This is a genomic window from Kocuria sp. CCUG 69068, assembly GCF_020833785.1.
In the GTDB taxonomy this organism is placed as follows: Bacteria; Actinomycetota; Actinomycetes; order Actinomycetales; family Micrococcaceae; genus Kocuria; species Kocuria rosea.
Window position 1 is genome coordinate 1 of the sequence record NZ_PDDL01000018.1, and the last position, 50,228, is coordinate 50,228.

Annotated in this window: 53 protein-coding genes and 2 pseudogenes; 31 read left to right on the forward strand and 24 right to left on the reverse strand. The window is 71.1% G+C overall.

Annotated elements, in window-relative coordinates:
* Positions 1-125 precede the first annotated feature (125 nt).
* The 5 genes and pseudogenes from CRM73_RS05520 to CRM73_RS05540 form a co-directional block, all read left to right on the forward strand.
* A pseudogene (locus CRM73_RS05520) lies at positions 126-344 on the forward strand (integrase core domain-containing protein); the annotation flags it as partial.
* A gap of 356 nt (positions 345-700) precedes the next feature.
* A pseudogene (locus CRM73_RS05525) lies at positions 701-922 on the forward strand (IS5/IS1182 family transposase); the annotation flags it as partial.
* Positions 923-1,067: 145 nt separating this feature from the next.
* Positions 1,068-1,400, forward strand: coding sequence for a hypothetical protein (locus CRM73_RS05530; RefSeq protein WP_229587081.1), 333 nt, complete (start codon positions 1,068-1,070; stop codon positions 1,398-1,400).
* Positions 1,401-1,419: 19 nt separating this feature from the next.
* Positions 1,420-2,166, forward strand: a complete 747-nt coding sequence (locus CRM73_RS05535; RefSeq protein WP_229587082.1) for a hypothetical protein — start codon at positions 1,420-1,422, stop codon at positions 2,164-2,166.
* A gap of 323 nt (positions 2,167-2,489) precedes the next feature.
* Positions 2,490-2,816 carry a hypothetical protein gene (locus CRM73_RS05540; RefSeq protein ID WP_229587083.1) on the forward strand — a complete coding sequence of 109 codons (327 nt, stop codon included), beginning with the start codon at positions 2,490-2,492 and terminating at the stop codon, positions 2,814-2,816.
* A gap of 149 nt (positions 2,817-2,965) precedes the next feature.
* On the opposite strand, the gene CRM73_RS05545 is transcribed toward CRM73_RS05540, so the two are convergent.
* Positions 2,966-3,856, reverse strand: a complete 891-nt coding sequence (locus CRM73_RS05545) for an ISL3 family transposase (protein ID WP_370658524.1) — start codon at positions 3,854-3,856, stop codon at positions 2,966-2,968.
* A 1-nt stretch (position 3,857) separates the two neighbouring features.
* Positions 3,858-4,241, reverse strand: a complete 384-nt coding sequence (locus tag CRM73_RS19915) for a transposase family protein (RefSeq protein WP_370658525.1) — start codon at positions 4,239-4,241, stop codon at positions 3,858-3,860.
* A gap of 178 nt (positions 4,242-4,419) precedes the next feature.
* Between CRM73_RS19915 and CRM73_RS05550 the strand changes: the two genes are divergently transcribed.
* The 3 genes from CRM73_RS05550 (at position 4,420) to CRM73_RS05560 (ending at position 6,690) form a co-directional block, all read left to right on the forward strand.
* Positions 4,420-5,031, forward strand: coding sequence for a sigma-70 family RNA polymerase sigma factor (locus CRM73_RS05550; protein WP_229587084.1), 612 nt, complete (start codon positions 4,420-4,422; stop codon positions 5,029-5,031).
* A 368-nt stretch (positions 5,032-5,399) separates the two neighbouring features.
* Positions 5,400-6,065, forward strand: a complete 666-nt coding sequence (locus CRM73_RS05555) for a hypothetical protein (protein WP_229587085.1) — start codon at positions 5,400-5,402, stop codon at positions 6,063-6,065.
* Positions 6,066-6,159: 94 nt separating this feature from the next.
* Complete coding sequence (locus CRM73_RS05560; protein ID WP_229587086.1) at positions 6,160-6,690, forward strand: hypothetical protein; 531 nt, start codon at positions 6,160-6,162, stop codon at positions 6,688-6,690.
* A gap of 41 nt (positions 6,691-6,731) precedes the next feature.
* Here CRM73_RS05560 and CRM73_RS05565 read toward each other — a convergent pair whose 3' ends face one another.
* Positions 6,732-7,073 (reverse strand): antibiotic biosynthesis monooxygenase, encoded by a 342-nt coding sequence (locus CRM73_RS05565; RefSeq protein WP_229587087.1) that lies wholly within the window; start codon positions 7,071-7,073, stop codon positions 6,732-6,734.
* 107 nt (positions 7,074-7,180) lie between these two features.
* Between CRM73_RS05565 and CRM73_RS05570 the strand changes: the two genes are divergently transcribed.
* The 3 genes from CRM73_RS05570 (at position 7,181) to CRM73_RS05580 (ending at position 9,319) form a co-directional block, all read left to right on the forward strand.
* Positions 7,181-7,822 (forward strand): GNAT family N-acetyltransferase, encoded by a 642-nt coding sequence (locus CRM73_RS05570; protein WP_229587088.1) that lies wholly within the window; start codon positions 7,181-7,183, stop codon positions 7,820-7,822.
* Between the two features lie 170 nt (positions 7,823-7,992).
* The gene (locus tag CRM73_RS05575) at positions 7,993-8,619 is read left to right on the forward strand and encodes a hypothetical protein (protein WP_229587089.1); all 627 of its coding nucleotides are present in this window, start codon (positions 7,993-7,995) and stop codon (positions 8,617-8,619) included.
* A gap of 289 nt (positions 8,620-8,908) precedes the next feature.
* Positions 8,909-9,319: a hypothetical protein gene (locus CRM73_RS05580; RefSeq protein ID WP_229587090.1), complete on the forward strand. Its 411-nt coding sequence runs from the start codon at positions 8,909-8,911 to the stop codon at positions 9,317-9,319.
* A 67-nt stretch (positions 9,320-9,386) separates the two neighbouring features.
* Here CRM73_RS05580 and CRM73_RS05585 read toward each other — a convergent pair whose 3' ends face one another.
* The 4 genes from CRM73_RS05585 to CRM73_RS05600 all read right to left on the reverse strand — a co-directional run bounded on the left by CRM73_RS05585 (position 9,387) and on the right by CRM73_RS05600 (position 11,533).
* On the reverse strand, positions 9,387-9,956 hold the full coding sequence (locus tag CRM73_RS05585; protein WP_229587091.1) for a hypothetical protein: 570 nt from the start codon (positions 9,954-9,956) through the stop codon (positions 9,387-9,389).
* Positions 9,957-9,966: 10 nt separating this feature from the next.
* A complete protein-coding gene (locus CRM73_RS05590) occupies positions 9,967-10,467 on the reverse strand; it encodes a hypothetical protein (protein WP_229587092.1) in 501 nt (166 codons plus the stop codon).
* A gap of 78 nt (positions 10,468-10,545) precedes the next feature.
* Positions 10,546-10,767, reverse strand: a complete 222-nt coding sequence (locus CRM73_RS05595) for a hypothetical protein (protein ID WP_229587093.1) — start codon at positions 10,765-10,767, stop codon at positions 10,546-10,548.
* A 286-nt stretch (positions 10,768-11,053) separates the two neighbouring features.
* Positions 11,054-11,533 (reverse strand): hypothetical protein, encoded by a 480-nt coding sequence (locus CRM73_RS05600; protein ID WP_229587095.1) that lies wholly within the window; start codon positions 11,531-11,533, stop codon positions 11,054-11,056.
* A 369-nt stretch (positions 11,534-11,902) separates the two neighbouring features.
* Here CRM73_RS05600 and CRM73_RS19725 point away from each other — a divergent pair, with 369 nt between their 5' ends.
* Positions 11,903-12,037 carry a hypothetical protein gene (locus CRM73_RS19725; RefSeq protein ID WP_255662490.1) on the forward strand — a complete coding sequence of 45 codons (135 nt, stop codon included), beginning with the start codon at positions 11,903-11,905 and terminating at the stop codon, positions 12,035-12,037.
* A gap of 220 nt (positions 12,038-12,257) precedes the next feature.
* On the opposite strand, the gene CRM73_RS05605 is transcribed toward CRM73_RS19725, so the two are convergent.
* Positions 12,258-12,509, reverse strand: a complete 252-nt coding sequence (locus CRM73_RS05605) for a helix-turn-helix transcriptional regulator (RefSeq protein ID WP_229587097.1) — start codon at positions 12,507-12,509, stop codon at positions 12,258-12,260.
* A complete protein-coding gene (locus CRM73_RS05610) occupies positions 12,506-13,144 on the reverse strand; it encodes a hypothetical protein (RefSeq protein ID WP_229587098.1) in 639 nt (212 codons plus the stop codon). Before CRM73_RS05610 ends, CRM73_RS05605 begins: the two co-directional genes overlap by 4 nt.
* Positions 13,145-13,628: 484 nt before the next feature.
* Here CRM73_RS05610 and CRM73_RS05615 point away from each other — a divergent pair, with 484 nt between their 5' ends.
* The 4 genes from CRM73_RS05615 to CRM73_RS05630 all read left to right on the forward strand — a co-directional run bounded on the left by CRM73_RS05615 (position 13,629) and on the right by CRM73_RS05630 (position 18,708).
* On the forward strand, positions 13,629-15,086 hold the full coding sequence (locus CRM73_RS05615; protein ID WP_229587116.1) for an L-lactate permease: 1,458 nt from the start codon (positions 13,629-13,631) through the stop codon (positions 15,084-15,086).
* 252 nt (positions 15,087-15,338) lie between these two features.
* Positions 15,339-16,490 carry an AI-2E family transporter gene (locus tag CRM73_RS05620; RefSeq protein WP_229587099.1) on the forward strand — a complete coding sequence of 384 codons (1,152 nt, stop codon included), beginning with the start codon at positions 15,339-15,341 and terminating at the stop codon, positions 16,488-16,490.
* A gap of 544 nt (positions 16,491-17,034) precedes the next feature.
* Positions 17,035-18,078 (forward strand): NAD(P)-dependent alcohol dehydrogenase, encoded by a 1,044-nt coding sequence (locus CRM73_RS05625; protein ID WP_229587100.1) that lies wholly within the window; start codon positions 17,035-17,037, stop codon positions 18,076-18,078.
* Positions 18,079-18,138: 60 nt separating this feature from the next.
* Complete coding sequence (locus tag CRM73_RS05630; RefSeq protein ID WP_115163155.1) at positions 18,139-18,708, forward strand: DapH/DapD/GlmU-related protein; 570 nt, start codon at positions 18,139-18,141, stop codon at positions 18,706-18,708.
* A 75-nt stretch (positions 18,709-18,783) separates the two neighbouring features.
* On the opposite strand, the gene CRM73_RS05635 is transcribed toward CRM73_RS05630, so the two are convergent.
* Positions 18,784-19,425, reverse strand: coding sequence for an isochorismatase family protein (locus CRM73_RS05635; RefSeq protein WP_115163154.1), 642 nt, complete (start codon positions 19,423-19,425; stop codon positions 18,784-18,786).
* A gap of 159 nt (positions 19,426-19,584) precedes the next feature.
* Between CRM73_RS05635 and CRM73_RS05640 the strand changes: the two genes are divergently transcribed.
* On the forward strand, positions 19,585-20,553 hold the full coding sequence (locus tag CRM73_RS05640) for a GlxA family transcriptional regulator (RefSeq protein ID WP_109221871.1): 969 nt from the start codon (positions 19,585-19,587) through the stop codon (positions 20,551-20,553).
* 97 nt (positions 20,554-20,650) lie between these two features.
* On the forward strand, positions 20,651-21,217 hold the full coding sequence (locus tag CRM73_RS19920) for an LssY C-terminal domain-containing protein (protein ID WP_354536295.1): 567 nt from the start codon (positions 20,651-20,653) through the stop codon (positions 21,215-21,217).
* Here the strand turns inward: CRM73_RS19920 and CRM73_RS05650 are convergent, their stop codons facing one another.
* From CRM73_RS05650 to CRM73_RS05675, 6 genes are all read right to left on the reverse strand, one after another.
* Positions 21,218-22,546: a serine hydrolase gene (locus CRM73_RS05650; RefSeq protein ID WP_229587101.1), complete on the reverse strand. Its 1,329-nt coding sequence runs from the start codon at positions 22,544-22,546 to the stop codon at positions 21,218-21,220. It abuts the gene before it with no gap.
* 300 nt (positions 22,547-22,846) lie between these two features.
* Positions 22,847-24,028 carry an SGNH/GDSL hydrolase family protein gene (locus CRM73_RS05655; RefSeq protein WP_144836376.1) on the reverse strand — a complete coding sequence of 394 codons (1,182 nt, stop codon included), beginning with the start codon at positions 24,026-24,028 and terminating at the stop codon, positions 22,847-22,849.
* Between the two features lie 37 nt (positions 24,029-24,065).
* Positions 24,066-25,187 carry an alcohol dehydrogenase family protein gene (locus CRM73_RS05660; protein WP_229587102.1) on the reverse strand — a complete coding sequence of 374 codons (1,122 nt, stop codon included), beginning with the start codon at positions 25,185-25,187 and terminating at the stop codon, positions 24,066-24,068.
* 79 nt (positions 25,188-25,266) lie between these two features.
* Positions 25,267-26,175: an SPFH domain-containing protein gene (locus tag CRM73_RS05665; RefSeq protein ID WP_017834049.1), complete on the reverse strand. Its 909-nt coding sequence runs from the start codon at positions 26,173-26,175 to the stop codon at positions 25,267-25,269.
* Between the two features lie 391 nt (positions 26,176-26,566).
* Positions 26,567-27,199, reverse strand: a complete 633-nt coding sequence (locus CRM73_RS05670) for a dihydrofolate reductase family protein (RefSeq protein WP_035925273.1) — start codon at positions 27,197-27,199, stop codon at positions 26,567-26,569.
* Positions 27,200-27,344: 145 nt separating this feature from the next.
* Entirely contained in the window at positions 27,345-28,604 is a 1,260-nt protein-coding gene (locus tag CRM73_RS05675) for an MFS transporter (RefSeq protein ID WP_229587103.1), read from the reverse strand.
* A gap of 164 nt (positions 28,605-28,768) precedes the next feature.
* On the opposite strand from CRM73_RS05675, the gene CRM73_RS05680 reads away from it, so the two are divergent.
* Both CRM73_RS05680 and CRM73_RS05685 read left to right on the forward strand, forming a co-directional pair.
* Positions 28,769-29,254 carry an Lrp/AsnC family transcriptional regulator gene (locus CRM73_RS05680; RefSeq protein ID WP_035925279.1) on the forward strand — a complete coding sequence of 162 codons (486 nt, stop codon included), beginning with the start codon at positions 28,769-28,771 and terminating at the stop codon, positions 29,252-29,254.
* Between the two features lie 339 nt (positions 29,255-29,593).
* Positions 29,594-29,896, forward strand: coding sequence for a hypothetical protein (locus CRM73_RS05685; protein ID WP_229587104.1), 303 nt, complete (start codon positions 29,594-29,596; stop codon positions 29,894-29,896).
* A gap of 33 nt (positions 29,897-29,929) precedes the next feature.
* Here the strand turns inward: CRM73_RS05685 and CRM73_RS05690 are convergent, their stop codons facing one another.
* Complete coding sequence (locus tag CRM73_RS05690) at positions 29,930-31,105, reverse strand: PP2C family protein-serine/threonine phosphatase (protein ID WP_229587105.1); 1,176 nt, start codon at positions 31,103-31,105, stop codon at positions 29,930-29,932.
* 75 nt (positions 31,106-31,180) lie between these two features.
* On the opposite strand from CRM73_RS05690, the gene CRM73_RS05695 reads away from it, so the two are divergent.
* The 4 genes from CRM73_RS05695 to CRM73_RS05710 all read left to right on the forward strand — a co-directional run bounded on the left by CRM73_RS05695 (position 31,181) and on the right by CRM73_RS05710 (position 33,700).
* Positions 31,181-32,200 (forward strand): bile acid:sodium symporter, encoded by a 1,020-nt coding sequence (locus CRM73_RS05695; protein ID WP_229587106.1) that lies wholly within the window; start codon positions 31,181-31,183, stop codon positions 32,198-32,200.
* Positions 32,197-32,787, forward strand: a complete 591-nt coding sequence (locus CRM73_RS05700) for a hypothetical protein (protein ID WP_229587107.1) — start codon at positions 32,197-32,199, stop codon at positions 32,785-32,787. The genes CRM73_RS05695 and CRM73_RS05700 overlap by 4 nt, the downstream gene beginning before the upstream one ends.
* A 161-nt stretch (positions 32,788-32,948) precedes the next feature.
* Positions 32,949-33,434: a pyridoxamine 5'-phosphate oxidase family protein gene (locus tag CRM73_RS05705; protein ID WP_017834031.1), complete on the forward strand. Its 486-nt coding sequence runs from the start codon at positions 32,949-32,951 to the stop codon at positions 33,432-33,434.
* Between the two features lie 83 nt (positions 33,435-33,517).
* Entirely contained in the window at positions 33,518-33,700 is a 183-nt protein-coding gene (locus CRM73_RS05710; RefSeq protein ID WP_017834030.1) for a PspC domain-containing protein, read from the forward strand.
* 3 nt (positions 33,701-33,703) lie between these two features.
* Here CRM73_RS05710 and CRM73_RS05715 read toward each other — a convergent pair whose 3' ends face one another.
* Positions 33,704-34,156, reverse strand: a complete 453-nt coding sequence (locus CRM73_RS05715) for a MarR family transcriptional regulator (protein ID WP_229587109.1) — start codon at positions 34,154-34,156, stop codon at positions 33,704-33,706.
* Positions 34,157-34,258: 102 nt separating this feature from the next.
* Here CRM73_RS05715 and CRM73_RS05720 point away from each other — a divergent pair, with 102 nt between their 5' ends.
* Positions 34,259-34,942 (forward strand): maleylpyruvate isomerase family mycothiol-dependent enzyme, encoded by a 684-nt coding sequence (locus tag CRM73_RS05720; protein WP_220183429.1) that lies wholly within the window; start codon positions 34,259-34,261, stop codon positions 34,940-34,942.
* Positions 34,943-34,960: 18 nt separating this feature from the next.
* Here the strand turns inward: CRM73_RS05720 and CRM73_RS05725 are convergent, their stop codons facing one another.
* The 3 genes from CRM73_RS05725 to CRM73_RS05735 all read right to left on the reverse strand — a co-directional run bounded on the left by CRM73_RS05725 (position 34,961) and on the right by CRM73_RS05735 (position 37,896).
* Positions 34,961-35,986: a LacI family DNA-binding transcriptional regulator gene (locus tag CRM73_RS05725; RefSeq protein ID WP_229587110.1), complete on the reverse strand. Its 1,026-nt coding sequence runs from the start codon at positions 35,984-35,986 to the stop codon at positions 34,961-34,963.
* Positions 35,987-36,163: 177 nt separating this feature from the next.
* A complete protein-coding gene (locus tag CRM73_RS05730) occupies positions 36,164-37,462 on the reverse strand; it encodes an MFS transporter (RefSeq protein ID WP_017834026.1) in 1,299 nt (432 codons plus the stop codon).
* Positions 37,463-37,527: 65 nt separating this feature from the next.
* Positions 37,528-37,896 carry an L-rhamnose mutarotase gene (locus CRM73_RS05735; RefSeq protein WP_229587112.1) on the reverse strand — a complete coding sequence of 123 codons (369 nt, stop codon included), beginning with the start codon at positions 37,894-37,896 and terminating at the stop codon, positions 37,528-37,530.
* Positions 37,897-38,228: 332 nt separating this feature from the next.
* On the opposite strand from CRM73_RS05735, the gene rhaI reads away from it, so the two are divergent.
* From rhaI to CRM73_RS05755, 4 genes are read left to right on the forward strand one after another with little or no spacing between them, the layout of a single operon-like run.
* On the forward strand, positions 38,229-39,395 hold the full coding sequence (gene rhaI / locus CRM73_RS05740; protein WP_109221857.1) for an L-rhamnose isomerase: 1,167 nt from the start codon (positions 38,229-38,231) through the stop codon (positions 39,393-39,395).
* Between the two features lie 41 nt (positions 39,396-39,436).
* Positions 39,437-41,482, forward strand: a complete 2,046-nt coding sequence (locus CRM73_RS05745; protein WP_229587114.1) for a bifunctional aldolase/short-chain dehydrogenase — start codon at positions 39,437-39,439, stop codon at positions 41,480-41,482.
* Between the two features lie 5 nt (positions 41,483-41,487).
* Entirely contained in the window at positions 41,488-42,960 is a 1,473-nt protein-coding gene (locus tag CRM73_RS05750) for a rhamnulokinase family protein (RefSeq protein WP_229587117.1), read from the forward strand.
* Between the two features lie 50 nt (positions 42,961-43,010).
* Positions 43,011-45,536, forward strand: a complete 2,526-nt coding sequence (locus CRM73_RS05755) for a glycoside hydrolase family 3 C-terminal domain-containing protein (protein WP_109244250.1) — start codon at positions 43,011-43,013, stop codon at positions 45,534-45,536.
* An 84-nt stretch (positions 45,537-45,620) separates the two neighbouring features.
* Here CRM73_RS05755 and CRM73_RS05760 read toward each other — a convergent pair whose 3' ends face one another.
* Both CRM73_RS05760 and CRM73_RS05765 read right to left on the reverse strand, forming a co-directional pair.
* Positions 45,621-46,418 (reverse strand): ABC transporter permease subunit, encoded by a 798-nt coding sequence (locus tag CRM73_RS05760; RefSeq protein ID WP_229587115.1) that lies wholly within the window; start codon positions 46,416-46,418, stop codon positions 45,621-45,623.
* Positions 46,415-47,377: an ABC transporter ATP-binding protein gene (locus tag CRM73_RS05765; protein ID WP_109244253.1), complete on the reverse strand. Its 963-nt coding sequence runs from the start codon at positions 47,375-47,377 to the stop codon at positions 46,415-46,417. Before CRM73_RS05765 ends, CRM73_RS05760 begins: the two co-directional genes overlap by 4 nt.
* 166 nt (positions 47,378-47,543) lie before the next feature.
* Here CRM73_RS05765 and CRM73_RS05770 point away from each other — a divergent pair, with 166 nt between their 5' ends.
* Together CRM73_RS05770 and CRM73_RS05775 are read left to right on the forward strand one after the other, a co-directional pair.
* A complete protein-coding gene (locus tag CRM73_RS05770) occupies positions 47,544-48,338 on the forward strand; it encodes a hypothetical protein (RefSeq protein WP_109244254.1) in 795 nt (264 codons plus the stop codon).
* Positions 48,335-49,168: a hypothetical protein gene (locus tag CRM73_RS05775; protein ID WP_109244255.1), complete on the forward strand. Its 834-nt coding sequence runs from the start codon at positions 48,335-48,337 to the stop codon at positions 49,166-49,168. Before CRM73_RS05770 ends, CRM73_RS05775 begins: the two co-directional genes overlap by 4 nt.
* An 18-nt stretch (positions 49,169-49,186) precedes the next feature.
* On the opposite strand, the gene CRM73_RS05780 is transcribed toward CRM73_RS05775, so the two are convergent.
* The gene (locus tag CRM73_RS05780) at positions 49,187-49,972 is read right to left on the reverse strand and encodes a VOC family protein (RefSeq protein ID WP_109244256.1); all 786 of its coding nucleotides are present in this window, start codon (positions 49,970-49,972) and stop codon (positions 49,187-49,189) included.
* Positions 49,973-50,228 lie beyond the last annotated feature (256 nt).

A 50,228-nucleotide genomic window follows, 5' to 3' on the forward strand; every position in this document is an offset into this window, starting at 1 on the left:
CAACGCTTCTACCCCCGAAATCGCCTTGCCAGACGATTCGAACGGTAGAGCTGGTGGGTCGAGGGTGGGGCCCAATCAGAGCATCAAAACCGCTCCAGGTGGGGCCACTTCAGGCTGGCACACTCACCCGCCCCTACCGGCCCCAGACCAACGGCAAGATCGAACGCTTCCACCGCACCCTGGCCGACGGCTGGGCCTACGCCCGGTTCTACCCCTCCACGGCAGAGCGCGACGATGCCCTACCGGGCTGGCTGCACTTCTACAATCATCATCGAGCCCACTCCGCACTTGGAGGCCAGCCACCGGTCACCCGCCTGACCAACCTCCCTGGACATCACAACTAGCCCAGGCTGGGGGCATAGAAAAAGCCGGGCGGCCGCCCGGCTTTTTCTTCTGGGAGGCGCGGCCTGGTCAACCAGGCCTCCCGGGAAACGGTGGGTGTGAGCACGCCAGTTCCCGCCTCCAGTATCCGCCACCCGCCAATCCGTTCGCAAAAGTGACGACGATCTGTGAACGAGAGCTCCCACAACACTGCGATCTGTCGGTTCACACCGGGGACGGTTCGGGGCGACAACTCGGGTCTTGTGCTCCTCGATGTTGCTGGTGCGTGGTCGACCGGGCTTCATGTTCGTTCCGCCTGACCCGATCGCAGGAGCGTGGCCCCGACACACCGGCCGGTGTCTGCTGCGCCCTGTGCAGGCTTCCGACCGACAAGGGCTACCAGGGCGCCGGGATCGGGGTGCACACCCCGATCAAGGGCTTCCACCTCGAAATCGACAGCCGGGCCTACAACGAGCTGGTCAGCGGCATGTGCGCCATCGGGGAACGCTCCAACGCGCTGCTGGGCCAACGCTGGGCCGCCCTGCGCCACGTCAGCCTCTCACCCTCACGCATCGGGGACATCGTCGCTGCCGCTCTCGTGCCAACGAGCCGTGAGCGTGGAACCCGGCAAGAAGACATCGTTGTGGATCTAGACGGAAGTCATGGATTTGACTTTGCGAACGCCTTAGGGTTGCGGCACGCTTCACCGGGTCGGCGGGGCGACCTCCCAGCTTGAGGAGCACGTCATGCGTCACAAGATCGTTCGAGGACTGGCTGCGGCTGGTTTCGCCGCCGTCATGAGTCTTACTTCCCTCGCGCCGGCCGCATCGGCTACCGTGCCCGCGGCCACCGTCGGGTCTGCCGCGCTCCAGGGCGGGGAGTACGCTCCCATGGACCACAACCTGATCTGGATCCCTTGGGACGACACCATCTACTCCAGCTACAGCGCCTGCATGCGGCGCGGGGCCTACCTGGCCGGGGTCTACACCGACATCGTGGACTACCAATGCCGCAACCGGTCCACGGTCAATGTCCGTCCGACACGATTTGGGATGATGCTGGAGGTCAAGCGCTCCTAGGAACGTGGAGGAACCAGCGGTGGACAGTCACTCGAAGGACACACGGTTCGATCACCTGGTCCTGGCCGACGGGCAGAAGGCGGTGGCTACCGGGCGTCTGGTGCGCGTGCAGCAGGAAGGCCTCGGGTTGGTGTGGTGGCACCAGGAGCCGTGGCCCGTCGATCTTCGTCTGCCCGCCTCTGCGCCCGTCGTCGTCTTGTTTCCCCGGGGGCCTGGTCGGGAGGAAGAGCTGATCGACCGAATCGGTCACCGGGTGCTGGCCACCGGGATGTGGTCCGACGGGAAGCTGCACGTGGACACCGTGACCGACATCACCCCGGCGGCGTCACCCCCGCGGTTGCCGGCGCAGTCACAGGATGCGCCGATGCACCCGGTGGACGAAGCCACCCGAACCGTCGAGAGCCCCCTGTTCGAGACCGGTGTCGTGCTGTGGCGATTCCGCCGGGTGGCCCCGGGTGGGGTGGAGGAGATCGTGGTTTCGGCCACCGATGTCGCAGCGGCCCGGCGAGCCCTTCTGCCCGTGTACGGTGGGCGCCTGCGGGTGTACCAGAGCCCGTGGACCGCAGACGACCTCGCACGCCTGGACGCCGTTATCGGTGCTGTCGAGCCCACACGGCGTCATGCCGGGGGGGGCGGGGTGAGCCCGGAAGGCATCGTCTACCGGCGCCTGCTGCTGACCTACCTCGACCAGCAACTGGCCACAACGCTGAGCGCGTTCCCGGAAGGCATGCTCAAGCTGGAGGTGCAGGCTCAACCACGCAGGTGAACTGCCAGTGACAAGGTCGTCGAGGGGCGACCGTGTGGCCCGCATCGCTGGGCTCATTTCATCGACTTCCCATTTCTGGGCCGCTGGCGCTCACCACCCTCAAGCGACCAACCCGGTGAGAAAATCTCACTGATCAGGATGTAAGCCGCAATTGCCCGTCGGAGGCACGTGCCTATCAGATTTACCCTGTTGTGGTTTGGGTTCTGTCTGCGCTGTGGACCGTTGGGCACCCCCAAGGTGGCGGAAATCTGATTGGCGGAGATCATAGGCTCAGTTCCAGACCAATTCCTCTCCACACCCAGACGCTTGAGAACGGATTACTCATGAAGACCACACGCTTCCTCGGACTGGCCCTCGGCGCTGTTTTGGCTCTGGCAACGCCGGTTGCTGCCTCGGCTACCCCCGTACCGGCCCCCATGAGCTCTGTCGGCACGTCCACTTCGGCGGAGTCAGCCGATCAGCAGGCCCGGGATAGGCTCAACGAGTTGGGCACCACCCAGACCCAGGCGCAGATCCGGGAGATCCTCAACTCGGACCAGCCGGCCGAGGTGCTCTACGACGTGGATACCGAGAAGTACCTGGCGGCCTACGCCACCGGCCCGGCCATACCGGAGTTTTCTCTGGATCCGTTTATTGCTCCTGCTGAGTGAAGCAGTAGGGGTGCCAAAGCGGTCGAGTACGCCGTAGGAGATTGCTGGAGGAGTAGGTAGGGCAGTCCTCTCTGCAAGCTTTTTGATGGGGCAGTGGCAAAAAGGGCATTCCCGGCCCTTCACAGATGAGCATGGGTAGGGGCCTTTCGTCAGGGCCGGTGGCCGCCGGCGGCGAGCAGGGCACGTAGCCGGTAGTTGTCGAAGTTCCGGAAGCCGCGGGCGACTCGGCGCATCGTCTCGATGACGCCGTTGATCGCCTCGGTGGGGCCGTTCGAGGCGCCGGCGGTGTCGAAGTAGGCCAGGATCGCGGCCCTCCAGCGGCGCAGGGTCCGCCCGAGCCGGGCGATCTCCGGGATCGGGCAGGTGGGGAACGCGGCGAGGATCTCGGCAACGAGCCGGCGCCCTTGCCCGGGGCGGGCGTGGTAGACGGCGCGCAGCTTCTGGTAGCAGTGCCAGGCCAAGGTGACCTCGTGGTGCGGGTCCCCGGCCGCCAGCTTCGCGTACAGGCGGGTGATCTGCTTGGCGGTGAGGTGTTCGGCGCCGATCTGCAGGGTCCGGCGGATCCCGTAGAGCGGGTCTCCGGCCCGGCCGCGGTGGCCCAGGGTGTCCTGCTGCACGCGGCGGCGCACCTCGTCGACGACCTGTCCACCGAGCTTGACCACGTGGAACGCATCGAGCACCGTGATGGCCTCCGGGAGCTCGTCGCGGATGGCGTTGGCGTAGCCGTGGAACGGGTCCAAGGTCGCGGTGCGGATCCCGCTCGTGAAGGTCGTCCCCTGCTCGGTGAGCCAGTCGCCGTAGGCCGCCCCCGTGCGGCCCTTGACCAAGTCCAGCAGCCTGGCTCGAGGTCGGCCGTCCTTACCGCGGGAGTGGTCCACGATCCCGGTGACCAGCCCGGTGCCGGGCGGGCCCACGTGGGACCAGACGTGCTCGTCGACCCCGAGAGCGTCCACCCCGGTCAGCCGGTCTTCAGCGGCCAGTTGGATTTCGATGACGGGGACGATGGCGTCCCAGACGGTGTTCCAGGCAACTCCGAGCATCTCAGCCAGGGCCGAGACACCGCGATGTCATGGGAGCGCAGCTGGGCCACGGCCCACGCGATCGCGCGGCTGGTGAGCTTGGCCCGAGGGCCGCCAGCGAATGGATCTCGCTGAAGGTCGAGATGTCGCAGGCGTCCTCGAGGCAGCGGTAGATCCGCTTGCGCCAGCGAACCCGCACCGGCGCCCCAGCACAGGGCAGGTCGTGGAGCAGGACCTGCCGCCGGCCGTGGCCGGTGGCGAGCACCGCGCAGGAGGGGCAGCCCACCAGCGTCGCCACGGTCTCCACCACCAGGGTGAACGAGTGTGGTCCGCGTTCCACGGCCAGGACGTGGACGTCGGGCAGGTCGAAGAGCGCGCACGCGGGCGCGCAGATAGCATGAGACACGTCGAGGCCTTCATGGATCAGGTTGCTTGGTCGCTACCCATCCTGGAGGCCTCGACCTCTACCCAGCCCTCACAACACACCCCTCGAGAAGCCCGCGCGCACCCCGCTACCCATGCTCATCTGTGAAGGGCCGCATTCCCATCCGGGAACCGATCCGGGTGACCGGACACTATGGGGTATGAACGGAGATCGGGACGCCTCCGATGAGGTGCTGTGGCGACGGGTCGTCAAGGGTAACGGGGATGCCTTTGGTGCCCTGTATGACCGTCACCGTGACCGGGTCCTGGGCCATGCCCTGAAGATCGTGCGCTCTGCTCACACCGCCGAGGACGTCACGGCCATCGTCTTCTACGAGGCTTGGCGCCGACGAGCCGACGTGCGGATCGTGAACGAGTCGATCCTGGCGTGGCTGCTGGTCACCGCTAACCACACGATCCGCAACCACACCCGCCAGCAGCGCCGGTACCAGCATTTCCTCAGTCAGCTGCCTCCACCGGCGAGCAGCACCGACATCGCCGAGGAGGTGGCAGAGGCCGACCAGCGGAGCAGTCAAGCGGCCGCGCTGCGTGCGGCGTTCACCCAGCTCAAGCCGCTGGACCGCGATGTCCTCACTCTGTGCGTGGTCGAAGAGTTCAGCGTCCGGGCAGCCGCCACCACCCTGGGGGTCGCTGAGGGCACCGTGAAGTCCCGACTGCACCGGGCCAAAGCCCGGTTGGGAAATCTGTACCTCGAGGTCGCCGGCGAGCACGCCATGGATGATCGACCCCTGTCCGGACGGAGGACACCATGAGGAGCCACCAGTTCCAACCGGATCGCAGCGAGGCACTACGACGCCAGCTCGTGGAAATGCCCGCACTCTCCGCCACCGGAGATCCCCTCCGGGACCTGGCACCGCCGCACACCCTGCAGGGCGAAGCGCCCCAGCCCACCCCACAGCATCCGGGCACATCTCGGGACTCGACGCAGAACCAGATAGGTCAGGTGACGCCGTTGGGGCGGCCACACCGGGGACGACGAGTGTTGCTCGTTACGGCGGCCGCCAGTGTGGGGATGGCCGTGGTGGGCCAGCTGAGCGTGACGGTGCAAAGCGCCCACGCGGCTGGTCTCCTGCGGTCAGCCGCGGCGCAGTCCACGGCTTTCGTGGACTTGGATCCGGGCGTGGGCCAGTATCTGCTCGTGCACAAGGAGGGAAGCTGGCTCGGGGCTCACGCCAACGCCACCGGCGGCACTGAGACGTTCACGACGGATCAGAGGATCGACGTCTACGTCCCTGATGAGCCCGAGGACGAGTGGGTGCTGGACCGCGAATGGGATGCGGCCCGTCCGATGCCGGCCCACGAGGAGACGATCCGCGCTAAGGGCGGTGAGTTCTATGACGGGATGCCGTGGACCGTGCCCTGGACGCCCTCGGAGCTGGAAGCGCTGCCCCGGGACGGGCAAGCCCTGCTCGACCACTTCGACGCCCAGTACCAAGGAGGCTCGGCCTCCCGTAATGAGGACAACTTCGTGCGCATCACCGACCTGCTCAAGACCGGGCTGGTCCCTGCCGATCTACGGGCAGGTCTCTATGAGGCTCTGGCGTTGATCCCCGGGGTGGACGCCACCGAACAGCAAGCCAATCTCGCGGGTGAGGTCGGCGTCGCCATCGGGCGCACCGAGCCGCTGCGCCTTGGGCAGAGGCAAGAGCTCATCATCGATCCGGACACCGGGCTGGTGATCGGCGAACGAACCGTGAAGACCTGGGCGGCCTTCGGGTTCGGCAGTAACGAGATCATCGGGCACACCGCCATCGACTACCAGATCGTTGACTCCGCCCCCGAGTAGGCCGGGTGACCAGTTCCCCAATGACGTCGCAATAGGGGTTCCTTAGACAATGGCAGGCAGTCCCTTCCTTGACCCCGGGTTCTACGGTGGAGCCATGGCATCTTTGCACCCGTTTAGAGGCGATGACTCGCGTACCTCCGGCGAGCAGGAGTTCCTCGAGGCTCTCGCCGCGTACATCGCCGAGTGGGCCGTCCCCGGGATGTCAGCGCAATCCTTCGAGGTGGTCGCTCGGATGCATCCGTTGGTGGTGATGACCCAGGTCTCGGGCGTGGACGTGCCGGCGGGGCGGTGCACCTTGCAGATCGGGTACTGGGACGACCATCGAGGATGCCGGGCCCTGGAAGGGGAGTGGGGGGATGAGTACCTGCTGGACAGCCACGTGTACAGCAGTGATGGGCTGACCGTCTTCGGTCTGCATGAGGAGCCGGGCACCTACGGGACCTTGGCCGGGAAGTGGTTGAAGCGCCAGCTGCAGCGGCGGGTGGATCGTCAGGACTGGATCCGCAAGGACAAGCTCGTTCGGTCCCGGTGGGTGCTGCCGGACACCGGGATGCGCGTGGCACAGACGATCGACACCAACTGGTTCATCCGCGGCGCCCCGGATCGAGTCACCCGCGTCCGCTGAGCTCCGGGTCGCCCCCACGCCCCAGTGCAGTAGGGGTTGGTTCAGTGGTGTTCTGCGCTACCGGCCCCGGTGCCGTATTGGCGTTCGACCGTGGCCACGCGCACGGTGTAGTCCGTATACCAGTCGCGGGCTCCGCGGTGCTGGACGCCCAGGTGCTCGGTGACCTGTTTCCACGCCCGGGCGTGCTGAGCGGTTTCCCAGTAGGACACCGTGATGCCGAAGCCATCGGCATTCCGGGCGCTCTCCACCGACAGGAACCCGGGTTGTTGCCGGGCCAGCTCGTCCATGTGCTGGGCGGCCTTGTCGTACCCGTCCCCGGGTGTGGACGCCGATCGCTGACTGGAGAAGATCACTGCGGTATAGGGCGGCCGTGCAGGAGTCATGCCTCCAGTATCAAGGGGGAATGCCCCCGGGTTTACCTGACTCCTTGACCTGCCGCGATGCACAAAAGGTTCCCAAAGGGGCCTTTCGCGATCAGTAATCTGGGGGCATGGACTTCCTGGTAACTCCCACGCTGACCGGCTCCCTGGCCACGCTGGAGCCGTTGGCGCTCGAGCACGCTCCGGAATTGGCAGAAGCTGTCCAGGATGGCCAGTTGCACCAGCTCTGGTACACCCGGGTGCCAGCACCGGAGCGGATGCGCGAGGACCTGAAGGCTCGGCTGGCCGCCCACGACGAGGGACGGGTGGTGCCGTGGGTGATCCGGCGCACCAGTGATGGAGCCGCCGTCGGAGTCACCACGTTCCTGAACATCCGGGCAGAGCACCGGCGGCTGGAGATTGGCTCCACCTGGATCGCCGCCTCGGCCCAGGGCACCGGGCTCAACACGCAGGTGAAGCTGCTGCAGCTCACCCACGCCTTCGAGACTCTGGGATGTATCGCGGTGGAGTTCCGCACGCACTGGCACAACCACCGCTCCCGGGCCGCCATCGCCGGCCTCGGCGCGAAGCAGGACGGGGTGCTGCGCAATCACGACCTATGGCGTGACGGGACGGTGCGCGACGTCGTCGTGTTCTCCGTGATCGACCGGGAATGGCCCACCGTCCGGCTCAGCATCACCGAGAAGCTCGCACGACGGAACTCATCTCCAGCCCCAGCCCAGAGCGGGACTTTCCGTAGGACAACGCCTTGAAGACAATGCGGCAAGGGTTCCCCTTCGATTCCCGGTAGCCGCGACGCACTCGAGCCTCGGCGAACGGTGGATCGAGCCCGTCCCCTTTGCTGATGCACACCTTCCCTTCTCGACGCCCATCAATGAGAGTGGGCGAGACAACCACAGTGACTGGTCGGGATGGTGCAGGCATGGCTGAGGGCGCGCAACGCCACGTTGGGCTGATCAAGACGCTGGGCGGAGCGCTGGTGATCGCCGCCGGGATCGTGCCGATTCTCGTGAACTATCCGTATTTGAGCAGCAGCGCGGGTGAGGACCGGACGATGGCATGGGTCGCGGCCGGATGTGGGGCAGCTGGCGTGCTGATGGGCCTATGGATCCTGCTGGCGCGCCGTGCGGCCGGCAAGCCACTGGTGGTGACCCAACGGAAGTGGCGTTATGGGGCTGCGCTCGTGATGACACTGCTGTGCACGGGCTTGCTCGTAGCAGCGCTCGACACACCGCAACACCAGGTCCTGACTGGTGTTCCCGCCTTGCTGATCGCCAGCGCTGTGCTGCAGCTTTTCGTGCCCCAAGGGTCGGAACAAGGCGACGTGATCGCGCTCAGTGACGCCCAACGTCGAACCTGGCGCAGGGCGATTGCCCGGATGGCAGGATTCGGTTTCCTGGCCCTCTGTGGAGCCGTCGCCCTGGCTCTGTCGGGCAACGTCTTCGGAGCCGGCTTTCTCCTGCCCTTCGCGATTTTGCTTCTTGTCTCCGCCGCCCTGATGAAACGAGAGTTCTCCCGTCGCCAGAACGAAGCGCCACAGCGAAGCTAGAGGCCATCCCAGGGAACTGCTGAAGCAGCGCCGATTCCCTGACCCGCCACGTCGCGGGGAGCACCGAGGAGTTCGTTGACGCCCTGCCGCCTCATTGCAGTACAGGTTCCAACGCGGGCGAGGACGCCTGGGGGGCTTGCTGGGGGTGTAGGTGGGGCAGGCGCATGATGCGGCGCTGGCGCGTTCGCCATCCTCGAGGTCGTGCGGCGTTCATGCTTCTCGGATGCATCCGGTTCTAGGGTGGGAGAACGGTTCTGGGCCGCCTGTGGACCCGAGGCGAGGACGACGCATGAACAGGTATGGCATCTTCGCCGCCCTGGCGGTCTGCGCAGCTCTAACCCTGTCCGGGTGCGCCGAATCCACCCGTGACCTCTACGAGGGCGAGCAGACGGAATCCGATGTCCTTCCACAAAACATCGCCGTCGATAGGGAGAACTGGGACACCAGTACGTCCCGGTTACTGGCCACACACAATGGACATGAGTTCTACGCCTTCGTTTCCACCACTGATGGTGATTGTTTGTTGACCTACGAGCCGCAGGCCCCAGAGAACTGGGTCGTGAGATGCGGCACTGCGGGGCCGCTGGGCACGATGGGGCCGACTGGGGTCAAGACGAAGTTCGACCCGGAGGGCCTGCCGGATGAAACATCGGCCGGCTGGACACGGCTCACACCGGAGCTGGAAGTCACCGGCACCTGAGCGACTGCATCTGGCGAATAGAACACCGACAGCGATCGCCCTCGCACCATGTTGCAGCAGGGATTCGTTAGTTGGCGTGGTCGTTGTGGTGCAACGCGCGCAGGTAGGCCCAGGGGTGCCGGGCGCGGAGAACGTGGATGACCGCCAGGATCCCGGCGAAGACGGCGAAGACGGCGAAGACGGTCCAGGCCGGCTGCGGCACGAGCAGCGAGGCGACCATCACCCCGGTCGTGGCGGCCACGGCGTAGGCGGCGGCCTCGACCCGTTGGCAGGCGGTGACACCGGCGGCGGCGCGGACTCGCGGCTCCGAGGGCACATCACCGGTCCGGGCGGCGGAAACCAGCGCGTTGCGCACCCGCTCCGCGGACACCGGCGGCAGGCCAGTGGGCCGCGGGGCGCGGGCGAGTCGAGCCAGGAGATGGAACAGGGCCAGGAGACCGAGCAGCAGCGCCGGCCACCACGGGGTGCGCAGTGCACCGGTGGAGGTGTCCAGCAGCCACCGCAGGGCCACCGGCATCGCGAGGACGAGGATCGCGGCGGCGGGCACGGTGCGGGCCAGGACCTGACCGACGGTGGGGGCCGGGGCGGTGTCGATCTGTGAGGACTCGTCGTGTGCGGGTCGGGGGCGGTCGTCCATGCTGTTCACGCTACCGGCCGCCCTCGGTGGTGGTCGTGGACCAGCGGGTGGCTCGCGTGCTCCGGAGGTGGTGCAGGCCTGCCCCCAGCAGCACGAGCATTCCGGCGGGCACGGCGTGCAGCACTGCGAGGTCCAGGGCTGCGGTGGCCCATCGGGCTGTTTCCCCCACGGTCAGGGTCATGCCCTGGGTGACACCGAGCACCGCGGTGTAAAGATGCGCGGCGAGCACCATCGCAGCACCGACGACGGCCCACAGTGCGACGGCCTGTCCGGTGGGCACCAGGCGGTATCCGTCGGCCACCGCCCAGAGCCCGGCCGGGAGGAAGGCGACCACGGCGGCGGCCTGTCCGGGGTCGAGGTGAGGGTTCCGGAGGAACCAGTCGGTGCGCAGCAGCACCTCGAAGCTCACCTGGAGGGCCACCATGATCGGCACCCAGCGCACCAGGAAATGCCAGATCCACCGGAGGGCACCGGCCCAGGGCCGGGTGGGCATCTGAGCTGGGGCATCCACGGGACGGGTTCCTTCCTGGACGGCGACGAGGTCCTCGCTCGATACGCGGACCTGGGGGGCAGGCGTCTTCTGGGGGGTCTACGGTCGCCGATTGCCGGGGTGGTCGCCGTGCTTGCGCACGTAGTCCCTGATGCCGGCTGTCACGCCTTTGCGCACCACCCAGTAGAAGATCAGCAACGAGAGCACGAACGTGACCAGTGGGAAGAGGAGAGCCAACAGGGGCAGGCTCCAGTCACCGGGAGTGGGATTGATCCCGGACGCGGCCAGGACGCCGGGCGGTGCGGCGAGATCTGTGAACATCGTGGTGAGCCTCCTCGGGTGGGGCTTCCCACGCTACTGAGACGCGATTGAACCTCCCGGACTGCGCCGACGCCCTGCGTGTCGTGCAGCCACCGTGGTACGACGACTGGAGTCCGCTGATCTCATCACTCCACAGTGCAGTAGGGGTTCCCCGGGTTCTTGCGGTGGACGGAAAGCGGGGGCTTGTACGGGTATGGGTGTGGATCAGCCCAGCACCTGCTCGACCGAATGCCTCAGCCGCGCGCCGGATGCGGTGATGGGCGCTGTCCCGGCGGATCGAGAAAAGTTACTCGGGGGCGGTCGTCGGTGAAGCGGACACACCCCAGTAGAGCTCCTGGCCGTCCGGGAGGACTTTCACGCTGAACGTTTCCGGCGTCGGCTCGTCGGGGATGCCGACGTAGGTGGTCGTGGTGATCGGAGGGCGTGGGCAATTACCTCCGCCGTAGTTGCCGCTCTCGCCGCTGAGCACGATATGTGCCGAGGGGTCTTCGACTGCAGTTGCAGACTCGGTCGGCTCGCAGGCCATCGTGATGGCGTACCACCCCGGCTCGACGTCGGGGGTCGAGTCGTTGGCATGGGCGCCGTCCGGGGTCGCGATGTTGGTCATGGAGAAGCCGCCTTCAGCTGGGACGGGCAGGGTGTCGGCGGTCCAGCTGGTGAGGTCGGGCTCCGGGGGTGATTCTGGTTCCGGTGACGATCCGCAGGCGGTGATGGCCAGTGCCATCGCGGTGGTGGCGGTTGCGACGGTGAACGTTCGGCTCGTCATGCCGGCCACCCTAGACGCTATGAGGCAAATCGTCGGTGATTTCTTCGAAGGAACCTCCTCGGGTTCACCTGACTTCTCGACCTACCTGGTTGCGGTGAGGGTTCCTGGGTGGTTCTGCTGGTGCCTGTAGCGTCTCGATCCGAGAGTTCGAAGCGGCGAGCTCTCGGTGCACGGAACGACTGGTGCACGCGAGAGAAAGGCGATGGCCAGGACTGCAAGGACCTGTGGTGGGCCCGGGCAAATCACTTGGTCCGCCAAGATTGACTATTAACGCGTGGGCAGTCCTGTTCTGATCCGGCGGATCCTTGGGGCAGGGTGGGGATAGGAGTTGCCGGTCGCGTCCGTCGTAGCGCAGGAGGGTTGCACCCCATGATCAAGACCAAACAGGAACCGCCGCAGGATCCAAGTTGGTGGTGGAGGATGGGGCATCTTCTGGATCGTGTGTTCGATGTGGTCAGCGTCGTTCCTCTGCTGGGTTGGCTGATCAGGATCATTGGTAGGTGAGGCCGCGATGATGAGATGGCCAAGAGGGCGGCGGGTGAGTTTGCCGGCGCGGTGGGGCTGTCATGGGCGGTCTCTTGGGCTCTAGGTTGGTGCCGGGGATCAGTCGGACCGACAACGAAAGCTGTGACGCAAGTTGATGGGTGGCGCGTTCGGCGTTCCGTTGAGTCTTCAGGTTCTTTGGACCGAGCGGGCCTGGGGTGTCGAGCCGCGCTGGTGTGTCTCATGTCTGGGTGTGCTGGGGAGAGATGGTGAGTAGGTCCCCGACCTCGCACTCGAGCGCTTGGCAGATCGCGTGCAGGGTGGAGAAGCGGATGGCTTTGGCGTGTCCGTTTTTCAGCAGGGACAGGTTCACGAGGCTGATGCCGACGCGTTTGCTGAGTTCGGTCAGGGTCATTTCCCGGGTAGCGAGCAGTGCGCTGAGGTGACAGGTGATCAGTTGTTGCTCGCGGTCCCTGGGTCGGTTCGTGCTCACACGAGGTCCTTGATGTCACGGTAGTAGTGGGTGCCGCGGGAGAGCACGGCGGTCAGCAGCAGCAGGATCAGACCGATGACGAACAGCACGGGGTTGAGGCTGTCGACGATGTAGACCCCGGGGGTGCCCACGCCGACGGCGTTGCCGCCGGCGAGCAACCCGGGCAGGGAGTGGACGGTCAGGTATTTGGCGTAGCCCTCCAGGATTGCCACGGTCATACCTGCGGTCAGGGCCAGGATCCCGGTGGCTGCCGTGGAGCGTTGCATGAACGCCCCGAAGGGCACCTGTCGGGCCAATCGGTAGCACAGCACCACGCAGGTTAGTGCGGCGATCAGGAAGCAGAAGGCACTGAGCAGGATCGAGCACCACATCAGAACTAGGGCCTGCTGGGGGGCCTCGGTGACCACTAGCCGCAGCCGCTCGGCGAACACGGTTACAGTCTGCGGGTCCAGGGAGCCGGGGGGAAGTTCGTGGGTGGTGGGGACGCTGATCTGGATATCACCTTGTGCGAGGGTGCGCAGGGGATACCCAGTGAGGAACAGGGCCAGTGCTGCGGCCAGCAGGACGGCGACGGCGCCGGACAGGGCGCCGGCCCATCGGAGGATGGACTGTGGTGTGCGTTGTTGAAGTTCCACCGGGGGACCCCTCACTTTTATGTTTATCGTTATTAACGAATATCATAATGGGGCGCATGAGGGCAGGACGGGAGGCGCCCATGCAGGGAGCCCGTCGATGCGGGCGAATGGGTGTCGGTCGCAGCCGCCCAATCTGGAGGGCAGGAGAAGCGGTTCGCGTGTCGGTCCGCTGTGGGCGTCCTGGCCTGATCGTCGTCGGCGCCTCAGTGGGACGGTGTGCGCCTGATGCCGTCACGCCAGGCGGGACATGGATCCCGCGCTCACATTTCTTAGAGCAACCGCACCTTGTGGGGCAGTGCTACTCAGCCAGCGCGACGTCCTCTTTATCGCTTTACATATGGCGGGCTACCGGCCGGGCTCAGGAGGCGGTGGCGCGGGAGGAGCTGTCCTCCGCATCAGTGCTCACCCGGACGCCGTCGGCGCGTAACATCGGCCGGTGACAGAGATCTGACAGGAGAAGTGTGGAGGTGGGCCGCCGTTGGACGTGCTCATGGCGGCCCTGCCCATGGTGCTGACCCTGGGTCTGCTGCTCGTGCCGGCGCCGCCGTGGGTGGCCCCCGCGGTCGGACTGGTCTCAGCCGTGGTGATCGGCCTGGCCTGGTTCGGCACCCCTGTGGCGGAGGTGTCCTCGGCCTTCGGCGAGGGCTTCTGGATCCTGGTCGAGGTGCTGGCGATCATTGCCGGCGGGATCCTGCTCTCCCGCGTCATGGACCGGACCGGCGCTCAGAAGAAGCTGGCCCGGTGGCTCTCGGACGGCGGCGGCCCCACGGTGCTCTCGGCGCTGCTCATGGTGCACGGGGTGGTGCCGTTCATGGAGACCGTCACCGGGTTCGGCGTCTCCGTGATCATCGGGCTGCCGCTGCTGCTGTCCCTGGGGTTCACGCCGTTGCGAGCGGCCTCGCTCTCGCTGGTGGCGCTCATGGTGGGCCCGTGGGGCTCCATGGGCCCCGGCACGCTCCTGGGCTCCCAGATCGCCGGCGTCACCCTGCAGGACCTCGGGGTGGCCTCCGGCGTCCTGAACGTCATCGCCTTCCTGGGATCCGGTGCCGTGGCCGCGGTCATCGCCGGCCGGGGACTGCCCACCTCCGACGGCCGGCCCCGACCCGCTGACTACGGCGCCTGGATCGGCATGGGACTGGTCTCGGGCGTGGTGCTGTCCGTCCTGGTCCTCGCCGCCAATCTGGCGTTCGGCACGGCCGTGGCCGGTGCGGTGGCCACCCTGGTGATGTCCGCCGGCTGGGCCGGCGTGATCAGCCGCGGGCGGATGGGGCCCGTCCCGGGCCGCGCTCTGGTGCCGTACCTGGTGCTGCTGGGGGGCACCATCATCGGGCAGCTCCTCGAAGGTCTGCTGCCGCCCGGTGGGTTCGGCGCGGTGCTGGGCTCGCCGGCCCTGTGGTCCATCACCGGCGCCCTGGTCGGCGTCGTCGTGCTCTCCTTGGACAGGGAACACCGGCGGCGACTGCCGCGGGAGATCCGCCGGATGTGGCTCCAGGTGGCGGCGCCGACCGGCCTGTACCTGGTGCTGGGCAGCGCGGTCTCCGGGGGCGGGCTGGCCGAGGCGCTGGCCACGGCGCTGACCGGGCTGGGGCAGGCCTACCTGTTCCTGGTCCCCGTGCTCGGTGGCCTGGGGGGATACATCACGGCCTCCGGCACGGGCGCCAATGCCATGTTCGGCGGCACCCAGGACGCAGCCGCGCGTGCCCTCGGCATGGACCCGCTGTGGATGATGGCCTCCCAGAACGTGGCGGCCGGGCTGGCCTGCCTGGCCAGCCCGGCGCGCATCGAGCTCGCCTACCGGATCGCCGGCCCACTTCAACGGGCGGACACCCCCGGGCCCGTCCTCACTCGCGGGGCCCTGGTGGCGAGGACCCTGCCCTTCGTGCTGGTGTGCTTGGTGCTGTGGGGCATCGGGAACCTGCTCTGGATGCCGGCGGCAGGCTGACTCCCGCTCCGAAGTCCACGCTGTCGACCGCGGGCCGGAGGGACGCCGCCCTGGACCAGCACGAGCAGCTCGTGCGCACCATCGGCCGCGAGCACACGGAGACCGCCCCTCGTGCCGCGGCGTCGAGCCGTCCGTCCTGCGGTCGGCATCGACCGGGCGCGTCGTCGGGTACCGTCCGGGGTCTTGGCATCGATGAGTCCGGGGCGCATCCTGAAACCAGGCCAGCGGCGGAGCGGGGGAGGGGCGATTCCGGTGACGCGTCCACGGCATCGCAGGATCTCGCATCCTCGTGACCTGTGGGCGGACCCGCTGGGGCGGGCGACCACCCGGGCCCTGCAGGGGCTGGTGCTGCTGAGCGCGACGGCGGTGGTGGTCTACGGGCTGATCCAGCTCAAGCTGCTGGTGATCCCGCTGCTGATCGCCCTGGTCCTGGCCGCTGCGCTGAACCCCCTGGTCGCCTCTCTGCGCCGGCACCGTGTGCCCGGGGCGCTGGCGACCTGGATCGTGTTCGTCGCCGCGATCGTGGTCCTGGGCGGGGTGGTCACCGGCATGGTCTTCGCGGTGCGCAGCGAGTGGGCGGAGCTGGTGGCCTCCGCGGTGGGCGGGCTGGACCGGTTGCGCCAGTTCGTGGTGGCGGGGCCGATCCCGGTCGGCCAGCAGGGCCTGGACGAGGCTCTGACCGCCGTCGTGGACTTCACGGCCAGCCCCAGCTTCGGTGCCGGGGCGCTGCTGGGGATCTCCGCGGCCACCCAGGTGGTCACCGGCGCGGTGCTGGTGGCCGTGATCCTCTACTTCTTCCTCCAGGACGGGGCCCGCATCTGGGCGTTCGTCCTGAGCCGTTTCCACGGTGAGACCCTGGAGAAGCTGCTGACCTCGGGCACCACGACCCTGCACGTGCTGGGCGGCTATGTGCGCGGCACCGCCGTGGTGGCGCTGCTGGAAGCGGTGGTCATCGGCGTCACCCTGCTGGTGCTGCGGGTGCCCCTGGCCCTGCCCCTGTCGGTGCTGATCTTCCTGGGCGGCTTCATCCCCATCGTGGGAGCCGCCCTGATCGGCGGCGTGGCAGTCCTGGTGGCCCTGGTGGCCAATGGCCCGGTCGTGGCGCTGGTGGTGGTGGCGGTGGTGGTGGCCATCAACCAGCTCGACGGGAGGGTGCTCCAGCCGATGGTGCTGGGCCGGGCCCTGAGCCTGCACCCGCTGGTGGTGCTGCTCGCCCTGGCCGCCGGCGGGATCCTCTCCGGCGTCGTCGGGGCCGTGCTGGCCGTCCCGCTGACCGCGGTGGGATGGGCTCTGATCCAGATCTGGTTCCCGAACCCCCGAAACCCCGATGTCCTGTCCCGGCCGGCTGCGCGTCCCGGCGTCCGGCTGAAGCCACCGGCCCCGGACGCGCCCGTCGACGGGTGACGGCCTCGGGGCGCCGCAGGACCGGCAGCGTCACCGGAGGACGGGGGCGGATGGACGCCGCCGACGTGTTCCCTTGCGGACCGATCCACCGCCGGGCGGCGCCTTTCTGCGGTCAGGGCGGCAGCCAACTGGGTTCATGACGGCGTCCTGCCGGTATGAGCCGGTGATCCGGGCGGGGGCCGGGCGGATGCACATCCGGATGTTCTACGGTGGCGAGACCTCCTCGGGGAGGTCAGCTCGACACCGCCTCCCATCACCGAGGACCCGCAGCGGGAGAACTCTCATCACCGCGGCGACGGTGAGCCCGAGCGCAGCAGCACCCCCGGGCTGCCACCAGCCACAGTGTGAACGGGGAAGCACCGACCCTGGGGTGCTCTCCCGGTACGCCCTTCACCAGGGACTCCCTGAGCTCTGCCGTTCCTGATGAGGTGGTGCAGTCGCTGATCCGTCGGGTCCTTCCCGCACGCTCGGGCGACTGCGCGGACGGGTCTCCCACCACGTCCGCCCGATCCGTTCCGCTGCCCCACCGCATCAGGAGTTCCCCTTGCTGACCGTCAACGCCTACGCCGCCCCTTCCGCCGACGCACCGCTGGAGCCGACCACGATCACCCGCCGTGCGGTGGGCCCGAACGACGTGCTGATCGAGATCGCCTACGCCGGGATCTGCCACTCCGACATCCACACCGTCAACGGCGACTGGGGACCCCAGCCCTACCCCTTGGTGCCCGGCCACGAGATCGTGGGCACCGTCGCCGAGATCGGCCCCGAGGTCACCGGTCACGCCGTCGGGGACCGCGTCGGGGTGGGGTGCATGGTCAACTCCTGCGGGCAGTGCACCAACTGCCGCAACGGGAACGAGCAGTACTGCGTCGAGGGCATGGTGCCCACCTACGGCGGGGCCGACCGGGACGGCACCATCACCCAGGGCGGCTACTCCACCCACGTGGTCGTCGACGCCGGCTTCGTGCTGTCCGTGCCCGCCTCCCTGGACCTCGCCGCGGCCGCCCCGCTGCTGTGCGCCGGGATCACCACCTACTCCCCACTGCGCCGCTGGGGCGCCGGCCCGGGCCGGAAGGTCGCCGTCGTGGGCCTGGGCGGACTGGGGCACCTGGCCGTGAAGATCGCCGCCGCGATGGGCGCGGAGGTCACCGTGCTCTCGCAGTCGCTGAAGAAGAAGGAGGACGGGCTGCGGCTGGGTGCCGAGCACTACTACGCCACTTCGGACCCGGCCACCTTCGAGCAGCTGGCCGGGTCCTTCGACCTGGTCCTCAACACCGTCAGTGCGGTGATCGACGTGGACGCCTACCTGTCCCTGCTCACCGTCGACGGGGCCCTGGTCAACGTCGGGGCCCCGGCGGAGCCGCTGAGCCTCAACGTCTTCTCCCTCATCGGCGGTCGGCGCACCTACGCCGGGTCGATGATCGGCGGCATCGCCGAGACCCAGGAGATGCTCGACTTCTGCGCCGAGCACGGCATCGTCCCGGAGACCGAGCTGATCTCCGCCGACCGGGTCAACGAGGCCTACGAGCGGGTGCTGGCCTCGGACGTGCGCTACCGCTTCGTCATCGACGCCGCCACCCTGGTCTGAGCCCGCGCCCAGGCGCTGGGCCTGCGGATCCCGCCGCCCGGACACTACCGAAAGGACACCATGGAACTGACCGATCTTCTGGAGGCGCTCGACGCCGGGCGCACCATCACGGGGGACTCGCCCCTGCACGAGGTCATGCACCGGGTCAGCCAGGAGGCCCTGCGCATCACCGGGGAGCTCAACGGCGGATACCGGGAACCGGCCCGGGTGCGGGAGCTGCTGGCCCAGCTCACCGGCAGGCCGGTGGACGCATCGGTGACGGTGTTCCCGCCCTTCCACTCCGACTTCGGGAAGAACATCACCCTGGGCAAGCGGGTCTTCATCAACTCCGGGTGCACGTTCCAGGACCAGGGCGGGGTGGTCATCGGCGACGACTGCCTGATCGGGCACAACACCGTGCTGGCCACCCTCAACCACGACCTCGCCCCCAGCCGCCGGGCGGACATGCACCCGGCCCCCATCATGATCGGCCGCAACGTGTGGATCGGGTCCAACGCCACGGTCCTGCCGGGCGTGATGATCGGCGACGACGCCGTCGTGGCGGCGGCGTCGGTGGTGACCAAGGACGTCCCGGAGAGGTCCGTGGTGGTGGGCTCCCCGGCACGGGTCGTGCGCTCCGTGAGCGACTGAACCGCGCCGGGTGCGCGCCTCTCGGCGGACGCCGGCCCGAAACCCCCAGCAAGGCCGGGCGGTCACGACATACCTCTAGGAACCGCTGGTGAACGCTTCTGCTCCGTTCATGGCCGAGGCGACGAGGTTGCTGCGGACCGGCGACTCGCCGCCGGCGACCGCTCCGATCCAGGCGTCCGTGGTGGTGACCGCGGCGAAGTTCGACTGCAGCAGCACCATCAGGGTGCGGTGCAGATCCTCGGCCGAGACCTGACCGGCTTCGTTGGCGAGGTGGATCGCGCCGGTGGCGTCGGAGAGGATCTCGGCGGCGAAGCCGAGCCCCTCGGCCTCGACCGCCGTCGCCAGGTCGCAGTTGTTGGTCATGTAGCCGACGATCGTGATCGTGTCGACGTCGCGCTCGCGCAGCCACTCGGCCACGTCGGTGCCGGCGAAGACGCTGCCGTACCCCTTCACGACCTGCTTCCACTGCCGGTTGTCGAGCTGCTCGAGATCGGGGTGGAGCGGATATCCCGTCGAGCCGGGCGCGAAGATGGGTGCGCCCTCGTCCGTCTCGTGCTGGACCATGACGACCGGCATGTCCTGCTCGGCGGCGACCTCGAGGACACGGCCGATGTTGGCGAGCGACTCCTCGCGGGGCGGGTACTGGATGGACATGGGGCCGTCGAAGTACTCCATCTGGGCGTCGACGACGATCAGGGCGCGGCGGGGGATGGTCACGGTGTCTCCTCTGGAACGTGGGATGGGCGGGCTGTGGTGCTCGGCCCGTCTCCATGCTCCTGTCATGCCGGTCGCCACCGCGATCGGCCCGCGTGCACGATTACGATGAGATCGGGCCACTTCTGCTCCGTGGTGATCCCGGTGGGAGAGGAACGACAGGTGCGGATCGCGATCCATGCGTTCGAGGGTGTGACGATGTTCCACCTGGCCGTGCCGCAGCTGGTGTTCGGCGAGGTCACCCGGCTGGGCCTGGCCGAGGGCTGGGACACGGTGCTGTGGAGCACGGGCGCGGACATGATCACGACGGCGGAGGGCTACTCGCTGGGCCGTCTCGCCGGGCCAGAGGCTGCCGAGGACGCCGACCTGGTGGTGATCCCCTCCTGGCCCTATCCGCCGGTGGCCGTCGACGAGCCGCTGCGCGCCGTGCTCACCCGCGCCCATGCGCATGGGTCCGGTGTGGTGGGTCTGTGCATGGGGGCCTTCGCCGTCGCCGAGGCCGGCCTGCTGGGCGGGCGGCCCGCCGTCACGCACTGGGAGGGGATGGACGAACTCGCGTCCCGTCACCCGGAGCTGGCGGTCGAGGACTCGGTGCTCTACATCGACCACGACGACGTCATGACCTCCGCCGGCACGGCCTCCTCCCTGGACGCCTGCCTGCACCTGGTCCGCAAGCACCTGGGTGCCGCGGCCGCCAACCGGGTCGCCCGCAGCCTGGTCGTGGCCCCGCACCGGGAAGGCGGCCAGGCGCAGTACATCCAGCGCCCGGTCGCCCGGCCCGACAGCGGGGATCCCCTGGCCGCCACACTGGACTGGGCGATGGCCCGGCTGCACGAGCCCCTGTCCATCGACGAGCTCGCCGCCCACGCCCGGATGAGCCGCCGGACCCTGGTGCGCCGCTTCCGCGACACCACCGGCACCACCCCCGCCCGCTGGGTCCTCGCGCGACGCCTCGACGAGGCCCGCAGCCTGCTCGAGACCACGCGCTGGGGTGTCGACCGCATCGCGCTGGCCTGCGGCTTCGGCAGCGCTGTCACCCTCCGGCAGAACTTCGTCTCGGCCTACGCGACCACGCCGTCCGCCTACCGGCGGAGCTTCGCCCTCCGAGAGGCTGGCGGGGATTCCCGTTAGGTGCAGGCTCCGGAACATCCGGAGCACCCCTTAGCCTGGGAGCACCACGACCGGCGCCGCGGACGTCCGGTGCGGGACACGGGGCGGGGAGCGCGAGATGGATGCAGGACGTGGACGCCCCGACAGCGACGAGCGGAGCCCGCAGCCCAAAGGCGGTGCCCGACGGGCCACCGTGGTGCTGTGGGCGCACCGGTTCGGCTTCCTCGTCACCAGCGTGCTGGCCGGCTGGGGCGTCTACCACCTCGTCCTCGAGGAGATCGACGACGACGGGCGTCTGCCCTGGTTGTTCCTGCCCCTCTGGGTGCTGTCGGCCTATGTGCTCCTGCCGCGGCTGAACCGTCTGCTCACCGGCATCTACGTCCCCAGCTACTTCATCGGACGGGCCCGCACCTCCGACGGCCTGCTGGAGGACCCGGTCAACCTGGCGGTGGTCGGCACCCCCGCGCAGCTGTCCGCCGCGATGGTCGGGGCCGGCTGGACCGCCGCGGACACCGACCGCGAGCGGGATCTCGTCGTCTCGTCCCTGCAGGCCGTCGGCGCCACGGTCCACGTCGTCGAGCAGTACTCCACCGGCTATCACGCCCGCAACGGAGGCGGGGACGCCATCGAGACGGACGGGGACCTGCCCGTCATCGATGTCCGCCCGATTCGGTGGAGCGGGTGATCAGCGTTCCGGGTTGGGGGTGAAGGTGTGGCCCAGGGCGGCGGAGACCTCGGCGAAGATCCGTGTGGCCGGGGTGGCGCACGGCAGGGTCCTGGGGTCGTCGGCCAGCACCGGGGACTCCGGGCAGTCCCCGGAGGGGATGTCGCTGGTGGCCTGCACGACCACGGTGGTGTCGGTGGTGGTGTCGTAGTAGACGGTGGTGTTGTACCCGGGCTGCGTCCCGGTGTGCCCGACCCAGCCGTCGATGCACCCGAAGCCCAGCCCGTAGCCGGACTCGGGGGGCTGGAACGAGGTGAGGCGCTCTCGCTGGGCCTCCGGTTCCAGCAGTCCGTGCCCGGTGCCCAGGGCCCGGCCGTAGGTGAGCAGGTCGTCCACGTCCGAGATCAGGGCCCCGGCGGTGGCTCCCCAGCTGGGGTTCCAGTGCGTGGCGTCGGCCGGCGCCTCCGGCGTCGCGGTGTCGCCCTGGAGCGTGAAGCCCTGCGCGTAGGGTTCCGGCATCTCGGTGGAGGTACCGGGCCAGACGGTCTCGTCGAGTTCCAGCGGGTCGAAGATCTGCTCCTCCAGGACCTCCCCGATCGGCTGGCCGGTGACCTGTTCGACGACGAGGCCCAGCAGGATGTAGTTGGTGTTGGAGTAGTCGAACTGCGCGCCGGGGGCGAACAGGGGGGATTCCGAGACGCCGACGGCGACCAGCTCCTCCGGGGTGAAGACCTGCTGCGGATCCGCGAAGAAGCGGTCCGTGAACTGGGTGCTGCGGGTGTAGCTGGCCACCCCGCTGGTCATGTCCGCCAGCCGGCGCAGGGTGATCTGTTCTCCGTTGGGGATGCCGTCGACGTAGTCGGCGATGGGGTCCTCCAGGGAGAGCTCACCCTCCTCGGCCAGCTGCAGGACCAGGGTGGCGGTGAAGGGCTTGGTGACCGATCCGACGCGGGTGTGCACCCCCACCTCCATGGGCTCCCCGGTGGCCGGGTCGGCCACCCCGTAGGCGGCCGTCCAGGTGCCCTCCGGGGAGGAGACCCCCACCACCGCACCGGGGGTGGAGGCCTGCGCGAACGAGGCCCGGGCGGCGGCGTCCAACGTCGTCGCCAGTTCCTCGGGCAGCGGCTCGGACATCTGCGCGGAGGGTTCTCGGGTGACGACGTCGTCGACATCGGAGACACAGGCCTCGGGGCCCGTGGCCGGAGCCGACGGTGCCGCCGCGGCGACCGGAGTGGCCGCCGGCCCGGCCGGGGAGGGCGGCGCGGCGGTTGCCCCGCCGGTCCCGAGGAGGAGCGCCGCCGCCGTGGCGGCGGCGAACGTGCGGCGCGTGGAGCGTGCAGGTGCGGACATCTTCGTTTCCTTCTCGATCGGCGCAGGCCGCTTCCGGGAAGGGCCTGCACCCGGAGAGCAGTGCTTCTGGCGCAGTCGCCATGGGCGACGATGTCGACCCCTGCGCCGCACTCCACCGCGAAGGCACATCCCGACAGCACGCACGGGCCGTGGAATCGATGAGATGACGGGCCGGTCCACGGCCCCGGATCACGCACCGGCCCCGGCGAACGCGTGGGACAGGCGGTGCCCCCAGCGTAGGACGGCCTGCCGGACCGGCCGGCCGACCTGCCCCGGATCGTTACCCAACCGCCGAAGATGTCACGCCCCTTCGCCGGCCGGCAGCGAACCGTGGCCGAGCACAAACTCGGCGAAGCGCTCGCCGATCCGCAGGTGCGTGGTCGCGTCGGGGTGGAGGGCGTCGGGCAGGGGGAGCTCCCGGGCGTCGGACGCCCCGTAGAGCTCGCGTCCGTCGAGGTGGAACAGGTGCGGATCGTCGTGCGCCCGCTCCGTCACGATCCGCGCCAGCTCGGCACGGATGACCGTCAGGGTGAGCTTGCCGGCGGCGACCTCGCCGGGCTCGCCGGTCGCCCGGAACCGCACCTCACCCCGGGCGAGGGCGTCCGGGTCGAAGGCGCCGGGTCCCGGGGTGTTCTCGTGGATCGGGCACAGGAGGGGGGAGATCACCAGCAGCGGGGTGTGGGGGTGGCCGTCGCGGATCGTGTCGAGGAAGCCGTGCACCGCGGGTCCGAAGGCCCGCAGCCGCATCAGATCGAGGTTGACCAGGTTGATGCCGAGCTTGACGCTGATCAGCCCGGCCGGGGTGTCCCGGATGGTGCGTGCGGTGAACGGGTCGAGCAGCGCGCTGCCCCCGAAGCCGAGGTTGAGCAGATTGAGGTCGGCCCGCCTCGCGGCGACCGCCGGCCAGGTGCCGGTGGGATGCACCGCGTTCGAGCCGTGACTGATCGAGCTGCCGTGGTGCACCCACCTCGGGCGCAGGTCCTGCACCGGCCGGAGGGGGGCGTCGGAGCTGATCTCGGCCAGTTCCACGGTCTCGTTGTGCGGCAGCCAGAGCTCGACCGTCTTGGGGCCCCGGGGCAGATCGTCGAAGACGACGCCGCCGATCCCGGCCTGCGTGATCTGCCGGTCGCCGGTGGTCATGTCGATGCTCACCACGGTCGCGGCCTCGAGGCCGGCCTGCCGGGTGCGCTGGCCGTCGACCAGCAGGTCGAAGACGCCCGCCGGGCGCGGTGGTGCGCCCTCGTACCGGAAGCGTGTGGCGCGCCCGCGGAGCTCGATGCGGCGCGCCTCGGTCGCGAAGAGCAGCCGCGCACCCGAGGGCTGGGACTCGGCCATGGCCAGCTGCGGGTCGCGGGCCTGGTTCTTGGCCCACGCGGGGAGGCGGTGCGGGATCACCCCGTTGTCCGTGCGCTCCAGCTCCAGGACGCCGTGGAGGAGGTCGTCGGTGACGGGTGTGGTGCAGCGTCGGTCGGGGATCGGCATGGTCCTCCCAGGGTGTGTGGTGTCCGGCAGCGGTGGCTCAGGGGGCGGGGTCGGGCGGAATCAGGGCGAACTTGCCGACGTGCGTCTTCTCGAGGAACTCCCGCTGGGCGTCCGCGATCTGCTCGAGCGGGAAGACCCTCGCCAGGAGGGGCCGGATCTCTCCGCGCTCGATGTAGGAGACGACGTCGGGGAACACCTCTTCGTCCCACGCCGTGCACCCGGTCAGGGTGAGGTCCTTCAGGTAGAGGGTGCGCATGTCGAGTTCGACGAGGGGGCCGCCGATGGCGCCGGAGGAGACGTAAGTTCCGCCCCTCCGGAGGAGGCCCAGCACTGCCGGGAAGCCGGGCCCGGCGACGTTGTCGATCACGACGTCGACGCTGTCCGCGCCCAGCACGTTGCGCGGGTCGTCCCGCCCGATGACCTCGTCGGCGCCGAGGTCGCGGACCTGGTCCCGCTTGGCGCCACCGGCCATGCCGACGACATGGGCGCCGCGCCGCTTGGCGAGCTGCACCACGGCCGATCCGACGCCTCCGGAGGCGCCGGTCACCAGGACCCGTGCCCCCGTGGTGATGCCGGCGCGGCGGACCATGTTCTCCGCCGTCCCGTAGGCGCACGGGATGGTCGCCAGCTCGGCGTCGCTCCAGTCGCAGTCCACCGGGAAGACCTCGTGCGCCGGGACGACGACGAACTGGGCGAAGGCTCCGTCGAGATCGGAGCCCAGCCAGGTCGTGTCCCAGGAGGAGAAACCCTCGGTGCGCATGCAGGCCCGGATCAGCACCCGGGCCCCGAGGGCGGTCTCGTCGCCCCCACGACCGACGGCCGCGATCCGCCCGCAGCAGTCCGCGCCCTGGATCAGCGGGAACGGGGTTGCCGCGTTCCAGCCCCCGTCCGGTCTCGTCGAGGCGTCCCCGACGACGTCCTCGGACGCATCGTTCGTTCCTGCCGTCACCGACGACGAGTACCAGCCGAGCCTGGTGTTGATCTCGGTGTTGTTCATGCCGGCCGCCAGGACGCGGACCAGCACCTCACCCTCGCCCGGCTCGGGGACGGGCACTCGGGAGAGCACGAGACGGTCGTAGCCGCCGACACCGGTGGTGACGACCGCCATCATGGTCCCGTCTGCGACGCGTGTCCGCGGGAGGGGTCGAGTCGTGGTCATCCCTCATCCTGGATCACGGTCGGTGCTGATGCCAACGAGCTGACGGTCGCGGTGTGCGTGCGGGCGGGCCGAGGCCGCGCTACCGGTTCGTGTTCACGAGGACGTCCGCGGCGTCCCCGCCGAAGCAGTTCCAGGTGGCCGGCAGGGGCCCGTTCTCGTCGACGTTCCAGTTGTTCGTGATGGTCAGGCACTCGAGGACCAGGTTCTCCGCCGTGACGTTCTTGTTGCGCTCCCGGTCCGCCTCGGCATCGATCCTGGCCTGCTCGAGACGGGACTGGGCGCGGTCCACGTTCGCCTCGGCCTCCACGACCCGGTTCAGCGCGTCCTGGGCGGTCTGGTCGAGCGCCGCCGGCGGCAGCGCCACGGAGTCCAGTTGCACCCCGTAGGGGGACAGGCGTTCGGTCAGGGCCTTCTCCACGGCCTCGCGCACCTCTTCCACCTTGCCCTCGGCGCGGGCCTCCGCGGGGGTGTAGGACGCCAGGACGGTCGCGACCGCCTCCCTGGCCGCCGGCTGGACGAGCATGCCGTCGACGTTCGCGAACTGCCGGTACCGGGACCACAGCTCCTGGGCCTGTTCTCCCGTGATGGTCCACTGCACGGTCATGTGCTGGGTGCCGGAGCCGCCGCCGGCGAAGGCGATCGGGGCGTCCATCTCCGAGCGCTGCAACTGGGTGGAGAAGGTCTCCACCTCGGCCCAGGGCGCCTTGATCTGCCATCCCGCCTGCAGGGTCCGGGAGTACTTGCCGAGGCTGGTCTCGATCCCCACTTCACGTGCGCCCACTCGGGCGAGAGTCGTCCCGGCCGTGACGAGCAGCAGGAGCACCAGGGCGCTGACGGCGGTGAGGCCGGCCGCCTTCCTCGTGGCGCTGGGGTGGACGTGCTCGCCGTCCGCGTCCTTCCGGACGGTCTCCTTCGGGGACATCATCCAGCCGGCGATCGAGATCACGGTGACAAGGGCCAGGACGATGGCCGTGACGATGTAGAACATGGCTTCCTGCTCTCCACTCCTCGGAGTTCTCGCCTCCCACCGCCCTCGGCGCGGCAGTTCACTGGTGTGAACAATGCCATGCCGCGACATCGTGGAGGCCGCAGACCCCGGGTGTCGCCGTCCCACTCTTTGGGGGACCGGGGTGCCTGCCGGAGCGCCACCGCCTCCGCGCAGGCCGCGGTGCAGGGCTGACGGGCGAGATGCGTCCGGTCACGGACTGGGAGCAGGCACAGCGACCTGGTTCCAGAGCGGTCAGTGGGCAACCCGGATCAGAGTCGGCTGTTGGTGCGCCGCCTCCTCTGAGCGTGCGTCATCGAGGTGGCCGTGGGCGACGCCTCCGCCGGTCAGGGGCATCGGATGCGGCAGCCGCCGGACTCGCGATCGGGGCGGCTCAGGTGCTCGACCGGGTGAAGGTCACGTGGGTGACTCCACGGGGCGAGGAGGTGGCCTCGACCCGGTAGTCCGCCTCCAGGCCCTCGAGTCCCTCCCACAGGCGCACGCCGCGGCCCAGCAGGATCGGGACCACCACCACGTGCAGGTGGTCGACGAGCCCGGCCGCCAGGAAGTCGCGGACCGTGGTGGGGCCCCCGCCGATGCGCACGTCCTGGCCGTCGGCGGCCGTGCGCGCCGTCTCGAGCGCCTCTGCGGGCGAGGCGTCGATGAAGTGGAACACGGTGCCGCCCTCCATCTCGATCGAAGGGCGCGGGAAATGGGTGAGAACGAAGACGGGCGTGTGGAACGGCGGGTTGGGACCCCACCAGCCCTCCCACCCGGGGTCCTCGTGCCACCCGGGCGGACCGAACTTCCCCGCTCCCATGATTTCGGCGCCGATCCCCACACCGTGCAGCTGGGCGAAGGCGTCGTCCACGCCACCGCTGCCGCCGGGATCCCACCACCGGGTGGCGATCATCCATTCGTGCAACCTCTGTCCGGCGTGCCCGAAGGGGGCGTCCTGGCTCAGCCCCTCACCGGTGCCGAAGCCGTCGAGGGAGATGGAGAAGTTGTGGACGCGGGCCCGTGACATGGCTGGTGCTCCTTCGCACTCGGCGACTCCGTCGTCCCCCGATGATGACTGCTCGGCGCCCCCGGGGAAAGAGTCGCCTGTGGCCGCCGCCGGTGAGCATCGCCTGACGGCGGTTCCCGTGTGCTGTCCCTCGTGCCCCGGCCGGTCAGGCCTGCTGTCCACGCCGCGGCCCGCGACGGGCCCGGAGCCGGACGGTTCCCGCCAGCAGCAGGCATGCGCCCGCCAGGGTGCCCGCGAACCAGTGGACGGAGGAGGGGACGCCCACCGCGCCGGCCAGGACCCCGAGGCCCAGGACCGGCACGGCACTGCCCAGATAGGTCACGACGTAGACCGCGCTGACCACCCGGGCGTTGTCGGCGGCCGGAACGACCACGGACAGCTCGTTGAACGCCGTGCGGAACGCGACACCCTGGGCCGCCCCGGCGAACAGGGCGCCGAGGAGCAGCAGCGGCAGGCTGGCCAGCGCGCCCGCCACCCCGATCAGCGCCGTGCCCAGGGCCATCCCCACCAGCGCCCCGGGCAGGGCCCGGACGCGGGGGCGTCCCACCAGCTGCGCCGCGGCGGACCCGATGAGCACGAGGGCCGCCAGCGCCCCGATCCCGGCCGGGGAGCTCACCCCGAGCGTTCGGGCGAAGTAGCCCGGAGCCAGCGAGAGACTGAAGCCGAAGAGCGCAAAGCTGAGGAAACCGACCGCGGCCGCCTGCTGGAACCGCGTGCGGACCCCGGGCGGCAGGCAGAGACGGCGCGGCCGCAGGGCCTTGAAGGCCGCCGATCCCGGGGCCGGGGCGATGGCCGGCCGGGCGTGCAGCGTCCACAGCGGCACCAGGACGACGATCAGCATGGTGCAGTGGACGGCGAAGGGAGTCGTCGTCGGATGGGGCAGCTGCCCCAGGGCCCCGCCCAGGAGGGGGCCCGCCGCCACTCCGCCCGCCGACGCCAGGAGGGTGAAGCGGCCGGCCCACTCCGGGCGGTGGGGCAGGAGCTCCCGGAGCGCCGCGCTGCTGGCGCCGGTCACCATCGCGACGGCTGCGCCCTGCAGGACCCGACCGGTCACGAGACCGGCGAGACCCCCGGCGGTCGCGAAGACGATCTCACCGGCCAGTCCCACGAGGACCGACAGCACCAGGGCAGTGCGCCGCCCGATGTGGTCCGACCAGTGCCCGTAGAGGACGAGCCCGGCGATGAGGGCCAGGACGTAAGAGGAGAACGCCACCGTCACCGCGAAGGGGCCGAGCCCCAGGCGCTCCTGCAGCGCGGGGTACAGCGGGGTGGCCAGGTTGGCGCCCACCAGCAGCAGTGCCGTCGTGGACATGGTCAGCACCAGGCGGGAGCGCGATCCCGCGTTCCATCCCCGGCCTGCGTCGCCGGCGCCGGAGCGCATGGTCAGCTCGTTGAACACGGTCATCGCGGGCCTTCCGGTGGGATCGGCGATTGCGGGCTGTGCCGTGGGCGGCCGGCGCAGTGTGCTCACGCAGTCTGCCGGAGACTGAGTCCGGCACCACCGAGATGCTTGCGGAACTGATCACGCTGATCAAAAATTCGAGGCGGACCACTGACAGGGAGACCACCGTGACCACACTGGACGCCGTCGACATCGGGCTGCTGCTGCACCTCCTGCGGTACCCCCGGGCGCAGATCGGGGAGGTGGCGGCCGCACTCGGGGTCGCCCGCAACACCGTGGTCTCGCGGATGCGCCGGCTCGAGCGCCGGGAGGTGCTGCGCTCCGGCGGTCGAGACGTCGACCTGGCCTCCGTGGGCTTCGACGTCCTGGCGTTCCTCACCCTCGAGGTCACCCACCGGGAGCTCGACGCCGTCGTCACCGCCCTGCGCGGCATCGACAACGTCCTGGAGGTGCACGAGATCTCGGGGCGCGGGGACGTCTGGTGCCGGGTGGCGGCGCGGGAGACCCGTGATCTGCACGCCGTCCTGCGTTCGATCCTGCGGATCCGGGGAGTCCTCCGCGCCGAGACGTCCCTGGCCCTCAGCGAGCAGATCCCCTACCGCGTCCAGCCCCTCCTGCGAACGCTGACGAAGGGCGACTCAACGTCAGCGTGAGGGCCGCTCCCCGGCGCGCTCTCGCGCTTCGCGCGCCCCGATGCGTCGACATATTTCGCCGGGCGGTTCCGGTCCGTGGTCCGGGTCGCTAGTCTCAGGTCCACCTGCGGGCAGAGGCGAATCCCCCACCAGCGCGCCGTCTGCGACTCCCGGACTCCTCGGCGTCCACCGGCGCGCCCGGTTCCATCGGGCAGCCGGGATCCGCGGGCCCCGCGACGGTCCTGGGGGTCCGGGAAGCGGGGCACTCCACCGGAAGTGTCACGCCCCGCGGGGGCGGACACCGACCGGGCACAGCACGACACCACCGAGCACACCACTACGACGAAGTAGGGAAGCGCGATGACCACCACGACCAGCATCCACTCCGGATCGACACCGCCGGCACCGCAGACGATCGGTACCGGCGTCCGAGGGTTCCAGGTCCTGCCCCGGGAGCAGACCCGGCCCGGCGCCGCACCGGCCGGAAGCGCCGGGCGACCCCCCGGCCGCGGGAGTTCCGAGTGGGAACGCCCCGAGGACGACGAGGAGGTCATCACCGCGGTGCTGGCCGCCGTCAGCCACCGCTCCTCCCGGGAACGCCCCGAGGACGACGAGGTGGTCCTCACCTACACGAGCGAGCCCGCCTGCCGGCACGTGGGGTGAGCCCTCGGACCGGGCGCAGCGACCGGTGAGTGCTCAGGCGGTGCGCCGGAGCGCGAGGACCGTCGTGTCGTCATCGGCGCCGGAGGTGCCGGCGTAGTCGCTGCACAGCATCACGAGCTCTTCGGCGGTGCCGGCCAGCGTGTTGAGGGCTGCGGCGGTCGCGACGGCCGCCTCGAGGTCGTCGAAGAAGTCCAGGTAGCCGTCGGAGACCACCAGCAGGGTCTGTCCGGGCAGCAGCGTGGTGGTGTGCACGTCCCAGATCCACTCGGCCACGACCCCCAGGGGCGGGCCCGAGGAGATCAGCCGGCGGTGGGCGCCGTCCGGGGACAGGATCAGCGCCAGGCCGTGGCCGGCGTCGATGTAGCTCATCTCCCCGGTCCCGGTGTGCACCCGGGCGATGAAGGCGGTGATGAACGCCCCCGCCTCCTCCAGCAACGGGGTCAGCGCCCCGGCCGCGCGCTTCATGGCCTCCGCAGGGGGGTTGTACTGGAACGTCCCGCGCAGCACGGCGCGCGCGGAGGCGGACAGCAGGGCCGCGGGGATGCCCTTGCCCATCACGTCGGTGACCATCGCCTGCACCTCGTCGCCCAGGACCATCCAGTCGTAGAAGTCCCCGCCGATGGACCGCGCCGGCAGGCACCGGCCGGCGGCCTCGACCGCGGGGGTGACCAGCCCGGTGCGGGGCATGAGCATCTGCTGGATCTGTTCGGCCCGGTCCAGCTCCATCTGGGCCGCGAGCTCGCGCTCCACCCACCCGGCCATCTCCGCGAGGATGCGCCGCTCCCGCTCGTCCAGCTCGCGCGGGGCGCTGTCGACCAGGCACAGGGACCCGACCGGCTCACCGCCGGGGGCGTGCAGCGGGTGGCCGGCGTAGAAGCGCACCGGGTCGTCCCCGGTGACGAACGAGCTGCCGGCGAAGCACTGCTCGGTCATCGCGTCGGCGACGATCAGCGGGGCGTCCCGGTCGACCGTGCGCGCGCACAGCGAGTCGTTGCGGGTGGCGTGGACGAGTCCGTCCAGTCCTGCCTCGGCCTTGGTGAACTGCCGGTCGGCGTCGATGAGGTTCACGGCCGCGGCCTTCACCCCGAAGACGTCCTGGGCGAGGCGCACCACACGGTCGTAGCGCTCCTCCCGGGGGGTGTCCAGGATCTTCAGGGCGTGCAGGGCATCGACCCGGGCGGCCTCCGTGCGGGCCGTGTGCGTTTGCATTCCACCAGGCTATCGGGGTGCGGACCGGCGACGGCCGCCGGCACCCCCCGGAGGGTCTGCCCCTAGGCTGGGCGGGTGAACGCACCGACAGCCGTCGCACGGGCCGAGCGCCACCAGGTGGCCGTGTACCTGGTGGCCATCGCGGCCGCGGTCCTCGTGGGCTGGACGGTGCCCGGCGCGCCGGCGCTCGCCCCGGCCATCACCCCGGTCCTGGGGCTGCTGCTGTTCGCCACGTTCCTGGCCGTCCCGTTCGCCGCACTGGGCCGGGCCTTCGCGGACCTCCGCTTCCTCGCGGCACTGCTGGTGGTGAACTTCGTGGTCGTCCCGGTCGTGGTCCTCGGGCTGTCCCGGCCGGTCGCCGGGCACGAGGCCCTGCTGCTGGGCGTGCTGCTCGTGCTGCTGGCCCCCTGCGTGGACTACGTCATCGTCTTCACCGGCCTCGCCGGGGGCGCCGCCGACCGGCTGCTGGCGGCCGCCCCGCTGCTGATGCTCGCGCAGATGCTGCTCCTGCCCGCCTACCTGCTGCTCCTCGCCGGCCCGGAGGCGGTGGCCCTGGTGGAGCTCGGCCCCTTCGCGGAGGCGTTCGTGCTCCTGATCCTGCTGCCCCTGGCCGCGGCGGCGGCCGTGCAGCGGGCGGCGTCCCGCTCCGCCGCGGCCCGGCGGCTGGAGTCCGCGACGGGCGCGGCGATGGTGCCCCTCATGGCGCTGACCCTGTTCACCGTGATCGCCTCGCAGGTGCGCGGGGTGGGGGAGCAGCTGGCCCACCTCGCGGCGGTCGTGCCGCTCTACGCCGGCTTCCTGGTGCTCATGGTCCCGATCGGGATCCTGGCCGCCCGCCTGGCCCGCCTGGACGTGCCGGTCTCCCGGGCCCTGGTCTTCGGCGGGGTCACCCGCAACTCCCTCGTAGTGCTCCCCCTGGCCCTGGCGCTGCCGGAGCGGCTCGCGCTGACGCCGTTCGTCGTCGTCACCCAGACCCTGGTCGAGCTGGTGGGGATGGTGGTGCTGGTGCGGCTGGTCCCCGCGCTGGTGCGGGACCGCGATCCGCGACACAGTGGGGGCACCACCCCGTCCCACCGAAAGGCACCCCGCCCATGACGCAGCGCCTCCGCCCCGCCGCCCAGGCCCTCCGACTGTGGGGTCCGCGCCAGTGGGGCGTCGCGGTGCTCGCGGGGCTCGCCACCGTCCTGGTCCTGGGGCTCGCCACCGTGCTCATCCCCAACGGCGTCTTCAGCCGCGAGATCCCGCCCGTGTGGTGGAACTACCCCGTCTGGATCGCCACCTCGGCGCTCACCGGTGTCCTCGTGGCCTCCTACGTGTCCCCCGTGGCCGGCGGCACCCCCCTTCCCGGGGACGACGACGTCGCCGCGGCCACCGTGGCCCGGGCCGTCGAGTCCGGCGAGCGCCGCAGCGCCCGGCTGGGCGCGGTCGGCACGTTCGCCGCCTGGTTCGCCGTGGGCTGCCCGGTCTGCAACAAGCTCGCGCTGCTGGCCCTCGGCTCCACCGGGGCCCTGACGTGGTTCGCGCCCGTCCAGCCCTGGCTGGGGGTGCTGGCGCTCGCCCTGAGCGCGTTCGCCGTGGTCCACCGCCTCGCCGGGCAGATGGCGTGCCCCGTGAACCTGCCGGTCTCCACCGCGCGCAACGCGGTGGTCCCGGCCGCCGCTGAGGTCCCGGAGGGCCGGTAGGAAGGGTCGCCGCGGCGGTCCTCCCCGCGGCCTGGCCGGGGCCGTTCGCCGGCCCACCCCTCGTGCGACGCGCTCGGGGTTCATAGACTGGCCCTCCGCGCCGCGGACCGCAGTTCAGCAGTCGAACACCGTCAGCAGTCCACCGAAGAAGGGACCTCCCCATGACCGACCAGGACAACGGCACCGCCAAGGTGCGCCAGCTCATCAAGGACACCCGGATCGCCATGCTCACCCACGCGGACGAGCACGGGAACCTGATCTCCAAGCCGATGGCCACGCAGGACGTGGACTTCGACGGCACCGTGTACTTCATCGCCGAGCGCACCTCGGACCAGGTCCAGGACCTGCAGCAGCGGCCGGCCGTGAACGTCGCCTACGCCGGGGACGGCGCCTGGGTCTCGCTGACCGGGACGGCGCTGGTGCTCAACGACGAGGCCAAGCTCAAGGAGCTGTGGGACAGCTTCACCGGCTCCTGGCTCGAGGGCGGGCCGGAGAACCCGAACAACATCCTCATCGAGGTCACCGGCCGCTCCGCCGAGTACTGGGACACCCCCGGCGGCGGCAAGGTCACCCAGGTGGCCAACCTCGTGAAGTCCAAGGTCACCGGCGACACGATCAAGGGCGACAAGGGCGTCGTCGACCTCTGACGCCGGCCGGGGCCGTCCGCTCCGCCCGGACCGGACGGTCCCGCCCCCGGGCGTGTCCCGGGGTGCGTTGGTAGGATCCGGACATGAACACTTCTCTGGTCCGCCCCCGCAACGGCAAGCTCATCGCCGGCGTCTGCGCGGCCCTGGCGGCCCGCTTCGGACTGCCGAAGTTCCTCCTGCGGCTGGGCTTCATCGTCTTCGGCCTGGTGGGCGTGGGGGAGCTGGTCTACATCGCCCTGTGGATCATCATCCCCAAGGAGGCCTGAGCCTCATCCCTGCTCCTCCGGCCCCGCGTGCGGGTCGGTGATCTCGCGCAGTGCTGTGAGCGCCTCGCGCAGCTGGCGCATCCTCCGTTCGCCCAGGTGCGCACTCCACTCCGCCTCGATCCGGGCCTCCTCCGCGCGGGCGATCGGCACGAGCTCCATTCCCCGGCCCGCGATCCGCACCAGCCGCGCCCGGGCGTCGCGGGGGTCGACCGTGCGCTCCACGTAGCCCGCGCGCTCGAGCCGGTCCACCAGCACCGTGGCCGTCTGCTTGGCCACCTGCGCCTGCTCGGCCAGCTCGGACAGGCGGGTCCCGTCCGGGCCGATCCGCGCCAGGATGCGCGCCTGCGGCACGGTGAGGTCCGTGTAGCCGGCCCGACGCACCGCCTCCACGATCCGGTTCTCCGCCGAGCGGTGCGCGATGAACATGAGCACCCCGATGCTGAGCTGTCCTGTCATGCCCGCCCCTCGAAATAGTCCTATGAACGAACTATAATCGGGTCACCCGGAGGACACGAGGGGCCCGGTGGCGGCCCCGTCCGCGGGCGAGGAGGCAGGACCATGAGCACGGTCCGGAAGAACAGCACGACCGGCCCGATGGGCGACGACGACGTCTGGGCCGTGATCGACCTTCAGCGCCGGCGCACGGCGGACCTGCTCGCCGGGCTCTCCGGGGAGCAGTGGGACCACCCGTCGCTGTGCGAGGGATGGACGGTGCGGGACGTCGCCGCCCACCTGACGCTGCAGCAGCTGGGTCTCGGCGCCGCGCTGCTGTCCGCGCTGCGGCACCCGGGCGGTCTCAACCACGTCATCCTCGAGTCCGCCCGTGACCGCGCCCACCGTCCGGCGGACCGCCTGGTCGCGGGCATCCGCGCCACGGTGGGCTCCCGGCGGCACAACGTGGGTGTGACGAGCCTCGAGACGCTGACCGACATCCTGGTGCACGGCCAGGACATCGCCGTGCCGCTGGGCCTCGAGCTCGAGATCCCCCCGGAGGCCGCGGCCGTCGCCGCGGAGCGCGTGCGGTCCACCGGGGGCACGCGTACGGCGCGGGTGTTCCGGCACCTGCCGCTGGAGGGCTTCCGGTTCGTCGCCACCGACGCCTCCTGGGCCGCGGGCGAGGGCCCCGAGATCCGGGGGCCGGCCGCCGCGCTGCTGCTCCTGCTCACGGGCCGCCGCGCCGGGCTGGACCGGCTGGCGGGAGACGGGGTCGAGATGCTGCGGCACCGGCTCGCGCCCGCGTGACTCCTGGGCCCACGCAGCTCAGGCCGCGGGGCGGGTGGAGTCCCGGACGACGAGCTCGGGCTGGAAGCTCACATGGCGGTGGTGGTGGCCGGGGTCGGTGATCTCGTCCTCCAGCAGCTCCACGGCCGTGCGCCCGATCAGCCGGGCGGGCTGGCGGATCGAGGAGAGCGGGACGATCGCCGAGGTCGCGAAGTCGATGTCGTCGTAGCCGATGAGCGCGATGTCCTCGGGCACCCGGACGCGGTGGGTGAACGCGAAGGCCTGCAGCAGCCCGAGCGCCAGCAGGTCGTTGGCGGCGAACACGGCCTCGGGGCGGCGCCCCGGGGGGAGCTCGAGGATCTGCTCGCCGACCCGGCGTCCCTCCAGCACCGTCAGGGCGGTGGTGCCGAAGGACTCCAGGGACGCACCGGGCACGGCCTCGACCGCCCGCTGCGCCCCCGCCCGGCGGTCGCGGACCTGGTGCAGGGAGTCGGGGCCGCCCACGTAGGCGATCCGCCGGCGGCTCGTCCCCAGGAGGTGCGCCACGGCCGCGCGGCCGCCCTCGACGTCGTCCACGGCCAGCGAGCAGTACTCGCTGGGAGCCGCGTGCTCGTCCACCAGCACCACCGGGGTGCCGCGGGAGCGCAGGACATCGACGCGGGCCCGCTCCGGGGTCTGGGGGGTGACGAGCACGCCCCGGACCCGCTGCTCCTCGAACAGGTCCAGGTACAGGCTCTCCCGCTCGGGGGAGAGCCCCGCGTTGCCGATGATCACGGCCTGGCCCAGCCGCTCGGCGGCCGTCTCCGCGCCCAGGGCGATCTCGTTGTAGAAGGGGTTGGCCGAGTCCTGCACCACGAGGCCCACGGTGCGCGAGCGGCCGGCCTTGAGCTGGCGCGCGACGTCGTTGCGGACGTAGCCCAGGTCCTCGATGACCCGGAGCACGCGGCGGCGGCGGTCCTCGGAGACCACCTCGGGGCGGTTGAGGACGTTGGAGACGGTGCCGATGGACACCCCGGCCTCCCGGGCCACCTCCTTGATGCTCACCGCCGGTCGCGCAGGGGTCACGTCGTCACTTTCCCTCGGAACTGTCCAGGTCCTCGATTCTAACGATCCGGCTGCCGGGGGCGGTCAGCGTGCCCGGCGCGCGGGCGGGCCGCGGTCCCCTCGACGCACCGGGCCGCGGCTCCCCGGCCGGCACGCCGAGGGGCCGCGGCCCGGTGGTGTCGCTGCGGTGCGCCGGGCTCAGCCCACCGGCTGGGCCGGCCGGGAGGCGGGCGTCCCGTAGCGGTCCTCCTCGATCTGCTCCAGGCTCTTGCCGCGGGTGTCCGGGGCGCCGATCACGCCGACGAGCAGCGCGACCAGGAGGGCCCCGATCATGATCATGCCCACGAAGGGCACGCCGTGCTCGGCGAGCAGGGTGGGGAACCAGTAGCTGAGCAGGCCCACGACGATGCGGGCGACGAAGAACAGCACGCCCTGCGCGCTGGCACGGTAGCGGGTCGCGAACATCTCCGCGGCCCACAGGGCGTAGAACGCCTGGGCGCCGATGCCGGCGGACACGCCCCAGAGCACGGCGAAGAGGATCAGCACCGGCATGGTGACGTGGGCGAAGACCAGCAGCACCCAGGCGGCGATCCCCAGGAGCGCCCCGATGCCGTAGAGCAGGCGCCGGTCGACCCGGTCGCCGTAGCGCATGAAGCCGAACCAGGTGGCCAGCACCGTGAAGCTCCACAGCAGCACCTGGAGCAGGTTCTGCTGGGTGGCCGACTCGACACCGGCGGTCTCGTACACCCGCGGCATGAAGATGCCCATCTGCCCCGCGACGAGGTTCCACAGCGCGTACACGCCCACGAGGAAGAGCAGCGCCTTGAGGTTGGTGCGGTTGGTGAGCAGCTCGCGGTAGTTGCGCCGCTTGATCCCGGTGGCCTCCGAGGCGCGCCGCTCCTCGTCGGACTTCTTCCAGGTGTGGGACTCGGAGAGGCCCCGGCGGACCCACCAGGTGACGAAGGCGACCACGAACAGGTGGGCGAAGACGATGCGGGTGCCCAGCAGCCCCAGCGGCACCACGAAGGTGGCGAACAGGAACACCAGCGCCGGGGCCAGGGACCACGCGAACTGGGCGGTGCCCACGTGCTTCGCCCGGGCCTCGGACGGCGCCTCCTCGGCGATGTAGGTCCAGGCCACGGGAACGCCGGCGCCCACGGCGATGCCGGTCAGGACCACGCCGAGCACCAGCATCCACGGCGCCACGGCGAAGATCACGAAGGCGGTGCCGATCATGTACAGGATCAGGTCGTAGGTGTAGATGAACTTGCGCCCGTACCGGTCGCCGAGCGGCCCGCCGATCAGTGCGCCGAGGGCCGCGCCGAAGGCGTTGGCGCTGAGCGCGGCCACGAGGCCGACGGCGAGGTTCGTGAAGCCGAAGTACTCCTGCCACAGGCTCAGGCTGGTGGCCAGCGCGATGATGGACCCGGCTTCGATGTAGTTGGACATGGAGACCGCGATGGTGGCCTTCCAGCCCCCGAGCTTCGTGGTGGTCATGGGTGATCCTTCGGTGACGGTGACGGTGACGGTGACGGTGGTGCCGTGCGGGTGGTGGTCCCGGCTCAGGCCAGGTGGAAGTACGGGAGGAGCGGTTCGGGGTGCGACCCCTCGACGAAGTACTGGGCCATCTCGGCCTGCCAGCGCGCGTTGACCGGGTGGTCGTCCATGAGCGTCTGGGCGGACGCGACGTCGTCGGCCTCGAAGCAGCCCACGACCAGGCCGTCCTCCGGGTGCAGGAACAGGGAGTAGTTGCGCCAGCCGGTCTCCCGGAGGGCGGCGAGCATCGTGGGCCAGACCTGCTGGTGCACCTCGACGTACTCGGCGAGCTTCTCGGGGCGGACGTGGAGGAGGAAGCACCGGCGGGTGCGGGTGATCTCCTCGGGCAGCTCGATCAGTTCCTGCAGCGTCGCGGTGGACGGGTGGGCGCCCATGCGGGACTCCTTCGTGGTGGGACCGTCGGAACGACCGGCCGGGGAGGAGAAGCGGTGATGCTCCGAGGGGCGGTCCGGACGTCCCGCCGACCGCGGCATGTGAGGTGCCTCTCAGTACCGGGCCATCGTAGTCACACTTTGAGTCGTTTCAATACCCCTGCCACAGTTTCCTCCGGCGGGATCTTCGGTGAGCCCGGAAAGCCTGGTCCTGGGAGCCTGGGTAAGGTCTTGACGTGACTGGAGTCACCGCCTATCGTCATGAAACGATTCAATAACCCATCGCGCCGCCGTCCCGGTCGCGTCCTCGATCCCGCACGGAAGATGTGAAACCCATGACTGCATTCGACGACATCGCGCCCCAGCTGGCCGCCCAGGCCATCGAGCTCCCCTCGTGGGCGTTCGGCAACTCGGGAACCCGGTTCAAGGTCTTCTCCACCCCGGGCACCCCGCGCACGGTCGAGGAGAAGATCGCCGACGCCGCCACGGTGCACCGGTTCACCGGACTGGCCCCGAGCGTCGCCCTGCACATCCCGTGGGACCAGGTGGACGACTATGGGGCCCTGGCCCGGTACGCGGCCGACCAGGGGGTGGCGCTGGGCACGATCAACTCCAACACCTTCCAGGACGAGGCGTACAAGTTCGGCTCCCTCACCCACTCGGACCCCGCAGTGCGCCGGAAGGCCGTCGACCACCACCTGCGGTGCCTGGAGATCATGACCGGGACCGGCTCGCGGGACCTGAAGATCTGGCTGGCCGACGGCTCCAACTACGCCGGCCAGCAGGACCTGCGCGGACGCCAGGACCGGCTGGCGGAGTCGCTGGCCGAGATCTACGCCCAGGTCGGGGCGGAGCAGCGGCTGGTGCTGGAGTACAAGTTCTTCGAGCCGGCGTTCTACCACACCGACGTCCCGGACTGGGGGACGGCCTGCGCCCAGGTCACCGCCCTCGGGGAGCGGGCGCTCGTCTGCCTGGACACCGGCCACCACGCCCCGGGCACCAACATCGAGTTCATCGTGATGCAGCTGCTGCGGCTGGGCAAGCTCGGGTCCTTCGACTTCAACTCCCGCAACTACGCCGACGACGACCTCATCGTCGGCGCTGCGGACCCCTTCCAGCTCTTCCGCATCATGGTCGAGGTGATCCGCGGCGGGGCCCTGGACCCGGACTCCGGCGTGGCCTTCATGCTCGACCAGTGCCACAACGTGGAGGAGAAGATCCCCGGCCAGATCCGCTCGGTGCTCAACGTCCAGGAGATGACCGCCCGCGCCCTCCTGCTGGACCGGGTGGCCCTGACCGCCGCCCAGGAGGCCGGCGACGTGCTCGGCGCCCACCAGATCCTGATGGACGCCTTCTACACCGACGTCCGCCCCGCCCTGGCGGACTGGCGCGAGGCCCGCGGCCTTCCGGCGGACCCGATGGCCGCCTACGCCGCCTCCGGGCACCAGCAGCGCCTGGCCGCCGAGCGCGTCGGCGGCACCCAGGCCTCCTGGGCCTCCTGACCTCACCCCCTGCACACCACCTCGCAGAGAGACACCTGATCATGCAGACCACCACGCACTCCGTCGTCGCCGACCTGATCGCCCGCTCCAACCGGCTCGGCGCGGACCCGAAGAACACCAACTACGCCGGCGGGAACACCTCCGCCAAGGGCACCGCCACCGATCCCGTCACGGGCGAGGGCGTCGAGCTGCTGTGGGTCAAGGGCTCCGGCGGGGACCTCGGCACCCTCACCGAGAGGGGCCTCGCGGCGCTGCGGCTGGACCGGGTCCGCGCGCTGACCGGCGTCTACCGCGGGGTCGAGCACGAGGACGAGATGGTCGCGGCCTTCGACTACTGCCTGCACGGGGCGGGCGGGGCGGCGCCGTCCATCGACACCGCCATGCACGGGCTGGTCGACGCCCCGCACGTGGACCACCTGCACCCCGACTCCGGCATCGCGGTCGCCACCGCCGCCGACGGGGAGCGGCTCACCGCCGAGATCTTCGGCGGGAAGGTCGTGTGGGTGCCCTGGCGCCGCCCCGGCTTCCAGCTGGGCCTGGACATCGCGGCGATCAAGGACGCGAACCCGGAGGCGATCGGGTGCATCCTCGGCGGGCACGGCATCACCGCCTGGGGCGCCACCAGCGAGGAGTCCGAGCAGAACTCGCTGTGGATCATCCGCACCGCCGAGCAGTACATCGACCAGCACGGCCGGCCCGAGCCCTTCGGCCCGGTCCTGGACGGCTACGGGGCGCTGCCGGAGGAGCAGCGTCGGGCCAAGGCCGCGGCCCTGGCCCCCGTGATCCGCGGGCTGGCCTCCGCCGACCGCCCGCAGGTGGGCCACTTCACCGACGACGCCCGGGTGCTGGAGTTCCTCGCTGCTGCCGAGCACCCGCGCCTGGCCGCACTGGGCACCTCCTGCCCGGACCACTTCCTGCGCACCAAGGTCAAGCCCCTGGTCCTGGACCTGCCCGCCGGCGCCCCGGTCGAGGACTGCGTCGTACGGCTGAAGGAGCTGCACGAGGCCTACCGCGCGGACTACCAGGCCTACTACGACCGTCACGCCGGCCCGGACTCGCCCGCGATCCGCGGGGCTGACCCGGCGATCGTGCTCGTCCCCGGGGTGGGCATGTTCTCCTTCGGCAAGGACAAGCAGACCGCCCGGGTGGCCGGGGAGTTCTACCTCAACGCGATCAACGTCATGCGCGGGGCCGAGGGCATCTCCGCCTACGCCCCGATCGACGAGGCCGAGAAGTTCCGCATCGAGTACTGGGCCCTGGAGGAGGCCAAGCTCGCCCGCATGCCCGCGCCCCAGCCGCTGGCCACCCGGATCGCCCTCGTGACCGGCGCGGCCTCGGGCATCGGCAGGGCCATCGCCACCCGCCTGGCCGCCGAGGGCGCCTGCGTGGTCATCGCCGACCTGGACGCCGAGAAGGCCCGCGCCGCGGCCGCGGAGCTCGGCGGGACCGACGTGGCCGTCGGCGTCGCCGTCGACGTCTCGGACGAGGCCGCCGTGCAGGCCGCGATCGAGGCGGCCGTCCTCGCCTTCGGCGGGCTGGACCTGGTGGTCAACAACGCCGGCCTGTCGCTGTCCAAGCCGCTGCTGGAGACCACCGAGAAGGACTGGGACCTGCAGCACGACGTGATGGCCAAGGGCTCCTTCCTGGTCTCCAAGAACGCGGCCCGCGTGCTCATCGCCCAGGGGCTGGGCGGGGACATCGTCTACATCTCCTCGAAGAACTCGATCTTCGCCGGGCCCAACAACATCGCCTACTCCGCCACCAAGGCCGACCAGGCCCACCAGGTCCGGCTGCTCGCCGCCGAGCTGGGCGAGCACGGGATCAAGGTCAACGGCATCAACCCGGACGGCGTGGTGCGCGGCTCCGGGATCTTCGCCGGCGGCTGGGGCGCCAAGCGCGCCGCGGTCTACGGCGTGCCGGAGGAGGAGCTGGGCGCGTACTACGCCCAGCGCACCCTGCTCAAGCGGGAGGTGCTGCCCGAGAACGTCGCCAACGCGGTCTTCGCCCTGTGCACCGCCGACTTCTCCCACACCACCGGCCTGCACGTGCCCGTCGACGCCGGCGTGGCCGCCGCCTTCCTCCGGTGAGCCCGGTGCGCACCACCGCGGCGGTCGCCGCCGTCGACCTCGGGGCCACCAGCGGGCGCGTGATCCTCGGCGGCCTCGTGGACGGGCGGCTCCGGATGCGCCACGTGGCCCGCTTCCCCAACCAGCCCGTGCGCCTGCACGAGGGGGACCGGGCCGGTCTGCACTGGAACATCACCGAGCTCCACCGGTCCGTGACCGCCGGGCTGGCCCAGGCCCTCCGCCAGGAGGACGACGTCGTCTCCGTCGGCGTCGACTCCTGGGCGGTGGACTACGCGCTGCTGCGCCACGGGCGGATGCTCGGGGTGCCCTACCACTACCGGGACGAGCGCACCGCCGCCGGGGTGGCGGCGGTCCACGCACGGGTGGGGCGGGAGGAGCTGTACCGGCGCAACGGGCTGCAGCACCTGCCGTTCAACACGGTCTTCCAGCTCGCCGCCGACCGGCTCGCCGGGGACCTGGCCGTGGCCGACCGGGCCCTGCTGATCCCCGACCTCGTCGCCTACTGGCTCACCGGGCAGCAGGTCGCCGAGGCCACCAACGCCTCCACCACCGGCCTGCTCGACGCCCGCACCGGGCAGTGGGACACCCGGCTGCTGGACGAGCTCGGGTTCGCCCGGGAGCTGCTCGCCCCCGTCGTCGCCCCCGGCACCACGATCGGCGAGCTGCTGCCGGCGGTGGCGGCCGAGCTCGGCGCCGGCCCAGGCCTGCCGGTCACCGCCGTCGGCTCCCACGACACCGCCTCCGCCGTGGCCGCCGTGCCGAGCACCGCCGAGGACGCGGCCTTCATCTCCTCCGGGACCTGGTCGCTGGTCGGCATCGAGCTGGAGGCCCCGGTGCTCGGCGAGGAGAGCCGGGCGGCGAACTTCACCAACGAGGGCGGGGTGGACGGGCGGGTCCGCTACCTGAAGAACGTCTCGGGACTGTGGCTGCTCACCGAGTCCATGCGCAGCTGGGACGGGCCCGGCGCCACCGACGCCCAGCGCAGCAGCGACCTCTCGGCCCTGCTCGCCGAGGCCGCCGCCGTGACCCGCCCCGTGGCCGTCTTCGACGCCACCGACGACCGCTTCACCGCCCCGGGGGACATGCCCGCCCGCATCACCGCCTGGTGCCGGGAGCACGACGTCGAGCCCCCGCGCGGCCGCGCCGAGGTGGTGCGCTCGATCCTGGAGTCCCTGGCCGCGGCCTACGCCACCACGATCGAGCATGCCGAGCGGCTGTCCGGGCGGAGCATCCGCACCGTGCACGTGGTGGGCGGCGGGTCGCAGAACGCCCTGCTGTGCCAGCTCACCGCCGACCGCACCGGCCGCACCGTGCACGCCGGCCCCGTGGAGGCCACCGCGATCGGCAACGTCCTGGTCCAGCTGCGGGCCGCCGGCGTCCTCTCCGGCACCCTGGAGGCCCTGCGGGAGCTCGTGGCCCGGACGTTCGAACCCGTCCGCTACGAACCGCGGGTGCTCAGCCCCGCCTGCCGGTCGTGAGCGATCTGTGGCACGGTGAGGAGCACGCCCCGGGAGAAAGCGACACCGCCATGACCGACGCCATCCGGACCTCCGGCCGGGCCGCCCGCCTCACGGAGCTCGTCGACCGGCTCTCCCTGGCGGAGAAGGTCCACCTGCTCACCGGCGAGACCGCCTTCACCCTGCCCGGCAACGAGAGGATCGGCCTGGCGGCCCTGGCCTTCTCGGACGGCCCCACCGGCGTCCGAGGGCTGACCTTCGTGGGTGGGGACGCCGTGGCCCTGTTCCCCAGCGCGACCCTGATCGCCGGGGCCTTCGACGACGGGATCGCCGAGGAGGTGGGGCGGATGCTGGCCGAGGAGGCCCAGCGCCAGCACATCCACGTGGTCCTCGGTCCCACGATCAACCTGCACCGGACTCCGCTGGGCGGGCGGCTGTTCGAGGCCTACTCCGAGGACCCGTACCTCACCGGGCGCACGGCGGCCGCCTACGTGCGCGGCATGCAGGAGCGCGGGACCGCCGCATGCCTGAAGCACCTGGTGGCCAACGAGTCCGAGACGCTGCGCAACTTCATGGACTCCCGGGTCCCGGAGACCGCACTGCGCGAGCTGTACCTGCTGCCCTTCGAGATGGCGGTCCAGGACGCGGGCGCCTGGTCGATGATGGCCGCCTACAACGATGTCAGCGGGGTGGCGGCCACGGAGCACGACCACGTCCAGAACGGGATCGTCAAGGGCGAGTGGGGCTGGGACGGGCTGATCATGAGCGACTGGTTCGCCACCAAGCGCACCGCGGCCTCCGCCAGCGGCGGCCTGGACCTCGTCATGCCCGGCCCCGGCGGGCCCTGGGGCGAGCGCCTCGTGACCGCGGTCCGGGCCGGTGAGGTCGCCGAGGAGACGATCGACGACCACGTGCTGCGGCTGCTGCGCCTGGCCGAGCGGGTCGGCGGGCTCACCCCGCCGGGGCGGCAGTCCCGCCCGTGGGCCCAGGACCTGCCCGCGGTGGACTCCCCGCAGCGGAAGGAACAGCTGCGCCGGATCGCCGCCCGCGGCATGACGGTCGTGGCGAACGACGGCGTCCTGCCCCTGGCCGTGGAGGGGGATGCCGGCCAGGACGTGGCGCTGATCGGACGGCACGCGATCGACACCGTGGACATGGGCGGGGGCTCGGCGGTCGTGAACCCGCCCTACCTGTCCACGATCGCCGAGGGGCTGGCCGCGCTGCTCGGGGACCGCGTGCGCGTGGCCGACGGACCGGCCGTGCGGACCCGCCCGGTCCCGGCGGACCCCGCCTTCCTCACGGATCCGGCCACCGGAACCCCCGGGATGCAGGTGGTGCTGCTCGGCGCCGACGGCACCGAGCTCACCCGGTACCACTCCGACTCCCCGGCGATCTCGCTCGACGGGCACGACGACCTCGGCGCGGTCCCGGCCACCGCGGTGCTCACCACCGTCCTGGCCAACGACGCGGGACCGGTGCGGCTGGGCGCCGTCGGCGCCGGGCGCTGGGACCTGGTGGCGGAGGGGCAGGAGCTGTCGGCCGAGCTGCGCCTCGAGGGGCAGGACCCGGGGGAGGCGATGCTGCGCCCACCGGCCTTCGCCGAGACCGTGGAGCTGCCGGCTGCGGCCACCCTCACGGCCACCGTGGCGCCGGCCCCGGTCGACTGGCGGGAGCTGCTCCTGGGCGATCCGGGTCTGGGGCTGGTCGAGGAGAGCCACCTGCTGCAGATGACGACGGCGGGCAAGACGGCCCTGGTGGCCGCCCCGGCCCCGCGCCCCGACGACGACCTGCTCGCCGCCGCCGAGGCCGCGGCGGCGGCCGCCGGCACCGCCGTCGTCGTCGTCGGCCTGACCGAGGAGCAGGAGACCGAGGCCGCCGACAAGACGACCCTCGTCCTGCCCGGGCGCCAGGACGAGCTCGTGCGACGCGTGGCCGCCGCCGCCGAGCGGACCGTGGTCGTCGTCAACGCCGCCACCCCCGTGCTCATGCCCTGGCTGGACCGGGTGGACGCGGTGCTGGTGGCCGGGCTGCCGGGTCAGGAGGGAGGACACGCCGTGGCCGCCGCCCTGACCGGCGTACTCGAGCCCACCGGGCGACTGGTCACCTCCTGGCCCGCCGCGGACGGGGCGGCCCCGGCGTGGGGCGTGGTCCCGGACGGCGACCGGGCACTGAGCTACGACGACGGCACGTTCATCGGCCACCGCGGCTACCACGCCGGGCACGCCCCCGCCCCGCTGTTCTGGTTCGGGCACGGCCTGGGCTACGGCACCTGGGAGTACGGGACCGTGCGGGTCCGGGCGGGCGAGGGCGGACCGGTGGTGGACGTCGAGCTCACGAACACCTCGTCCCGGGCGTCGCGGGAGACCGTGCAGGTCTACCTGGACCCGGCCGAGGACGACCAGCCGATCCGCCTGATCGGCTACCAGGGGGTGGACGTCCCCAGCGGGGCCACGGCCGCCGTCAGGGTGCGCTGCGACGACAGGCTGCTCCGCCGCTGGGACGACGCCGCCAGCACCTGGGCACCCCTGGCCGGGGGCGGGGAGCTCGTGCTCGCCCGCGGGCTGGGCGACGTCCGGGCACGGGTGCCCCTGGCCTGACGGTGGGGACGTCTCTGCGCGCGGGGCCGCGGGGACGTCGTGCCCGTCCGGACGCCCGGTGACGCGCCGGGACAGGCCCGTGGATCAGACCATGAGGTCGCGCCGCTCGAAGGCAGCGGCGCTCCCTGCCGCCGCCAGGACCGCCGGCGCGGCCAGCAGCCCCAGACCGGACCAGTCGACGCCAGTGGCTGGCGGTTCGGCGCCGATGTACCAGTGGAAGGGGGAGATCCGCTCCATCCAGGGCGCCTCCGCGATGGGGGAGAGGTAGCTGAGCAGGTAGGCGGCCACCGCGACCGCCGCGGCCGTCCCCAGGGCGATCCCGCGCCGGCCGGTCGCGGCCCCCACCGCGAACGCCACGGTGCCCAGGGCACCCCCGAAGAGGAGGAGCCCGGCGCTCGCGGCGGCCACGTTCGTGGCCGCCAGACCCAGCTCCAGCGCGGCGGAGAGGACGCCGAGGGAGGCGCTGAGGGCGAGGACCAGCACGAGGACCGTCAGCCACAGGGCGGCCAGCCGCTCGGTGTAGATCCTCCGCCGCGAGACGGGGGCGGTGAGCTCGAGTTCGAGCATGCCGTCCTCCTCCTGCCCGGCGACCAGGCGCGCGCCCAGGCCGATGGCGCACACCAGGGTGAGCACGGCGCCGAGCAGCGCGTACACGGTCGAGGTGACGTAGCCGGCGGCCGTGGCCATGCTGTCGAAGCCCATCGCGGTGATGAACTCGGACGGCATGGACTCGAGCATCGCGTCCATCTGGCCGCCGCCCACACTGGGGTAGAACGCCGTGTACAGGGCCGTGACGGCGGCGACGGCGAGCGCCCACAGCAGCAGCGACCGCCGGTTGGACCTCAGCGCGGCGGCCAGGACGGTTCCGCCCCGCGCGGTCATCGCACCACCTCCGGGTCGGCGGTCCCGGCGCCCGGGGCGGGGCGGTCCGGAGTGGTGCGGCCGGCCGGTGGCCGGTAGAAGTCCAGGAACAGGTCCTCGAGCTCCCGGTCCTCGGCCTGCCAGCGCACCACGCGGTGCCGGGCGGCCGCGCTCAGCAGCGGCATGGGGTCGCCGCGGAGCAGGCAGCTCAGGGTCACGCCGTCGGAGGGATCGAGGACCGCGTTCTCGACGCCGGGCAGGCCCGCGAACTCCGCCAGGGACACCGGTGCGGCGAAGCGCAGGAGCACCTGCTGCCCGGCACGGGCCCGCAGGGCCCGGACGTCGTCGAGGTCGACCACCCGGCCCTCGCGGATGATGGCGACGCGCCCGGCGACCTCCTCGACCTCCTGGAGCATGTGGCTGGAGAGGAAGACCGTGGCGCCACCGGCGTTGGCCTCGCGGGCGAGGAGCAGGAACTCCCGCTGGAGCAGGGGGTCCAGACCGCTGGTCGGCTCGTCCAGCACGAGCAGCTCGGGGTCGTGCATGAAGGCCTGGACCAGGCCGACCTTCTGCTTGTTGCCCTTGGAGAGCGCTCGCAGCGGACGGGACAGGTCCAGGGAGAGCCGCTCCGCGAGCTCGCCGACGCGCCGTCCGCCCCGGCCGCCGCGCAGGGCGGCGAGGTAGGCGAGGTACTCCCCGGCGCTCATCCGCGCGGGGAAGGAGAGCTCGCCCGGCAGGTAGCCGATCCGCCCGCGCAGCCCGGGCCCGCCGGCGGCGGGGGTGACGCCGAAGACCTCCACCGTGCCCGCGGTGGGGCGCAGCAGGTCCACGAGCAGCCGGATGGTGGTGGACTTGCCGGAGCCGTTGGGCCCGAGGAAGCCGAACACCTCCCCGACCCGGACCTCGAGGTCCACGCCGTGGAGGGCGCGGGTGTGCCCGTAGTCCTTCACGAGTCGGCGCGCCCGGATGGCCGGTGTCATGGTCAACGGCCCTCGACCTCGTGCGTGCTCCCTGCTGGACGCATGGCCCCATCCTAGGACAGGCGTGCACGGGCGGGTCCGGGCCCGCCCGCCCCACCCATCCGATGCCGCCCCGGCGCCGAACATCCTCGCGAGAGCACCCCATCGAGGAGGAGAAAGAGGCGTCATGGCCTTCGACATCGACCGGTTCGCCGAGGAGTCCACCAGTCTGCACTGGGAGGACCTGGGGCTCGAGGCCCTGCGCGAGGACCCCCTGCCCCCGGAGACGCTGCGCACGCTGCGGTACATGTGCGACGTCGAGTTCCACACCGTCTGCTACCTGCGGGACATGCTCGTCAGCCCCTCCCGCAAGGACCCCGAGGTGGCCACCTTCATGACCATGTGGAACCGGGAGGAGTTCTGGCACGGGGAGGCCCTCGCCCACGTGCTCTCCCTGCACGGGATCACCGTGGCCTTCGACGAGCTCAAGGCCAAGCGGGTCAAGCTCGGCTGGCGTGACCGCATCAACCCGGTGAAGCAGTCGCTGCTGTCCAACATCGTGGGCACCGACTTCGTCGCCGTGCACATGCTCTGGGGCGCCGTGAACGAGCGGTCCGCGGCCGCCGCCTACCGGCGCCTGGCCGCGCTCGAGGACCACCCCGTGCTCGCCCCGCTGCTGCGGCGCATCGCCGCGCAGGAGACCAAGCACATCGCGTTCTACACCACCCAGGCCCGGGCCCGGCTGCAGGACAACCCGAAGGCGCAGAAGCTCGCCCGCCTGGCCCTGCGCACCGCCTGGCAGCCGGTCGGCTCCGGGGTCTCACCCGAGGAGGAGGTCACCCACGTCATGGGCCACCTCTTCGCCGGGGCCGAGGGCCGCCGGGAGGTCGAGGCCATCGACCGCCAGATCGCGAAGCTGCCCGGCATGGAGGGACTGACGGTGGTGGCCGACGCCCTGGACGCCCGGGGCGTGGCCGCGTGAGCGCGAGCAGCACCTCCGCGGTGGACGGCCCCCGGTCCGATGTGCGCGCGCCTCGGTTCGACGTGCGCGCCTACGCGCGCGACCCGCACGCGCTGCGCCCGGCCGACCTCGACCTCCAGGCCCTGAGCGACCTCGCCCCCGGGGCCCTGGAGGTGCTGGCGCACCTGTGGTGCGTCGAGCGCGGCCTGCTGGACCGGCTGCGGGACCTGCTGGTCACCCCCACCCACGCCGAGGCCCGGGTGACGGCCTTCCTCACCGCATGGGCCTACGAGCAGCACTGGCTCGCCGAGACCCTGGGAGCGGTCCTGGCCGCCAACGGCCGCACGGCCCGGGAGCCCGCCGACACGCCCCTCGGCCGGGCCCGGCGGACCTGGGACGAACGGGCCCGGCCCGCGCTCGGCGCGGTCTCCAGCAACCTGCTGGGCGCCGAGACCACCGGCGCCCAGATGGTCACCGGAGGACTCGACACCGCCGTGCTCGCCGCGGTCTACCGGCGACTGGGGGCCGTCGAGCCCCGGCTGGCCGGCACGGTCCGGGAGATCGTGCGGCTGAAGGAGCGGCACCTGGCGTTCTTCGCCGAGGAGGCCGGAGCGCGACTGGCCCGCAGCGCGAGCGCGCGCCGGCTCGCCCGCTCCGGGGCGGTCCGGTGGCGGTGGCCCGGCACCCGCTACGGCGACCCCGGGCCGCACCGGGCGTGGGTCCGCCGGCTGTACGCGGACCCGGCCGCCCGTGCCGACCTGCTGGTGATCGACGAGGACCTCGCCGCGCTGCCCGGTCTGGTCGGCGCCCGCCCGGTCGCCGCGGCGCTGGGACGCCTCGACCGGGGCTGAGGCGCCCCGGCAGGGGGGCTACATCTCCTCCTTCGGGGTCATCAGCACGAAGACCTCCTGGTCGGGTCCCGCGACGGCCGCCATCCGCCCGTACTCGAAGTCGGAGGGCTCCTGGACGACCGACCCCCCGGCCTCGCGCACGCGGCGCACGGCGGCGTCGACGTCCTCGACCTGGAACGCTACCGACCAGGCGGGCCGGGCGTCACCGGCCGCGGGGTCGAGACCGCCGATGCCGCCGGCGGGCATCTGCCCGCCGGAAACGGTGAACAGGGCGTAGGGCATCCGGTCGTCGCCGATGTCCTGGTAGGCGTAGCCGAAGACCGCGGCGTAGAAGCCCTGGGCGGCGGCGGGATCACCGGTCATGAGATCGCACCAGACCACCGCGCCGGGCTCCCCGTACGCCCCGAAGCCGGTGTGCTCGCGGGCCTGCCACATGCCGAAGGCCGCCCCGGTGCAGTCGACCCACATCCCCATGGAGCCAAAGGCCCCGACCTCCATGGGCTCGAACACCGGGGTGGCCCCCGCCTCGACCGCCCGGGCGGCGTGGGCGGTGATGTCCTCGGTGGCCAGATAGACCGACCAGACGTGCGGGGCGTCCGCCATGCCCTCCATGGTGGGGGAGAGCCCGGCGACGGCCCGCCCGCCGAGCAGCGCGTTGCAGTAGCCGCCGTACTCGGGCTGGGACTCGGAGTAGGTCCAGCCGAGCACGTCGCGGTAGAAGGCCTGGGTGCGGCCCAGGTCGGAGGCCATCAGGTCCACCCAGCAGGGCGTGCCGGCCGGCCAGGGTTCGGTGTGCGTGGTCATGGCGAGGGTCCTTCCGGGGAGCGGGTGCAGCGGTGCCGCCGGGGGCCCGCCGCGGCGTCCGGGATCCGGACACGGTGCGGTGTGACCTCCGACACGTTCCAGGCTAGGCGCCCGCTCGGACGCGCTAACTGTGATGTCCAGGGAGGTTGTCCCGCCGCAAGGCGGTGAGTCGGGCTGACACGGGAAGGCCTCCGGTAGTGAAGTGGAGCTGTCTAGTTCACCGCTTCACCCACCGGAGGCCTTCATGTCCCACGTT

What these genes read in the sequence shown, in the direction of transcription:
- CRM73_RS05530 (WP_229587081.1), top strand. Translation starts at nt 1,068, where the DNA reads ATGCGTCACAAGATCGTTCGAGGACTGGCTGCGGCTGGTTTCGCCGCC.
- CRM73_RS05540 (WP_229587083.1), top strand. Translation starts at nt 2,490, where the DNA reads ATGAAGACCACACGCTTCCTCGGACTGGCCCTCGGCGCTGTTTTGGCT.
- CRM73_RS05545 (WP_370658524.1), bottom strand. Translation starts at nt 3,856, where the DNA reads ATGCTCGGAGTTGCCTGGAACACCGTCTGGGACGCCATCGTCCCCGTC.
- CRM73_RS05550 (WP_229587084.1), top strand. Translation starts at nt 4,420, where the DNA reads ATGAACGGAGATCGGGACGCCTCCGATGAGGTGCTGTGGCGACGGGTC.
- CRM73_RS05560 (WP_229587086.1), top strand. Translation starts at nt 6,160, where the DNA reads ATGGCATCTTTGCACCCGTTTAGAGGCGATGACTCGCGTACCTCCGGC.
- CRM73_RS05565 (WP_229587087.1), bottom strand. Translation starts at nt 7,073, where the DNA reads ATGACTCCTGCACGGCCGCCCTATACCGCAGTGATCTTCTCCAGTCAG.
- CRM73_RS05570 (WP_229587088.1), top strand. Translation starts at nt 7,181, where the DNA reads ATGGACTTCCTGGTAACTCCCACGCTGACCGGCTCCCTGGCCACGCTG.
- CRM73_RS05575 (WP_229587089.1), top strand. Translation starts at nt 7,993, where the DNA reads ATGGCTGAGGGCGCGCAACGCCACGTTGGGCTGATCAAGACGCTGGGC.
- CRM73_RS05580 (WP_229587090.1), top strand. Translation starts at nt 8,909, where the DNA reads ATGAACAGGTATGGCATCTTCGCCGCCCTGGCGGTCTGCGCAGCTCTA.
- CRM73_RS05585 (WP_229587091.1), bottom strand. Translation starts at nt 9,956, where the DNA reads ATGGACGACCGCCCCCGACCCGCACACGACGAGTCCTCACAGATCGAC.
- CRM73_RS05595 (WP_229587093.1), bottom strand. Translation starts at nt 10,767, where the DNA reads ATGTTCACAGATCTCGCCGCACCGCCCGGCGTCCTGGCCGCGTCCGGG.
- CRM73_RS05600 (WP_229587095.1), bottom strand. Translation starts at nt 11,533, where the DNA reads ATGACGAGCCGAACGTTCACCGTCGCAACCGCCACCACCGCGATGGCA.
- CRM73_RS19725 (WP_255662490.1), top strand. Translation starts at nt 11,903, where the DNA reads ATGATCAAGACCAAACAGGAACCGCCGCAGGATCCAAGTTGGTGGTGG.
- CRM73_RS05630 (WP_115163155.1), top strand. Translation starts at nt 18,139, where the DNA reads ATGGAACTGACCGATCTTCTGGAGGCGCTCGACGCCGGGCGCACCATC.
- CRM73_RS19920 (WP_354536295.1), top strand. Translation starts at nt 20,651, where the DNA reads ATGGATGCAGGACGTGGACGCCCCGACAGCGACGAGCGGAGCCCGCAG.
- CRM73_RS05650 (WP_229587101.1), bottom strand. Translation starts at nt 22,546, where the DNA reads ATGTCCGCACCTGCACGCTCCACGCGCCGCACGTTCGCCGCCGCCACG.
- CRM73_RS05655 (WP_144836376.1), bottom strand. Translation starts at nt 24,028, where the DNA reads ATGCCGATCCCCGACCGACGCTGCACCACACCCGTCACCGACGACCTC.
- CRM73_RS05660 (WP_229587102.1), bottom strand. Translation starts at nt 25,187, where the DNA reads ATGACCACGACTCGACCCCTCCCGCGGACACGCGTCGCAGACGGGACC.
- CRM73_RS05665 (WP_017834049.1), bottom strand. Translation starts at nt 26,175, where the DNA reads ATGTTCTACATCGTCACGGCCATCGTCCTGGCCCTTGTCACCGTGATC.
- CRM73_RS05670 (WP_035925273.1), bottom strand. Translation starts at nt 27,199, where the DNA reads ATGTCACGGGCCCGCGTCCACAACTTCTCCATCTCCCTCGACGGCTTC.
- CRM73_RS05675 (WP_229587103.1), bottom strand. Translation starts at nt 28,604, where the DNA reads ATGACCGTGTTCAACGAGCTGACCATGCGCTCCGGCGCCGGCGACGCA.
- CRM73_RS05685 (WP_229587104.1), top strand. Translation starts at nt 29,594, where the DNA reads ATGACCACCACGACCAGCATCCACTCCGGATCGACACCGCCGGCACCG.
- CRM73_RS05690 (WP_229587105.1), bottom strand. Translation starts at nt 31,105, where the DNA reads ATGCAAACGCACACGGCCCGCACGGAGGCCGCCCGGGTCGATGCCCTG.
- CRM73_RS05700 (WP_229587107.1), top strand. Translation starts at nt 32,197, where the DNA reads ATGACGCAGCGCCTCCGCCCCGCCGCCCAGGCCCTCCGACTGTGGGGT.
- CRM73_RS05705 (WP_017834031.1), top strand. Translation starts at nt 32,949, where the DNA reads ATGACCGACCAGGACAACGGCACCGCCAAGGTGCGCCAGCTCATCAAG.
- CRM73_RS05710 (WP_017834030.1), top strand. Translation starts at nt 33,518, where the DNA reads ATGAACACTTCTCTGGTCCGCCCCCGCAACGGCAAGCTCATCGCCGGC.
- CRM73_RS05715 (WP_229587109.1), bottom strand. Translation starts at nt 34,156, where the DNA reads ATGACAGGACAGCTCAGCATCGGGGTGCTCATGTTCATCGCGCACCGC.
- CRM73_RS05720 (WP_220183429.1), top strand. Translation starts at nt 34,259, where the DNA reads ATGAGCACGGTCCGGAAGAACAGCACGACCGGCCCGATGGGCGACGAC.
- CRM73_RS05730 (WP_017834026.1), bottom strand. Translation starts at nt 37,462, where the DNA reads ATGACCACCACGAAGCTCGGGGGCTGGAAGGCCACCATCGCGGTCTCC.
- CRM73_RS05735 (WP_229587112.1), bottom strand. Translation starts at nt 37,896, where the DNA reads ATGGGCGCCCACCCGTCCACCGCGACGCTGCAGGAACTGATCGAGCTG.
- rhaI (WP_109221857.1), top strand. Translation starts at nt 38,229, where the DNA reads ATGACTGCATTCGACGACATCGCGCCCCAGCTGGCCGCCCAGGCCATC.
- CRM73_RS05745 (WP_229587114.1), top strand. Translation starts at nt 39,437, where the DNA reads ATGCAGACCACCACGCACTCCGTCGTCGCCGACCTGATCGCCCGCTCC.
- CRM73_RS05755 (WP_109244250.1), top strand. Translation starts at nt 43,011, where the DNA reads ATGACCGACGCCATCCGGACCTCCGGCCGGGCCGCCCGCCTCACGGAG.
- CRM73_RS05760 (WP_229587115.1), bottom strand. Translation starts at nt 46,418, where the DNA reads ATGACCGCGCGGGGCGGAACCGTCCTGGCCGCCGCGCTGAGGTCCAAC.
- CRM73_RS05765 (WP_109244253.1), bottom strand. Translation starts at nt 47,377, where the DNA reads ATGACACCGGCCATCCGGGCGCGCCGACTCGTGAAGGACTACGGGCAC.
- CRM73_RS05770 (WP_109244254.1), top strand. Translation starts at nt 47,544, where the DNA reads ATGGCCTTCGACATCGACCGGTTCGCCGAGGAGTCCACCAGTCTGCAC.
- CRM73_RS05780 (WP_109244256.1), bottom strand. Translation starts at nt 49,972, where the DNA reads ATGACCACGCACACCGAACCCTGGCCGGCCGGCACGCCCTGCTGGGTG.